Source organism: Parvimonas sp. KA00067, assembly GCF_001553085.1.
Taxonomy (GTDB): Bacteria; Bacillota; Clostridia; order Tissierellales; family Peptoniphilaceae; genus Parvimonas; species Parvimonas parva.
The window spans coordinates 105125-148805 of the sequence record NZ_KQ960149.1 but is presented as its reverse complement, the minus strand read 5'-3'; the positions used below and the strand labels follow the sequence as shown (position 1 = coordinate 148805).

At 28.3% G+C, this 43681-nt stretch carries 60 protein-coding genes (1 of these 60 only partly in view); 7 read left to right on the top strand and 53 right to left on the bottom strand.

The genetic code is table 11. The annotated features are described in order from the left end of the window. Positions 1–39 precede the first annotated feature (39 nt). The gene (locus tag HMPREF3181_RS04495; protein WP_068473615.1) at positions 40–405 is read left to right on the top strand and encodes a hypothetical protein; all 366 of its coding nucleotides are present in this window, start codon (positions 40–42) and stop codon (positions 403–405) included. A gap of 18 nt (positions 406–423) precedes the next feature. Here the strand turns inward: HMPREF3181_RS04495 and HMPREF3181_RS04490 are convergent, their stop codons facing one another. From HMPREF3181_RS04490 to HMPREF3181_RS04245, 50 genes are all read right to left on the bottom strand, one after another. Further along, the gene (locus HMPREF3181_RS04490; RefSeq protein WP_068473613.1) at positions 424–1329 is read right to left on the bottom strand and encodes a peptidoglycan amidohydrolase family protein; all 906 of its coding nucleotides are present in this window, start codon (positions 1327–1329) and stop codon (positions 424–426) included. Positions 1330–1399: 70 nt separating this feature from the next. Continuing rightward, complete coding sequence (locus HMPREF3181_RS04485; RefSeq protein ID WP_068473610.1) at positions 1400–1603, bottom strand: crAss001_48 related protein; 204 nt, start codon at positions 1601–1603, stop codon at positions 1400–1402. A 1-nt stretch (position 1604) separates the two neighbouring features. Beyond that, positions 1605–1862, bottom strand: a complete 258-nt coding sequence (locus HMPREF3181_RS04480) for a phage holin (protein ID WP_068473607.1) — start codon at positions 1860–1862, stop codon at positions 1605–1607. A gap of 17 nt (positions 1863–1879) precedes the next feature. After that, complete coding sequence (locus HMPREF3181_RS04475; protein ID WP_068473604.1) at positions 1880–2185, bottom strand: hypothetical protein; 306 nt, start codon at positions 2183–2185, stop codon at positions 1880–1882. 95 nt (positions 2186–2280) lie between these two features. Further along, positions 2281–2421: a hypothetical protein gene (locus HMPREF3181_RS07700; RefSeq protein ID WP_156435990.1), complete on the bottom strand. Its 141-nt coding sequence runs from the start codon at positions 2419–2421 to the stop codon at positions 2281–2283. A 4-nt stretch (positions 2422–2425) separates the two neighbouring features. After that, positions 2426–2887, bottom strand: coding sequence for a hypothetical protein (locus tag HMPREF3181_RS04470; protein ID WP_068473599.1), 462 nt, complete (start codon positions 2885–2887; stop codon positions 2426–2428). Between the two features lies 1 nt (position 2888). Continuing rightward, complete coding sequence (locus HMPREF3181_RS04465; protein ID WP_068473596.1) at positions 2889–4058, bottom strand: hypothetical protein; 1170 nt, start codon at positions 4056–4058, stop codon at positions 2889–2891. Positions 4059–4105: 47 nt separating this feature from the next. Further along, entirely contained in the window at positions 4106–4732 is a 627-nt protein-coding gene (locus HMPREF3181_RS04460) for a hypothetical protein (protein WP_068473593.1), read from the bottom strand. Positions 4733–4739: 7 nt separating this feature from the next. Next, positions 4740–7949: a phage tail protein gene (locus tag HMPREF3181_RS04455; protein ID WP_068473590.1), complete on the bottom strand. Its 3210-nt coding sequence runs from the start codon at positions 7947–7949 to the stop codon at positions 4740–4742. 2 nt (positions 7950–7951) lie between these two features. After that, positions 7952–8575, bottom strand: coding sequence for a hypothetical protein (locus HMPREF3181_RS04450; protein ID WP_068473588.1), 624 nt, complete (start codon positions 8573–8575; stop codon positions 7952–7954). Beyond that, positions 8575–11517, bottom strand: coding sequence for a phage tail tape measure protein (locus HMPREF3181_RS04445; RefSeq protein WP_068473585.1), 2943 nt, complete (start codon positions 11515–11517; stop codon positions 8575–8577). The genes HMPREF3181_RS04450 and HMPREF3181_RS04445 overlap by 1 nt, the downstream gene beginning before the upstream one ends. A gap of 198 nt (positions 11518–11715) precedes the next feature. Next, the gene (locus HMPREF3181_RS04440) at positions 11716–12129 is read right to left on the bottom strand and encodes a hypothetical protein (RefSeq protein ID WP_068473582.1); all 414 of its coding nucleotides are present in this window, start codon (positions 12127–12129) and stop codon (positions 11716–11718) included. A gap of 9 nt (positions 12130–12138) precedes the next feature. After that, a complete protein-coding gene (locus tag HMPREF3181_RS04435; RefSeq protein WP_068473579.1) occupies positions 12139–12717 on the bottom strand; it encodes a major tail protein in 579 nt (192 codons plus the stop codon). After that, positions 12717–13034, bottom strand: coding sequence for a hypothetical protein (locus tag HMPREF3181_RS04430; RefSeq protein WP_068473577.1), 318 nt, complete (start codon positions 13032–13034; stop codon positions 12717–12719). The genes HMPREF3181_RS04435 and HMPREF3181_RS04430 overlap by 1 nt, the downstream gene beginning before the upstream one ends. Further along, entirely contained in the window at positions 13027–13398 is a 372-nt protein-coding gene (locus HMPREF3181_RS04425; protein WP_068473573.1) for an HK97 gp10 family phage protein, read from the bottom strand. The genes HMPREF3181_RS04430 and HMPREF3181_RS04425 overlap by 8 nt, the downstream gene beginning before the upstream one ends. After that, positions 13398–13703 carry a hypothetical protein gene (locus HMPREF3181_RS04420; protein ID WP_068473570.1) on the bottom strand — a complete coding sequence of 102 codons (306 nt, stop codon included), beginning with the start codon at positions 13701–13703 and terminating at the stop codon, positions 13398–13400. Before HMPREF3181_RS04420 ends, HMPREF3181_RS04425 begins: the two co-directional genes overlap by 1 nt. Next, positions 13703–13969, bottom strand: coding sequence for a hypothetical protein (locus HMPREF3181_RS04415; protein WP_068473567.1), 267 nt, complete (start codon positions 13967–13969; stop codon positions 13703–13705). The genes HMPREF3181_RS04420 and HMPREF3181_RS04415 overlap by 1 nt, the downstream gene beginning before the upstream one ends. Further along, complete coding sequence (locus HMPREF3181_RS04410; RefSeq protein ID WP_068473565.1) at positions 13941–14156, bottom strand: hypothetical protein; 216 nt, start codon at positions 14154–14156, stop codon at positions 13941–13943. Before HMPREF3181_RS04410 ends, HMPREF3181_RS04415 begins: the two co-directional genes overlap by 29 nt. A gap of 68 nt (positions 14157–14224) precedes the next feature. Further along, entirely contained in the window at positions 14225–15394 is a 1170-nt protein-coding gene (locus tag HMPREF3181_RS04405) for a phage major capsid protein (RefSeq protein ID WP_068473562.1), read from the bottom strand. After that, entirely contained in the window at positions 15381–15947 is a 567-nt protein-coding gene (locus HMPREF3181_RS04400; protein WP_068473560.1) for an HK97 family phage prohead protease, read from the bottom strand. The genes HMPREF3181_RS04405 and HMPREF3181_RS04400 overlap by 14 nt, the downstream gene beginning before the upstream one ends. Next, on the bottom strand, positions 15931–17136 hold the full coding sequence (locus HMPREF3181_RS04395) for a phage portal protein (RefSeq protein WP_068473557.1): 1206 nt from the start codon (positions 17134–17136) through the stop codon (positions 15931–15933). The genes HMPREF3181_RS04400 and HMPREF3181_RS04395 overlap by 17 nt, the downstream gene beginning before the upstream one ends. Before the next feature lie 12 nt (positions 17137–17148). After that, entirely contained in the window at positions 17149–18873 is a 1725-nt protein-coding gene (locus HMPREF3181_RS04390; RefSeq protein ID WP_231723266.1) for a terminase large subunit, read from the bottom strand. Next, positions 18866–19228 (bottom strand): P27 family phage terminase small subunit, encoded by a 363-nt coding sequence (locus HMPREF3181_RS04385; RefSeq protein ID WP_068473554.1) that lies wholly within the window; start codon positions 19226–19228, stop codon positions 18866–18868. Before HMPREF3181_RS04385 ends, HMPREF3181_RS04390 begins: the two co-directional genes overlap by 8 nt. Before the next feature lie 12 nt (positions 19229–19240). Beyond that, positions 19241–20425: a site-specific DNA-methyltransferase gene (locus HMPREF3181_RS04380; RefSeq protein ID WP_068473551.1), complete on the bottom strand. Its 1185-nt coding sequence runs from the start codon at positions 20423–20425 to the stop codon at positions 19241–19243. A 258-nt stretch (positions 20426–20683) separates the two neighbouring features. Then, a complete protein-coding gene (locus HMPREF3181_RS04375; RefSeq protein ID WP_068473547.1) occupies positions 20684–20986 on the bottom strand; it encodes an HNH endonuclease in 303 nt (100 codons plus the stop codon). Between the two features lie 67 nt (positions 20987–21053). Beyond that, on the bottom strand, positions 21054–21464 hold the full coding sequence (locus tag HMPREF3181_RS04370) for a type II toxin-antitoxin system HicB family antitoxin (RefSeq protein ID WP_068473544.1): 411 nt from the start codon (positions 21462–21464) through the stop codon (positions 21054–21056). 59 nt (positions 21465–21523) lie between these two features. Then, the gene (locus HMPREF3181_RS04365; protein ID WP_068473541.1) at positions 21524–21712 is read right to left on the bottom strand and encodes a type II toxin-antitoxin system HicA family toxin; all 189 of its coding nucleotides are present in this window, start codon (positions 21710–21712) and stop codon (positions 21524–21526) included. A gap of 256 nt (positions 21713–21968) precedes the next feature. Beyond that, on the bottom strand, positions 21969–22403 hold the full coding sequence (locus HMPREF3181_RS04360; protein ID WP_068473538.1) for a hypothetical protein: 435 nt from the start codon (positions 22401–22403) through the stop codon (positions 21969–21971). 207 nt (positions 22404–22610) lie between these two features. Continuing rightward, on the bottom strand, positions 22611–23069 hold the full coding sequence (locus tag HMPREF3181_RS04350; RefSeq protein ID WP_068473531.1) for a DUF4406 domain-containing protein: 459 nt from the start codon (positions 23067–23069) through the stop codon (positions 22611–22613). A 3-nt stretch (positions 23070–23072) separates the two neighbouring features. Further along, positions 23073–23309, bottom strand: coding sequence for a hypothetical protein (locus HMPREF3181_RS04345; RefSeq protein ID WP_068473528.1), 237 nt, complete (start codon positions 23307–23309; stop codon positions 23073–23075). Beyond that, positions 23290–23496 carry a hypothetical protein gene (locus HMPREF3181_RS04340; RefSeq protein ID WP_068473525.1) on the bottom strand — a complete coding sequence of 69 codons (207 nt, stop codon included), beginning with the start codon at positions 23494–23496 and terminating at the stop codon, positions 23290–23292. Before HMPREF3181_RS04340 ends, HMPREF3181_RS04345 begins: the two co-directional genes overlap by 20 nt. 13 nt (positions 23497–23509) lie before the next feature. Continuing rightward, positions 23510–23836, bottom strand: a complete 327-nt coding sequence (locus tag HMPREF3181_RS04335) for a hypothetical protein (RefSeq protein WP_068473522.1) — start codon at positions 23834–23836, stop codon at positions 23510–23512. Further along, the gene (locus tag HMPREF3181_RS04330; protein ID WP_068473519.1) at positions 23837–24043 is read right to left on the bottom strand and encodes a hypothetical protein; all 207 of its coding nucleotides are present in this window, start codon (positions 24041–24043) and stop codon (positions 23837–23839) included. Continuing rightward, complete coding sequence (locus HMPREF3181_RS04325; protein WP_068473515.1) at positions 24044–24598, bottom strand: hypothetical protein; 555 nt, start codon at positions 24596–24598, stop codon at positions 24044–24046. It lies immediately after the preceding gene. Between the two features lie 186 nt (positions 24599–24784). Beyond that, on the bottom strand, positions 24785–25240 hold the full coding sequence (locus tag HMPREF3181_RS04315; RefSeq protein ID WP_068473509.1) for a hypothetical protein: 456 nt from the start codon (positions 25238–25240) through the stop codon (positions 24785–24787). Between the two features lie 35 nt (positions 25241–25275). Beyond that, on the bottom strand, positions 25276–25446 hold the full coding sequence (locus tag HMPREF3181_RS07690) for a hypothetical protein (RefSeq protein ID WP_156435988.1): 171 nt from the start codon (positions 25444–25446) through the stop codon (positions 25276–25278). A 145-nt stretch (positions 25447–25591) separates the two neighbouring features. Then, entirely contained in the window at positions 25592–25804 is a 213-nt protein-coding gene (locus HMPREF3181_RS04310) for a hypothetical protein (RefSeq protein ID WP_068473506.1), read from the bottom strand. After that, the gene (locus HMPREF3181_RS04305; protein WP_068473503.1) at positions 25805–25999 is read right to left on the bottom strand and encodes a hypothetical protein; all 195 of its coding nucleotides are present in this window, start codon (positions 25997–25999) and stop codon (positions 25805–25807) included. It lies immediately after the preceding gene. After that, complete coding sequence (locus HMPREF3181_RS04300) at positions 26000–26227, bottom strand: hypothetical protein (protein ID WP_068473500.1); 228 nt, start codon at positions 26225–26227, stop codon at positions 26000–26002. Between the two features lie 9 nt (positions 26228–26236). After that, positions 26237–26791: a Holliday junction resolvase RecU gene (locus HMPREF3181_RS04295; RefSeq protein ID WP_082713904.1), complete on the bottom strand. Its 555-nt coding sequence runs from the start codon at positions 26789–26791 to the stop codon at positions 26237–26239. Between the two features lie 4 nt (positions 26792–26795). Next, positions 26796–27626, bottom strand: a complete 831-nt coding sequence (locus HMPREF3181_RS04290) for a rolling circle replication-associated protein (protein ID WP_068473497.1) — start codon at positions 27624–27626, stop codon at positions 26796–26798. A gap of 231 nt (positions 27627–27857) precedes the next feature. Further along, complete coding sequence (locus HMPREF3181_RS04285; RefSeq protein ID WP_068473494.1) at positions 27858–28253, bottom strand: hypothetical protein; 396 nt, start codon at positions 28251–28253, stop codon at positions 27858–27860. After that, entirely contained in the window at positions 28210–28884 is a 675-nt protein-coding gene (locus HMPREF3181_RS04280; RefSeq protein ID WP_068473491.1) for an HNH endonuclease signature motif containing protein, read from the bottom strand. The genes HMPREF3181_RS04285 and HMPREF3181_RS04280 overlap by 44 nt, the downstream gene beginning before the upstream one ends. Before the next feature lie 4 nt (positions 28885–28888). Continuing rightward, a complete protein-coding gene (locus HMPREF3181_RS04275) occupies positions 28889–29116 on the bottom strand; it encodes a hypothetical protein (protein WP_068473488.1) in 228 nt (75 codons plus the stop codon). A gap of 20 nt (positions 29117–29136) precedes the next feature. Continuing rightward, positions 29137–29565 carry a single-stranded DNA-binding protein gene (locus tag HMPREF3181_RS04270; protein ID WP_068473485.1) on the bottom strand — a complete coding sequence of 143 codons (429 nt, stop codon included), beginning with the start codon at positions 29563–29565 and terminating at the stop codon, positions 29137–29139. Between the two features lie 11 nt (positions 29566–29576). Then, entirely contained in the window at positions 29577–29834 is a 258-nt protein-coding gene (locus HMPREF3181_RS04265) for a hypothetical protein (RefSeq protein ID WP_068473481.1), read from the bottom strand. Positions 29835–29854: 20 nt separating this feature from the next. Further along, a complete protein-coding gene (locus HMPREF3181_RS04260) occupies positions 29855–30184 on the bottom strand; it encodes a hypothetical protein (protein WP_068473478.1) in 330 nt (109 codons plus the stop codon). After that, positions 30181–30564 carry a hypothetical protein gene (locus HMPREF3181_RS04255; protein ID WP_068473475.1) on the bottom strand — a complete coding sequence of 128 codons (384 nt, stop codon included), beginning with the start codon at positions 30562–30564 and terminating at the stop codon, positions 30181–30183. Before HMPREF3181_RS04255 ends, HMPREF3181_RS04260 begins: the two co-directional genes overlap by 4 nt. A gap of 204 nt (positions 30565–30768) precedes the next feature. Next, positions 30769–31068, bottom strand: coding sequence for a hypothetical protein (locus HMPREF3181_RS04250; RefSeq protein WP_068473472.1), 300 nt, complete (start codon positions 31066–31068; stop codon positions 30769–30771). 37 nt (positions 31069–31105) lie between these two features. After that, on the bottom strand, positions 31106–31306 hold the full coding sequence (locus tag HMPREF3181_RS04245) for a helix-turn-helix transcriptional regulator (protein ID WP_068473469.1): 201 nt from the start codon (positions 31304–31306) through the stop codon (positions 31106–31108). Positions 31307–31456: 150 nt separating this feature from the next. Here HMPREF3181_RS04245 and HMPREF3181_RS04240 point away from each other — a divergent pair, with 150 nt between their 5' ends. Genes HMPREF3181_RS04240 through HMPREF3181_RS04230 form a run of 3 tightly spaced genes read left to right on the top strand, consistent with a single transcriptional unit; the run spans position 31457 to position 34317 of the window. Then, positions 31457–32149: a helix-turn-helix domain-containing protein gene (locus HMPREF3181_RS04240; protein WP_068473465.1), complete on the top strand. Its 693-nt coding sequence runs from the start codon at positions 31457–31459 to the stop codon at positions 32147–32149. 31 nt (positions 32150–32180) lie between these two features. Then, positions 32181–32735, top strand: coding sequence for a DUF5067 domain-containing protein (locus HMPREF3181_RS04235; protein WP_068473462.1), 555 nt, complete (start codon positions 32181–32183; stop codon positions 32733–32735). Positions 32736–32790: 55 nt separating this feature from the next. Further along, positions 32791–34317 (top strand): recombinase family protein, encoded by a 1527-nt coding sequence (locus tag HMPREF3181_RS04230; protein ID WP_068473459.1) that lies wholly within the window; start codon positions 32791–32793, stop codon positions 34315–34317. An 88-nt stretch (positions 34318–34405) separates the two neighbouring features. Here HMPREF3181_RS04230 and HMPREF3181_RS04225 read toward each other — a convergent pair whose 3' ends face one another. Both HMPREF3181_RS04225 and HMPREF3181_RS07850 read right to left on the bottom strand, forming a co-directional pair. Then, positions 34406–34939, bottom strand: a complete 534-nt coding sequence (locus HMPREF3181_RS04225; protein WP_197415922.1) for an N-acetyltransferase — start codon at positions 34937–34939, stop codon at positions 34406–34408. 52 nt (positions 34940–34991) lie between these two features. Continuing rightward, on the bottom strand, positions 34992–35153 hold the full coding sequence (locus HMPREF3181_RS07850) for a hypothetical protein (protein ID WP_197415921.1): 162 nt from the start codon (positions 35151–35153) through the stop codon (positions 34992–34994). A 390-nt stretch (positions 35154–35543) separates the two neighbouring features. Here HMPREF3181_RS07850 and HMPREF3181_RS04220 point away from each other — a divergent pair, with 390 nt between their 5' ends. The 3 genes from HMPREF3181_RS04220 to HMPREF3181_RS04210 all read left to right on the top strand — a co-directional run bounded on the left by HMPREF3181_RS04220 (position 35544) and on the right by HMPREF3181_RS04210 (position 41895). After that, positions 35544–36446, top strand: a complete 903-nt coding sequence (locus HMPREF3181_RS04220; RefSeq protein WP_068473456.1) for a ribonuclease H-like domain-containing protein — start codon at positions 35544–35546, stop codon at positions 36444–36446. A gap of 64 nt (positions 36447–36510) precedes the next feature. Then, complete coding sequence (locus tag HMPREF3181_RS04215) at positions 36511–37074, top strand: hypothetical protein (protein WP_068473454.1); 564 nt, start codon at positions 36511–36513, stop codon at positions 37072–37074. 378 nt (positions 37075–37452) lie between these two features. Continuing rightward, positions 37453–41895 (top strand): InlB B-repeat-containing protein, encoded by a 4443-nt coding sequence (locus HMPREF3181_RS04210; RefSeq protein ID WP_231723265.1) that lies wholly within the window; start codon positions 37453–37455, stop codon positions 41893–41895. A 546-nt stretch (positions 41896–42441) separates the two neighbouring features. On the opposite strand, the gene HMPREF3181_RS04205 is transcribed toward HMPREF3181_RS04210, so the two are convergent. Continuing rightward, positions 42442–43681, bottom strand: partial view of a Cna B-type domain-containing protein gene (locus HMPREF3181_RS04205; RefSeq protein ID WP_068473451.1) — the 3' portion only. It continues 4985 nt past the right edge of the window; only the last 1240 of its 6225 coding nucleotides appear in the window; its start codon lies beyond the right edge, outside the window; it ends in the stop codon at positions 42442–42444.

Sequence of the window (43681 nt, the reverse complement as noted above, 5' to 3'; positions counted from 1 at the left end):
GTTATAATATAATTACAATAAGGAAAGGGGATTTTGAAAATGAAAGAACAATTAATTAAATTGAGAGATAAAATAAATGAAATTTTAAAAAAAGAAAGTGTAATTCGTTATATGAACGGCAACGACGGAACACATTTTGATTGGAAAGAAAATGATAGATTGTGTGAATTTGAAGTATTTAATGAAAATAAAAATTGTATTTTAAAAACTTTTGTAAATTGTAATGGTAAAGTTGAGTTTTATTTATATAAAGATGAAGATATTCTTCCTTTTGAAGAAATTATAGAAAATGAATTTTTTACAAGAGAAGAAGTCGAAGAATTAAAAGATGGATTTATAGAAATAGAATTTGCAACTACTGAATATAATTTTGATATTGAAAATATAATAAAATTCGAAAAATAAAAAGGGGCTTGATAGCCCCTATTCTATTTCGCCTTTTTCATTAATCTTTTTATTTACAATCAAAGCTCCTCTATCATCAAAAGCATAAGTTTTGTTGTTGATTTTCTTAGTATAAGACAAATCGCAAACACCCTCACCATTTACATAAAATCTTTCGTTTCCTGCATTGAAAAATGTATCTTTCAACATCTTACAATTGTTATCAAAGTAGTACCAATCGTCTTTATATTTTAGCCACTTGTTTTGATAAGTTATTCCGTCATCATCAAAGTAATACCAAGTTTCTTGAATGTACTTCCACTTGCCAAAACACATTTTACAGCTATTATCAAAATAGTACCAATTATTTTCATACTTAAGCCATTTGTTTTGATAAGCATAGCCTTTTTCGTCAAAATAGTACCATTCATTGTCTATTTTTTCCCATTCACTTTGCGGATAACTTCCATCTGAATATTCATACCACCAACCTGTGGAATTTGATTGCCAAGTAGGGGCGTTGTCGTTTAATCTAAACACTTCATAATGCCAATTATATAAACTTGACAAGCTATTTTCAGTATTTTCGCTTATGCCGTTAGCATTATAATTGCAATGTATGATATGAGAATTATCTGTAAAAATACCTGTATGTGCCTCTGCTCCTGCAACGCCTTTACGTTTAGACCAAATTACTATATCTCCACGTTCAGCCGTCCACTCACTATTTACAGCAATTCTTTCAAAGCCATTTCTTAAAAGCCACTCTGGTAAAGTTGCTGTATTCTTTGGATATTCAACTTTTAAACCTAAAGCCTCACACACTGCATAATACACTGCACTTGAACAGTCATAACTCTTACTACCTGTTCTATTATTCATTGAATAAGTTACTTTGCCTTGTCTTTCTTTGAACCACCCAATCATTTTGTCGTTTTTATTCATAGTTATTTTCCCCTTCTTTAGTTAAAAAGTGGTATGCAACTAATTATCACATACCACTTTTCAGCTTATATTATTTCTTTCCTTTTTCAATCGCATATTTTATCCTTGCTTGTAAAACTTCTTGATATGCTTTCATCTTTTGCACTTGAGATATTAAAAGTTCTTTTTCTCTCTTGTCTAAATCAAGAGTTTTAAGTCCTCTTTCTGCTTTAAAAATCTTATCAGATAACTCTGTATCTTCCTTATACATTCTTTTTATATATTCAGCAACCATTTTACTTATTTCCGCCCAAATCTTTATAGCCTAACGCTCTTTCGCTATCTGATACACCTTTTGTAGTAGGGTCAACTAAAATTCCAAACCCAACAAGTATATTTACTAAAAGCATTATAACTTGTGTTACTTGCTCTTTGCTAATAGGTGATACAATTTCAAACATAGCTAATATTTGATAAATAAAAGCTATTACAGTTGTTAGCATTGTAATTACAAACGTCTTATTTTTCATTCTTACTTTTAAATTAATTTTCATATTTTCCATTCTCCTTATTATTTATTTTTTAATGGTAAACTTAAAGCACTTTCTACCATTTTATCTACTATTCCATTTCCTTTTAACTCCTTATAATTGATAAAGAGTTTTCTAAGTGATACAAGTTCATCTTGAAAAATATATCCTCTTTCTGTAACACGATTTATTATTTCAAAAATTTCTTTTCTAAGCAAACATCTTATACCATTTGTTTGCTTTTCTTGTAACTTTAAAATTTGCATAATAGGTTTACCTATCATCTTTATTAAAGCAATTGTACTCCCTATTATACTTAAAACTATTGATATTGTACTTAAATCCACAACTCAATCACCTTTCCTTTTCTCAAGCATTGAAATTTCAACATTTAGCTTAAAATATAGCCTATTTTTAATTATTTTTGTTTTTTAATGCTATACTATGCCTTTACTTCGTTATCTTTTTCTTTTTCTTGTAATTTTGCTTTTAAGTCTTGATTTTCGCTTTTTAAAAATGCTTTTTCAACTTCAAGCTGTGCAATCTTTAAAGCAAGTTCATTTATTATAAAATCTTTATCCATTTTTTTACTCCGACAATTTTAACATTAATGCACTTTCAAAATAGTCCATTCGGAACTCGGTTACAATAATACATTTTTTAAACACGTAAAATGAGGAATTACCTATTGTTATATGATAATTAGTATTTATATATTCTGGAAATTTATATCTTGGTATTGATTCGCCTGATACTTCTTTCGCTGTGATAGATTTAAAACCACTACTTGAATGATTGATTGTAATCGCTATCAAAAGATACTTACAATTTGTTTCTTCAACGCTACTTTTTTTTACTTGTAAAAGAGAGTTTGCACTTATATATTCAATTAAATTTTTCATCTTTTCTATATCGCTTTTATCTGCTAAGTTTGAAGTATCAACTGTTTTTTGTGCAAGTTGATTTACACTTGAACTTACTAAAGAAATGTCTTGTAAAATTTTATCTTGTTTTTCTTCTGTTGCTATAGTTATTTTCTCTAAAGCCATTTTAACCTCCTTGTTGCGTTGTTGTAAAATCTTGTAACTCATCCATTGTACCTCTTACGATACATAACTTTCCATCTACATTTTTTAAAGCATAAAATTTATCGTTACCAATATTCAAATCTTCTAAATCATCGCCTAAGAAAAGTTTAAGTTGCGTTAAAAGTGTTATTGGTATTGATTCATTCGCGGTTGCTAAAAATGTTTCTAATGGTATCATTCTATCTTTTAATGACATTATTTCATATGTTTGTATGTGTTCTAAATTGCTTTTTAAATATTCTATCTCCTGTGAAATTTTAGTACCGTCAAAACTCTTTACTAACTTATCAAATTCAGCTATCTTTTTTTCTCTTTCGGTTTCTGATAGTTTTCTTTTATCTTCCGATTCAGTTAATAAAGTGTTAAGTCTTGTCATTTCATCAATTTTACCCGTTGCTGTCTGCACTTGCTCGTTTAATGTTCTTTGTAGTTCATCAACTGAGTTTTTAACTTGTTTTAAAGCTTCAAGTTGTTGGGTATAAGTTGATATTTTTTCCTCCCTCGAATTTTCGGCTTGCACTCTTTTTTGTTCTTCTTTTTTTAAATTGCTATCCGTTTGAGATAGAGCTTGTATAAGTCCCTCAACTCTTGATATAACTTGTGTTGAATTTTTTTGTCTTTCTATTTCTTTTTCAATTCTTTCTTTTTCAGCTTGTACTCTTTGACTTTCAACTTCTAAGATATTCTGTAAAGCGTTCCTCATTTCTGCTAAAGATAAATTTACATTGTGCATTGTAACTTCGTTTTTATTGCGTACCTCTGCTATAAGTAACTCTCTTATAGTACCACCGTTGAACAAGTCTTGTTGAACTAAATCTTTATTTGTATCAGTATAAATTGTAAACTCATCTTGAGATACACCTTTTACAAATTTAGCTTTTACATAAAAATCATTTTGAACTGGTTTTGATATGCTATGAAAATCTTTTATACTTGCAAAGTAACCTTGAATATTAAAAAGTCCATTTTGAATTTTTATATCATTTTCGCCAATTACTACCTTACAAGCATTTCCAACGTCTTTAGCTATTCCCTCGCTGACTAACTGTGAATAAATTTTAGCGTCCATTTCAGCCGTTATATAATTTTCGACATCATCACTTACCCTAATATTGATTGGTTGTAATGCCATTTGCTACCCCCTTTCTAACTTAAAAGAGAGAGTTATAAACTCCCTCATTAGTCTTGCCATTTACCTATTTCTTTCCAAAGTTGTGGAAAAGAAAATGGACTTTTACCATCTGCTGGCTCATCTCCAACATATTCATAAACTTTGTCATTAAAAATACAATATCTGTCGCTTTCTAACTCTGTACCTTTCTTATAAGTTTTTTCATTATTATAAAGGTCTGGCTTTTCTTTTGGTAAAAGTGGATTGCGTGGCGGTTCTTCTTTTCCGTTAGGTATCTTTTCCCAATGTTCAGTCGATAAAGTCGGCATTATACCATAATCGCTTTCGTGTTCTTTTTTACACCTAAATAAAAATTCCTCATTAGCTACAAATTGTTTTACAATAGCACCTATTTTATATCTCTTTCTGTCTTGCCACTTATCATAGAATTTTAAGTTTTTATACTTTTCTTCATCACTTGAATTTTCAGTTATCTTACTTAATAACTCGTTTTTCATTTCATTTTCAATTTCTTTTTCAGTTTTAATTTCTTCTAAAGAGTTTACAAAACTTTCAAAATTTTCTTTAAATTCATCTTTTACATTAGTTTTGATTTCTTGAAAATCATCTCTCATTGCTCTAATGTCCCATTCTCCACCAAATTTCGTTGCTATAATATGTGTAATTTTACTCATATTGTACCTACCTTTCTTCTAATTGCTTTATTTTAAGTTGAAGCTCCTCAACTTTTTTACTTAATTCTTGTACTGCTTTTGTAGTAACTGCCAAAAGTCTAAAATCATCAATACATTTTGTCCCGTTAGGTTCTGTATAAACTAAACTATCATCAATCTTTTCCAACTCTTGTGCTATAATACCTATTTTAGTATATTTTTTTTGCTTTCGTTTAGCTTTTTTCTTCCAAGCAAAAGATTTAAAATTTATTTTTTTGATTAAATCAAGTCCGCTTTCTTTACAAATCTTTATATTTTTTTTAAGTCTTATATCTGAATAACTTCTATCAACTTTTACAAACCAACCGTGAGTTGCGCCTTCCGTTCCGTCATCAAAATAGAGTTCGCCGTCATCTCCATAGCAAATTGAAGCTACCGCATACATATTGACGTTGCTAAAACTAATTACAGAGTTCCTGTATTTATTTGTACAAACTGCCTTTCCTTCTTTTTGCCAACGACCATTATACTTAAAAGCCATTGCATTTGCACCCCATACAGTTAATAACTCTTTTTGTGATATATCGTGTGAACCACCTTGAGATATATTGTTACTTTCAAAGAGAAAAATTCCACTTGGGGAACTATCGTCGTTACCACTTAATTGCATTCCTATCCCGTCATCTGCATATTTGTTTCTAGGAGCGACTGCAACAAAACCACTTGAATTCGGTCTAAAATATCCATAATTCCCTATTTTTATAATTCCACCGTTTATTACAGCTCCGTCGATATAGTTTCCATACAGTCTTTTAGATGTTAGCTTATTTGCTATAACATCTCCGTCAAGTTCAATTTTATTAGCTCTTATCTTTACACCTTCAGCTGATTGATTGATTTCTGAAACAATATCTTTTTTAGAAACTTTTAGGCTAATTTCTGTTGACGTTTGCTTTATTTCCGACTTTAATTCTTCAAGTCTAGGGTCATCATTTAGCTTAAATATCTGCACATCATATATATTGGCTTTTGGATTGCTACCACCACCGTTGTAAAGATTAAGCTGTGTTATATCTTGACTAGGAGTAAAAACCCAAGCGTTATTTTCTGATATTTTTCTATAATTCATATCTGAATTATATACTTTGTAATCTGCATTATTTTGTATATCTTTAGCTTTAAAAACAACCTTGTATTTTTGACCTTTTAACAACTTTTCACAATCAAAATATATATCATTACCGTTTATTTCTTTAGTGCTTTCTTTACAAAGATTTTTAAATTGCTTTAAATCCTCTTTCATCTCTTTAACAGTTGATTTTATTTCGTTTGTCGATTGTGCTATTTCAGTTGAAATTTTATTCTCAACATTTTTAACTTTACTACTTATTTCATCAGCTTTTACATTAAATTCACTTTTAACCTTATTTATGTTATTTTCAGCCGTTAATTTAAAGCCGTCTAAATCTTGCTTTAAACGTGTTATTCTATCTGCATTATATTGACCAATGTGTTCGCCCAATGAAATATCTTTTATTTCGCTATCTTCAATACCTTTATAGATTATATAACTTTCTTTGTATTGTTCAGGCACTTTAAAAGACAATATATGATTAGAATAAAAAGTTGATGAATACTTCCCACCTATCAGCCTTTTATCAATAAACTTTTTAGGATATTTATATTTATAACGTCTTTTATCATCTTTATATGTAAAGACTACATAAACCTCACAATTACCCTTACTTGAAAATTTAAAATTATATGCCTTTCCTTTTTCTAAATTAATAACCTCTTTAAAAGAATTATTTTTATTTACCGTTACAGTTTTGTTTTTTATTAAATTTTCAATAATAGCCGTTGTTTCTGAAATCAAAGTTTCAATTTCATTTTGTTTAACTTTTAATTCTGTAAGTTGTTCTTCCGTTACAAATCCATTTGTTAATTCTTCCCTTGCTTTTACTGTTAGTTTATCTGCAGTTATTGAGTTAGCTTTAATTCTGTCAACATCTAAAAAGCCTGTTAAAATTCTATCCGCATTGATACTTCCGTCATTTCCTATCGATAAAGAATATGGTCCGTCCCAACCATTAGAACTTCCCATTATTCCACCAAGTCCAATTCTGAGGACATTTTTTGCGTTTTCTTTTGGAAGTTGGTCAACATAATAAGTTCCGTTTTCTGTTTCAATTTTATGACCGAATAGCAAAAGTTTTTCAAATCTTGCTGTTGCTTTTTTTATATCTTCATCAAATTTTGTTTTAAAATCATACTTACCAATTTCTTTTTGAATTTCTGTTGTAATTGTATCTTGTTGATGTGTTATAAATTCAGATAAATTTGTCGCTCTATTTATAAATTTGATTTCGCTTTTTGTTTCATCTTCAGTATATCTTGTATATTCTATAATTCTATGCTCTTCTTTTCTTTTTGTTTTATGGTTTAAAAAAGTAACTATATCGTGAAGTTTTAGTTTTATGCCGTCCAATTCTACGATAGACAATTCATACTCAATTAAAGGTTTAGAATATTTTTCTAAAAGCTCTTCACAATGCTTTTTTAAATTCAATTTATCTGTAAATCTATCATCACGAAAAACTGCAGGTATTATATTTTGATTATATTTTGTATTTTCAACATATTCTTTTCCACCATTGATACTTTCAAAAGTCATATTGTCTTTTCCAAAACCATAAATTCTTGTATAGTGTTCGAAAGTGTCTTTTTTGATTATAAAATCTTCTAAATTTATATCTTTAGAAATGTTATAATCTCTCTTTCTTCCCTCATCCACTACTGTTAAGATTTTGTTTTTACAATCAAATTCAAAAGTACAATCATATAACTTTTCAAGTTTAAAAATTGCACTTAATAAACTTTCATCTTCGACCTCTAAAGTTCTTCTTGATTTTATTGATTGTGCATTTCTTATAGTCCAATTAACTTTATCTAAAAGCTGATGTAATATATCGTTAAGTGTTAAAGAATCAAACTTCTTTTCTCCGACAAAAAAATCTTTTTTTAAACTTGTGAAATCAAGCTCACAAGTTATTGTATTTTCATCAATATTTTTTACTATGAATTGATTTTCGTTAGAGATGAAAAAAGGTTCTTCACATAGAACCTCTTCATCTTCGTCTTTTTCAAATTCTAAAGTTATCAATCCGTCATACTGATATGTGATTTTACAATCTTTTTCAAGAAGTTTATTTTTAGTTTTAAAAAAATTTAAAATCATAATTATAACTCCTCTCTATAATCAATATTAACTTCTTCAATTCCCGATAAATTTAAAATAAATTCTTTATTTTTGCTTTTTGGAAACTCATAAAAATCCCATTTTATTAAATTTTTTATTTTACCTTTTTCCGAATTTATTTCAAAACCAGTTTTTGTGTTAAATGTAAAAGTTAATTGATTTAATATTACTTTCTTTTCAGAAACTTCGTTTGTTGGACTAAGTGAAAAATTTAACCTTATATCTCTAACAGAATTAAATACAATTTTTTCTCCAGTTTGCATTTTTCTTTTTACTCTTTTTCTAAAAATTTTTCCGTTACAAGAAAAAGTTACAAGTATAATGCTATCCTCTTCAACTTCTATGTCAGAACAACTGTCTAAAAATACATCATATTCTTTTTCATCATCTGTTAGTGTTATATTTTTAAATAATTCTTTTAATCTATTTACATTAAAAATCAAATTGTCATTAACTTCTAAAAAGCAATTTATATCTATTTTATAAAAGTTTTCTTCACTTGATTTTAATCGGTTTTTAAAAAATTCAGGAGTGTAATCTGAATTTTTATAATTGATTGTAAATTCTAATACATTGTATTTAGTTTTTAATTCTTTTATATCCATTACGCTTTAACACTCCTTAATCTTTTCATATTCATTCCTTGATAACCATCTGTATATTTCCAAGTGCCTTTTGCTATTGCTTTTCCGTCAAGCTCTGAAACAACTGTTATATTTAAGTTATTTTTTAGATTGTTAAACTCTTGTATCGCTTGATTGAATTTAGATAAAACATTACTATTAGCACTTAAGTCATAAGTTCCTGTTATTTTGTTTTTGAAGTTCTTTTGTCTTTCTTCATATCCTTTTGTAAAAGCATTTGAAATTTGCTTACCGCTTTCATTTACTTTATCTTGCATTTCATCAACACCATTAACAAGTCCCTCTCCTATATTGACACCAAATCCTGCCATAACTCTTGAGGGAGAGTTTATACCAAAGAACGATTTAATAGAACCTATAAAGCTATTTGCTATGTTTCTTGCAGCACTGACTAACGCTCCTCCCATTGAACCAATCCCATTTATAAGTCCTTGAATTATATTTTCGCCTATGCCTACTAAATCTATACTTTCTAAAAACTCAACCGCTTCATTCCAAATATCTGAAATCGCACCCGGAACTTGTCCGAAAATTGATTTCACAGAGCCGACTAAACCGTTAAATATATTCTTTGCTAAATCCCACATTCCATTTAACAGATTTGAAAACAAATTTTTTATCCCATTCCAAATTGATGAGAATATTCCTTTTATTTCTTCCCAAACTCTATTCCAATCTCCAGTAAATATTCCTGCAAATATATCCCAAATTCCTTTTATAACTCCTAAAATTGTTTCAAATACAATTTTTATATTATTCCAAATGGTCGTGAAAATAGTTTTTATAACATTAAACGTTATTTCAAAATTAACTTTTAAAACTTCCCAAGCTGTTTTAAAAATTGGCTCAAAGACCGCCCAGAATACATCCCAAGCTGTTTTTATCTTATTCCATACTGTAGTGAAGATAGTTTTTATAAAATTAAATGTTGTTTCAAAAGCAACTTTTAAAACTTCCCAAGCTACTTTAAAAACAGATTCAAATACTGCCCAAAACGTATCCCAAACTGTTTTTATTACATTCCATGTTGTTTTAAATATATTTACACAATTCGTTTTAAAGCTATTAAAAGACTCTTTTAAGCCTTGTATTTTTTGCCCTATCCATGTTATTATCGGATTTATGACTGTATTCCAAGCAACTTGAAACGCTGTTTTTATCACATCCCAACCTTTAGTTACTACTTTCATAAAACTTTCAAATGTTTTAGCTAATACTTTAAAAGCCTTATCAACTATATTCCTGAACTTTTCACAATTTTTATAAGCATAAATAAGTCCTGCAACAAGTGCAGCGATTGCGACTGCTATCGCTACGAAAGGATGTGCTTTAACAAGAGCAAATATTCTTGTTATTCCACCTCTAAGTTTAGAACCGACACTTGATAATTTAGAAATCGTTGAATGTATTTTACTAAAAGAATCTATCGTTTTGCCTATCCCTTGAGTTAATTTTCCTAAAACAATAAGAACAGGTGCTACCGCTGCGACTATTCCTAAAATTTTAACAATCATTTCTTTTTGTTTGTCTGTTAATTTAGAAAACCAATCACTTAACATTTTTGCTTTATTTGCTAAGTTCTGAAAAACAGGTGCTAATACTTGCATAGCAACCTCTGCAAGTTCTGCTCCCGTAACTTTTATATTATTAAAAGCTTGTTTCATTTTATCGATAGGGTCTCTTGTGTTTTCAAAAGTTGTCTCTAAAGACCCTCCACCTTCTTCTAATGCTTTTGTCATTTCATTAAATTCAAAACGACCACCTTTTATTGCATCAGCTAAATCCGGTCCTGCTTTTTGCCCGAAAACTTCTATTGCTTTTGTTGTTGCGTCTGCAAGTGTTGGTGCTTTTTGTATTTCATCAAGCATTTTTCTAAATTCAACTTTTGCATCTTTACCTTCTTTCGCCCAGTTACCGATTGCTTTTTTCATACCACTAAAGGCTATATCGGTATTAACTCCGGCTTTTTCCCAAGATGCAAATAATGCAATACTTTCTTTTGTATCAAAGCCAAGTTGCCTCATAGGTGCTCCGAACTTTGTTAATGTTTCAGTTAATTTTCCAACTTCAATTCCTGATTTTTGACCAGCTACTGTTAATTGGTCTAATACAAGTTTATAATCTTTTGCATCTATCCCTGCATCACCCATTGCTCTTGATACATTTATAACTGCACTATTAACATCTTGCCCTGTTACTTCTGCAAATTTCAAAAAGTCTATACTTGCATCTCTTAATATGTCTCCTGTAAATCCAAAACGAGTATTAAGTTCTCCGACTGCGTTTCCTGCATCAACTGCTGACGGTGCTACTTCACTTTTAAAAACTTCTTTTGCAACTCCTTGCAATTCTTTTAAATTATCGCCCGTTTCCCCAGTTTTGGTTACAACAATATCAAGCATTTCATCGACTTCATCCCAAGCCTTTTTACTCGCATAACTTAATGCACTTATCCCCGCTGTAACAGGTAATAATTTTTTCCCGGCTTGTTCAAATCCGTCTCCGACTTTTGTTACTTGTTCTCCAACTTTGTGAAAAACGCTCATTTCTTCTTTCAACTTAATTTGTTGTGCTTTATAGCTTTTAAGTTGATTTTCCGTTTCAGCAATTTCTCGCTTTACAATTTCCCACTTTTCTTTTTGCCCGGGGTCTTTTGCAAGTTCTTTTTCTATTTCTTTTAACTTATTTAATTTTTCTTTGCTTGTATCAATAGCTTTCCCTAAAGCCTCTTGTTTTTGTTTTAATAAATCAGAGTTTTTCGGGTCAAACTTTAATAATTTGTTTATGTCCTTTAATTTATTTTGAACATTTTTACTAGATTGATTTATAGTTTTTAATGCGTTCTCAAGTTTGACGGTATCTCCCCCAAACTCAATAGTAATACCTTTAATTCTTCCTGCCATTTTACCACCTCACTTATGAAATCGGGAAGAAGTCGTCTAAACTAGCATTGTTATTTACTAAATAAATATCTTCATCATATTCTGCTGTATCTATCATTTTTTCGTCTATAATATCAAAAATCATACCTTCAGTTAACTCCTCTAAATCTTTTATATTAAGTCCCAATTCCATAATTCTAAGCAAAAAAAGGGAGTATGTTATCTCCCTTTCATTTTGTTTTTTTTTGATTTAGTTCTTGGTGGATATGTCGCCTTTTTAGAAGATATATATTCTCCAACTATCTCAACTGATTTTGTCGCTAAATCCATAAATTCAAAATTTGACAAGAAATCTTCATAATCTTTATACTCAAAATTTGAATTGTCTGCATATTTTAACATTACATAAGCTAGCTCTATACTATCTGTTAAAAGATTAAAATCCATATTTTTAAAATTATCTTTTTTATCTTTTTTATCTTTATCGTTTTTTACAGATAAACCGAATGTCATTAATTTATTTAGTAAATCATTTATATCTTTGTGAAATTCAAAATTATACTTAATCGGTATAATCGCCGATGTATTTATCTTTAAATCTTTATCAAAAAATTTAATAGTTTTTGTTAGCATAAACTCCTCCTATACACTTATTGTTTTTTCTTTTGATGGAATATAAACTTTTGTAAACCAAGTCTTTTTAAGTTCTTCATTAGTTGTTGAAGATTGTACGACCTTTTTATCAAAATTTTCAAAAGCCTTAGGTGTAGCTTTGAATTTTATCTTCATAACTTGTACATCTAATTTATCTTCTAATGTTTTCCATTCGAAATCAGGTTTTTCAAATGTACAGTTATATAAAACAGAAGCCCTGTCTTTTTCATCTCCTAGAATTTTAAATGCCATTGCTACCGGTTTCGGATTTAAAACGCTCGGCTCAACTAAAACACCATTTCCGTCTTTTATAAATCCAAAGTATTTTTCTTTGAATTCATCAGTAAAGTTATAAATTTGTAATTCTCCCTCATAACCATTGTTTGATGCTAAAGAGAAATATACACCATTATCTGCATAAATTGTTTTTAATTCTCCTTTAGCATTAAGTTTTATATTAACAGTTCCTAAAATGTGTTCAGGTATTTCGTAAGTTTTTTCATCTTTTAAAATCGCTAAGTGTAAATTCTCAACGCCAAATTCAATTTTATTTTCTTTTTCAGCCATTATTCTATGCCTCCTATTTCATAATTAACTAAATAGACTTCTTCATTAATTGTAATATCTTCACTTTTAATAAATCCAAATCTATTTTCTTCTAATTTTCTTTCAAGTTTTTCTTCAAATTCTCTTTCTTTTTCTAAATCACTAAAATATATTTCAACATTAACATTGAACCTTTTACAATAAATTTTATCATCTGCAAAAATCTTCGCGTCTTTTAGTCTATGATAAATCGCATAAGGCACTTTTAAATGTTCTTTAGTATTTATATATCGAATTTCCATTTTTAACTCTTCAAATATCTCTAAAATTTTATCCATTTTCAATTGCCTCTTTTATTCTTTTTTCAAACTCTCTAATCCCTTTTTCTTCAGCATTTGCCCAGTGAATTATTCCTCTCGTTCTTCCAACTCTAACTCCGTTTTTTATAATATCGTGTCCAAACTCAAGTAAATGTGTAAGTCGATAATGCTTTTTTGAGTGAACAATAGGCGTTCCATACTCACTTTCAGTAATTCTAAAAGACTTGCGATATTTTCCTGTCCTAATTGGTGCAGATGATTTTAAATCTTGTACTGTTTCTTTTGCTACCTTACCAGCAATTTCACGAACTTTATCATTTACTAAGCCGATTTCTGCTTTTAAAATATCATTAACAGCTTTTTCAAAATCCGTTACTTTCATTAGACTAATTTGACCTCTTCACAAGTAAGTTCTATTAAACCGTCATTTCTGCTATAAGTTCTAACAACTTTATAATTTTTGTTTTCAAATATAAGTTCTTTTTCATCTTCATATTCAAACTCATTTATAACTAAAGTAATATCAAGCTGTAAATCAACGTTTTTCCCTTTAAAAAAATCATCTCTTCCAACTGATTTTTTTATCGCTAAAACTTTTTTCTCTTGACGCTCAATTTTTTCTTGCTTGTATTTATTTTTTGTAATAATTTCTTTGATTAAAGAAATTTCATAATCAAAAGTATTCATTATTTTTTCTTTAGCCTATTTACTTTTAAATTGTGTAATCTAAATTGTAAGTAACGAGGCACTCCTTTATAATCTCTGTTTTGATACTTAAAGCATACATAATCAATCAAAAAAGAAGATACTAAATCTGTATCTTCTTCTCCTGTAATTAAATTATGTTCTTCTTGTAGTTCAATTTTTGTTGAATCTATAATGTGATTTAAAAGTGTATCTCTAACATTTGAAGATATTCCAAGTTTACTCTTCACTATCTGAAGTATTTCCATCTTCTATCTCCACGTCTTCCGTTTCGTTTTTTATTTCTTCTATAACCGGTTTTTTTAGCTTATTTTTTTCACTTAAAAGATATTCTATATGTTTTTCATCAACTTCTATTGCGAAAAATGGATAGAACTCTCCAATGTTATAAAAAATACCATCTTTATCTACAAAATCGTGTATTACTTTATACATAATTTACTCCTTTTTTGAGATAATTCACTGAGCTCAATTTTGTGCTCAGTGAATATCTTTTTTTATTTTTAAACCTCTGCTAAATTTAAAGTTACAAAGAACCCTGATTCTGTATCAGCTTTAGTAACTCCAAATCTTAAACCTGCTTGTAAATATTCTCCATAGATTTCGTGATTTAACCATTTTACTGATAAATCTTTTCTGTCAGTTAATAAAATTGCACTTTCTACATCTCCGATAAATGCCTTTGCCTCTCCCTTATTTCCTAAAAGTTCATCAGGTACGATTTCAATTTCAACAGGGATATATTCGTTTTGACTATTTGAAATAAGGCTTGTATCCCACATATATCTTCCCATTTTGTCCTTTATAATGTGTAATTTGTTAAAGAATGTTTGAGTCATGATAGCTGTTCTGCTATAAGCTATATCCAAATCAACATCTAATAAAGTGATTACTTCGTCTAATTTTGTAAATTCTTTAGAAGTAAATGTTTTTAAAATTTCTGCAATTTTGAAATTCTTTGTATTTATTTTTTGAATTTCAGCTTGTCTTTCAATTAAACCTAATAAATCAACTTCTGAATCATCAATGCTTTCTTGTGAAATTGGAATAGCTCCTCTGTAAGTATCTACTTTCCAGTCAACTTCTAAAAAGTCAGGTTTTGCCAAATTGGGATTTTTAGTTAGTTCTTCAACAGTTGACAATTTAGCTTTTGTTTTCTTTAAGATTGGATATTTACCTGCCCCTGTGTTTACTTTAACAACTGTAACATATTTAGAAAGGTCTATAACCTTGCTTTTTTGTTCTGTTACTTTATTTGAAATATCTTTAGGAATTAAAACTCCAACATCTGTTGTTTTAATGCTATCATCCCTTATATTTCCTTTACTTCTAATGAAAGTCTCTACAGACTTTCTTCTTTCTTCTAAATTCATATCTCTTTTTTCTCCTTCTTTAAATTTTGGTGCTTTTCTTTGAAGTTCTTCAATTTGTTTTTCTATTTCTTCAATTTCTTTTTCTTTTTCAGCTTTTTTATTTTCAAGCTCTTCAATTTCCTTTTGGTTTTCATCAATCTCTTCTTCTACTTTTCTAAGTGCCTCTTCATCATTTGCCTTATCAATTTCTGTTTCTAATTCCTCTGACCTTTTATTCAAATTTTCAAGCTCTTCATTAAAGCTATCTCTTTCTTCAATTAAGTTTTCTAATTTTTTTCTAAGTAATTTAATTCTTAACATTTTTTAACTTCTCCTTTAAATATTTTTTTCTTGAATTTAGTTTTTCTGCTTTTGCATTTTCTAACCTTTGTCTAGCACTAACGCTTGTTTGCTCGTAAGCGGGGAATGTTACAACCGAAACTTCAAATAAATCTATATCTGTTAATGTCGTTTTCAAAACTCCATCATCACTCCAGTCCTCTTCAATTTTGTTTATAAAGAAACCAAAGCTACATTGAGTTACATCTCCCCTTAAAACTCTTTCATAAAGATTAACTGCATCAGTGTCTTTTTCGTTAATTTCTATTGTTCCAAAGACCCCTTTTTGGTCTATTCTTAATTTTAAAGTTCCGTTTATTGTTCGTCCAAGTACAAGCTCTGTTTCGTGATTTATTAATGCTCTAATATCTTTTTTTTCTAAATTAGAAATTGCCGTTCTTGAAATTTTTTCAAAATATCCGGGATAAAGTTCTGTCTCTTCATCAAAGACTATGAAATATCCCTCAATAATTTTTTTATTACTTTCAGGCTCACTTCTAATTTGCAAATCTAAGTTACTACTCCTCTTCTCCATTATCTCCACCCCCTTTCAATTTGTTTTGGTCGCCGATTTTGTCAGCAGGTATGTAATTTTCTAAAATTACAAGTTTGTTAAGTTCATCAAGTGGTGTCATTCCGACCCAATCTCTAACTTCATTACCATACACAAGTCCTCTTGTGTACATACTCATTCCGATATTTGCTATTTCTGAAATATCATAAGAATATAAGCTCCTTGGACTTAATCTAAAGTATAAATCCGGACTATATATCAATGCTTTAGTTAAAGTTTGTTCAATAATCTTTCCAAAACTCATGATAGTTGTATTAATGAAATTGTTATATTCTTGTTTGTTAAAATTTCCAACTCCTAAGAAAAAAGCGGGTATTCCTAACATACTCGCTACCGTCTTTTTATCTAGTACAACACTATCATTTAAAGCTAAATCATTAATTGTAAGCGGTTTTATTTGGTTAATTTCCATCATCTCTGCAGGTATTATCCAAGGTCGCCCATTTTCTTTTCTAGTTAGATATTTTTCTTCAAATTGTTCTCTTCCCTCTTCACTTTCTAAAGCCTCCGAGTTAGAGTCAACTTTTATAACTAAGTTAGGCATATATTTCCCTTTTAAAAAACTTTTCTTTGTTTCTGTAGCCATTTTTAACGCATCATTTATATCTGTGAGTGATATTCTATAGCCTCTTCCTTTAAAACTTTCCTCTTCATCCGGTTCTAAAACAAAATGAATGAACTCTCCTGAATAATATCTCGTTCCCTCAAAGTTCATATAATAGTCTTGTTTTTCATAATCCCATACAAAATCAATATTTCTTGTATTGATTGGTACTAGATTTTCAATATATCCATTTTCATCAAAAAAAGGAAATACAACTGCATTCCCATTTTTAATCATATTTTTTACTATAAATTTAACCCAAGCTTTTTTTGTCATAAAGTTACAAGGTGATATATCAATCTTTTTAGCAAGTGCATTTTTGACCCTTATATCTCCTTTATCTGTATTCTGCATAAGATGAATGGTCATATTAGAAACTAAATCAGCAATTTTATTTATCGCAGTTTCAAACTCTGGACTATCTCCGATTGGAGTATATCCGTCAATATAAAAATCATAAGCTCCCCTTTGATTTATATAAAAACCAACTTTCTTTTTATCCTGTTCTCTTTTTTCCTTTTTTCTAAACCTATCAAAAATTCCCATTTCACACCTCCTTTACTTTTGATTTATCCAATTATCTAAATTTGCAGTCTTATCTCCGTCTTCTATCATTCTCATACAAGCAAATACACTTGCATCGAATAAGTCGATTTTTTGTGTCGGGTCTGCTTTTTCATATTGGACCGCATCATCAACTTTTTCAACTGCTTTAACATTAGATACACAATACTCATAAGCTAGTGAATGAAGATAATAAAATTCTTTATTTTTTACTTTCATTTCTATTCTTCTAAAGCCTTGTGATTTTTTGAAATAGACCTGTGGCTCATCTATCATCTTGAATTTTTTCTTTTTCATTTTATTAAAAAATTCATTTGCAAACTTTCTGTCAAAGCCGACTTGTCTAATCTTAAAACCTTTATCTCTCATCATACAAAACCAATTGACTACATCATCAAATAATACTGTTTCTGTATCACTCATTGTTAAATTCCCATCATCTTCCCAACCAAAAAGTGGTATGCTATTTTCTTCTGCTACAATATGAGCCCTAGCTCGTGGGAAAAATGCGTGTGTTATACAAATATCAACACCATTATAATTTCCATACAGAGCAGTTGCCGTTAGGTCGTGAAGTTTTGAAAGGTCAGCTCCTCCATACCAGTTTATATTTAATTTTAGTAAATCATCAAGAGTCCAGTTATATTTTTCATCTGAACTTGAAAATTCTGATATATCAAAATATGCTTTAACACTATTTGTAAATATATTTAATGATTTTGCTAAAAAGTCTTTTCTTTGCTGAGGGTCATTTCTTGCCTGGTATGCATCATTTTTTAAGCTTTCAAGACTTATCGTTTCGTTAACGGACGGATTAGCTTTTATGATTTCTATTTCATCATCATACTTCTTTTCGTTGTCTGCTTTTGCTATAAAAATAAATAACTGTTCATCTACAAGTTGTCCGGATAATACCTTTTGACAATATTTAACTCTTTGCCCACAAAACCAGTTCACATTATCCCCTGCAGTTGAAATCCCGATGCACAATTTATTAGCATAAGCCTTTCCCGATTCTTTAATTACATTGTATTTTTTTGGAGTTTTGTATGCGTGTAACTCATCACATATTTGTATATTACTATTCAGCGAGTCTTGACTATCCGAATTACCTGCTAAAGCCTCTATTTTCATAAAGCCATCAGCGAATTTTCTTTCGATTGTATGCCCGAATGAGTTATCTCTAATTTTAAAATTTTTAGTTTCTCCCATTTCTTCGATATTCTTTTTTATAAAATCAAAACTTTCTAATGATTGTTTTAAAACGTCTCCAACAATGTATATTTTAGTTCCCGATTTTCTACTAAGTATTCCCAATGCCCACGCTAAAGAGCCGATAAAACTTGTTTTTCCGTTTTTACGAGGTATGAATATAAAAACTTCTTTAAATCGCCTTAATATCGTGCCTTTATGATAAAAACCTAATATATTATATATGCAAAACTTTTGCCAAGGTATTAATTTTAAAGGTTTTCTCATTAAGGGTACTCCTCTAATATCCTCTCCTTGAACATTCACTATCGTACCTTGTATAAGTTTTATAACAAATTCAGCCTCTTCAACTTTAAATTCATAGTGCTCATTTACTAAGTCTTTTTTAAAACGAGCAATCATTTGCTTTTGCTCTTCATTTACAATTTTAGAACCACTTTCTATTCCATTTATAAAATTTAAAACTTCTAAGTCATTAATTTTATCCAAATCATTGATTTTATCCAAGTCCTGCGAGTATGGAATCTAATTTGCTCGGCTCTTGTGGTTCTAAATCTATTGTATTCTTTATTTTCTTAAGCCCTGTCGGTGTAAGTCCGAGTTCTCTCAAATATAAAATGCTATCATCTCTTAATTTTTCGATTGATAAATAAAAAGGATTTTTAACTAAATTTTTACTGCCATTTTTATTTGTATGCATAACAACCATTTTAGAACCTGAACTTTCAAAGTTTTGTTTTGCAGTTTCTAAATCAATCAATATATTAGCAGTTAAATTTATTATTTCATCAAAAGACTTGTCATAAGTTCCTACGCTTTTCATTTTTTTGATTAAATCTCGTTTTACTTTCTTAAATTCCATACCACACCTCCTTTAGTTTAATTTTATAGCTTTTTCTCCCGTTAAGTTTTCCCAACGTTTTATAATTACATCAACATAAGTCGGGTCATACTCCATCATAAAACATTGCCTATTTAATTCTTCACAGGCTATTAACGTTGTTCCTGAACCTCCGAATAAATCTAAAACAATTGAATCTTCATTACTTGAAATTAAAATTTTATTTTTTATGAGTTCCAATGGCTTTATTGTAGGATGAAGGTTGCCTCCTGCTGAAACTTTTCCTGATTGAATACTTGATATATAATATTTTTTGTATATATCAATGGGTTTTAACCCATTATTCCAAATTCTTTTATCTTTATAGAAATATAAAATATATTCTGTATCTGGTAAAAAATTATTATTTACCATTGGAATAACATTGTTTTTATTCCAAGTTAGAATATTAAATTTATATTCTGAAAATAAATTTAAATAATCTTTTATTGAATCTTTTGATGTAAAAAAATAAAAACTTCCTATATCAAAATGTTTTATATATCTTAAATTTTCTACATCAAAATCTATAATATCCTTTATTCTTTCCTTAACTTTTTTTGTGCTTTTTTCAAAGCAACCCCCCCCGGAATAGTTTAAGTTGTATGGTGGATCAGTTAAAAGTAAATCTATTTTTTTATTATTAATTAATTTTAAAACTTCAACTTTATTGTAACTATCTCCACACATTAAAATATGATTTCCTAATCGAAACATATCTCCCAACTGAATATCGACTTTTTTATTTTCGTCAATTGAACTCAAAACCTCTTCAAGTTGTTCTTCCGTTTCTTCAATTCCATCTTCCATTTCAAAATCTTCAAAACCAAATTCTGACATATCAAACTCTGTTATATCTAGCAATTCTAATTTCAATTTATCTAAATCAAAATCTGTGTTCATCGTTAATTTATTATGTGCTAAAATATATGCTTTCTTTTGTTGTTCATTCAAATGAGAAAGCCTTATAACTTCAACCTCTTTATAGCCTAACTTTTTAAGAGCATATAAACGACCATGTCCCTCTATGATTATGTTATTTTCATCAATCGCTATCGGGTCATTATTCCCAAACCTTTTTATAGATTCGCAAATTTGATTAATTTGCTCTTCAGTATGAATTTTCGCATTATTACCATACTCTTTCAAATTTTCAATTTTTATTTTCTCAATTTGCAAATTTATCCCTCCATTTTTATATCTTTTTTTGATAAAAATATATATATTTTTAATCAAAAATTTACAACTTTTCTTTAATTTTTTTATATAAATTTTTCAAAAAATCTTGTATGCTTAAAATTTAAGATTTCTTTGAAATTTCAAATTTTATTAATATTTTTTATGCATAAAAAAATACACATTTTAAAACGTGTATTTTTAGCCATTCCCCCTTTTCTGAAAAATGCCTTTGTATATAAAAAGTTTTTGACACCGTTTTTATGGACTTTGTTTTAATAAAGTTTTTAGAGGGGGGATATGTTTTTTTAACAAATTTCCTTTTTCTGTTAATTCGTGATTTTTGCGATTATGCATCTCATTATGGCACTTTTCACAAAGTGAAATTAAATTAAAACTATTTAATTTTAATTCAGGATATAGTTCATAAGGATATATATGATGAACTGTTGTAGCTTGAGTAGTCTTCCCATACCTCTTACAGCACATACACATATATCCATCACGTCTTAATATCCTTTTTCTTTTCTCTATCCAATTTTTAGTTTGATAAAAGTTTTTCATTTTGTTCCTTTTTATCGCAACAAAAAAGACACCTTACTAGATGCCTTAATTGATTGATATTTAATTATTAATTAACATTTAATTCTTTCTTTAGAGCTTGTTGCAGTATATAACTAAAATTTATATTATTATTTATCGCTAATTCATTTAACCAATTCGGTATAGTCAACGTCTTTTTTACCGCTCTATTATCTTCTTTTTTTCTTGCCAAATCTAAATCAACAGTTATATACTGAATAAAATCTTTTTCTCCAGTAGCTAAATTTTCTAATTCCTTGAAACTTTTTGAAACTGGAATATCTATACTATAATCTTCAGCATTCAAAAGCCATACTTCTAAAACGTCTTTAGCATTACTGATAGCCTCTTCGATACTTCCTGCCTCACTTATTGCTCCCTTTAAATCCGGAAATGTAATTGTATAAACTCCATCATTAAATTTAAAAAGTGCAATATATGTTCTCGCTCCTTTTTTCATGATTTCCCCTCCTAATATTTTATAATTTATGTCGTTTTTAAAATTGATTTTTTGCAGGACTATTTTTTTAGCCCTGCATCTTTCAATATTGAGTCTAATGTTCCTTTGTCATAATCTGACCTTGTTGGCTTTGGTATAGTTAAAAGTATATCATCTTTTATCCAACATTCATGACTTCCTTTACCTCTTTTTGGTATTTGTTTAAAGCCGTTCTTTTTTAAAATTTTTATCAACTCTCTTTTGTTCAATTTTAAAAACCTCTTTTCTTTATTTGTTATACATATTATAACACGTGTTTAAGCACGTGTCAAGTATTTTTTAAAGATTTTTTAAATTTTTTTATTTATAAACCAAAAGAGAACAACTGTTGTTGCTCTCTTCTGTTTGCGTTATATTAAGTCTTCGGAGGTGAGTTCTATAAAACTCAATTCTTGTCTGCTCTTTATATTACTTTACACTAATATTATATCACATATTTTAGGCTTTTTTGTCCCTATTTTGTCCTTATTTTGCTTTTCCGTATCTTGTATAAATTATTTTATTAAGTGCTTTGTTTAGTTTACTTGCAACATCATTTTTATTAGTATATTTTAATCTTGCTATTTCCCTTAAACTTTTATTTTCAAAATATTTTAATTTAATATATTCTAATTGCTCATCTGTTAAATATTTAAATCCCCTTTTTATTAAAATATATTCTTTTTCGTTTGCTTTTAAAATATCGGCTAACTTCTCTTTTTTTGTAATTAATTCTGCTCTGCTGTTTTCAACAATATTATAATCTGAACCGCCACTTCTAAATGCTGACGGATTTGAACTTCCAACACCCTCTAGTTTGTTTTCAATCCATTCCAATTCGTCATTTATATTTTGAATAGCCTCTTCAAGTAAAGGATATAACCTCAAATCCTCTTCAACACTTTTAGTAAATACACCCATAATCCCTCCTAAAATAATATCTTAAAAAGATATATTATCGCTTTAATCATTCCTAGCAAAGCAATAAGTATTATATTAGTTCCTAGCACCGTTCCCATTGCTTTAATAAAATCCGATTCTTTTTCGTTACTATTCTTTTGTTTTGCCCCTACCCAAACTCCTATTAAAAAATATACTATTGTTATTAATAATATACTTAAAATCATTCTAGTAATTATATCCAACGATTTTTAACCTCTCTTTCTCTTCATAATACCAAATTGTTTTATTCATTTTCTTTGCGAATTCTAATTCAATTAATGCTCCAGTACTATCTTTGTAATCATCTAGTAAAAAAATTATATCTGCATTTTTTAAAAGATTTAAACAAACCATCATATATTGATACCAACTGTTTGAGTATTCTGGTAAACTTATTTCAGCAGGATTTAAAACTATATATCCCTCTGCAGTGAATTTCTTTTTGTATTTTTCAAATTTTTCTTTGTAATTCTTATCTCCTGAGATTTTACCACTTAAATAAATAACTTGTGGCTTTTTAAAATTCAATCCTACTTTCTTTAACATTTTTTCTCTTTGCTTCATATTTAATCTTTTGTCGCTTTTTTTATATAAATTGATTTCTACCACTATTTCGTCAATTAAGTCTTTTCTAATTGTTCTCATCTACTATGCCTCACTTAACATATCATTTAAAGACTCACTTAACATATCTTTAAATGATATATATGTTATAAAATTTATATGCGAACTCCTGAACCAGTGATGTTCTCTCTTATCGCCTTTACAATGATAATATCCCGTTTCATATCCTGTTCCTTTTTCTAAAACTCCGATATATTCATCTTTTCCTACTTTTACAAGAACATTTTTCCCTAAATATTCTTCAACTTTCCTTTTTATCATTTACAATTCTCCTCTCCACTTCGTTTGCTATATCTATTATTAAGTGCTTTCGTTCTATTTCTTTTCGCCTTATTTTTTCTTGCTTTTTAAAATGAATATCCCAATATATTTTTTCAAGAATAAACCCAGATGCCATTCCTAGTGCTATTCCACCTAAAAATAAAAATATTATATCTATTAATTTCATTTGTTATTACCTCCTATTCCCTATAAGTATCTATTACATTTAAAATTCCTTTTTTTAAGTTCTCCGAAATTTCATCTTTCAGCTCATTCCTGTCCACAATATCCCTTAATTGAAACTCTCTCCCCGTAAATGGTTTTTGTTTAGAATATTTAACCATAGCCTTTAATATACTTTCCTCAACTTCACTCCAATTATCAACTATCCAATCTCTAAAATCTTCTTGCCTTGTATTACTTAATAATTCAGTGATTTTATTTCTAACTTCATTTATTTTATAGCTATCTGCATTGCTCCAAGCTAAATCTTCTAATTCATCTATATAATCTTCTATATCTCTCATCTACTCCACCTCGTTTATTCCTGTGATATCATCAACACTTATTTCTATACAATTATGAGCATTAAATATTAGTAAATCTCCATCTGTATGTTCTAATTTTGCTTTAAAAGAAATAGTATATTCTTTATTTTGTTTTAATTCAATTTCATTATATTCTCCATCTTTATCATAGTAACCAACAATGCATTCTTTCGCTATAACGCTCATCTACTCCACCTCAATTTTATCAAACATATCAATCGTTAAAGGCTCTGGTAACTTGATATTTTTTATTTCTTCATCTGTAAATTGTACCTGAATATCAAGTATATCGTACTTATCACTACCCAAAAAGTATATTTTCCTAAGTTCTCCATAATTAAGAAAAGTGAACTCCGTTTGTTTGCCAATAAATCTTTCATATTCTTTTTTCAATTTCAAATAATACTTTTTACACTCGAACTTTTTAAGCTCGACCTTTTTAGCTCGTTGTTTAATTTCTGTTAAAGTTCTATAACAATTAACTGTTCGCCATTCATTTTCATTATTTAAAAAGCAAAGTTCATCATCTTTAACCATATATGGAAGATTAAAAAGAATATAAATTTCATTTTCCTCCCAACCTAAAAACTCTGCTAATTTAGTAGGTTGCCTTAAATACTCAATTATATTTTTTAAATCATTATCGTATTTGATTTCTTTTTCTTTATCAAAATCAAACTCGTCATCATTATACCAATTATAGAAATTTTGTAATTTTTGTAACGCTTCTTCTCTAGTCATTTTGTATTCTCCTTGTGTATTTTACTGTATCAAGTATTAATCTAGTCTTATACAGTTTTTGCTCTGGTCTAACAACTTCCAGTATCGTCATAAATTTATGAACATCTAACTTGTTCAGATTACTAACTAACTGCATTACCTCGTATCTTGTTAGATATTCCCTTTCACTTAAGTTATTTATTAACATTACAGTAACTCACCTAATTTTGTTCTTATCATAACTTGAATTGAGTCTTTACATATCCATTTACAAATTCTTCTCATCTCTAGTAAATTTTCTTTTGTTGTATCTCTATAACCACCACATTTCTTATCGTTATGAGGTTTAACAAAGAATTTTTTACTATCAAAATCATATACAAAAGAACCTATTAAATTATAAAAGTGCCATTTATCTAATCTTGATAAAATCTCTATTTTAATACTTTTAAACGGCTCTGTATAACAACTTATTTTTATTTTGAAATTATTATCAAATTCAGTTGTTATATTGTTTACTCCTCTTTTTTCAATCTCGATTAAAGCTTGTACTATATCCTCATCTGTTGTTTCGTCATCAACAACATATTCTAATAACTCTTTCTTAATATTTTCATCATCTAAATTTTGCGTTTGTGCTTTTTTAATCAAATCTTTTAACATTTTAAATTCTCCTTTTAGTGTAAACGTTGTTATTGCTAACTATTTTTATTTATTAAATTTCTTCGCATTACAGCTAAATATCTTCCATCCGTTGTTGGAAAATAATAAATTCCTCTAAAACAATCCTCTGATTCTCCAATCGTTGATTGTAAACAGTATTGTCCGTCTTGCTGAAATTCTCCGAAATATTCTTCTGTTATTTTCATATTCCAAATATTGCTGTCAACTGCAAAATCAGGATATAATTTATCTATTTGTTTTAAATAGATATTCCCATTCTTCCCCTACAATTTTATCAATACAACCGTATTTCTCTACTATCTCAACCGCTTTTTTTGATATTTTTTTCATCTACTCCACCTCTTCCATTATCCAATCTAGTAGATTAAGCCATTTTTCTACTAATTTTTCTATTTCTTCATCACTAAATATCGTTTGATAATCTTCTGTTTCTTCTTCACTTTCTAAACAAAATTGTTCTTGTACTTTATCATAATTTAGATAATTATAATTTGAAAATTCAAAACCTTTCAAATATTTGTGTTTTAGTTTATAACGTTTCATCTACTCCACCTCAATTTTCTCAATAATATAAATACTTCCATTTCCTGTTATACTTCTTGTTCCTTTAGAAATCCAAATTCCTCTTGTTTTTAAAAATTTTTTCATTTTCATAAAACTTAAAAAATATTTTTCATAATCACACTCTCCTGCTCCTAATTCTAATTTTTCATAAGTTAATTTATATATAAATTTCATCTATTCCACCTCTATTTTTATCTGTTTTTTTATTGCATTAAATAATTTTTGGAATTTCTTTTCTTTTTCACTTTCTGAAATATAACCATGTAGGTATAACATATTTATGCTATCTCTTATTTTTTCAAAATTAATAGCATATTTGTTTATTTTAAACCCTTGTTCTTTTAATTGTTCTTTTATTGTCCCACCTAATGCTCCAAAATTCAAAATCAATTCTTTTTGCATAAATCCCTCCTAATCATTATTCTTTGTTACAATTTTTATATGTTGTAAAAAATCTACTCCTCTGCTATATCTATAAAATACTTCAAATTCTTTCAAATCATCTGCAGTTACACTCTTCTTTCCAAAACGCTTTTCCATATCTTTCCAAATCTCAAAAGGTACAAAGAAATATCTTTCTTGCAGTCCCTCTGCAAAACATATACAAACTGCAGTTATTGATTTTAAATTACTATTTCTTTCTAATTCTTTATTTTGATTTTCTGATAATACACTTTTTTGTATTTTATCTTTACTTGTATATTTGCATTCAAAAACTATCGCTTGTCCCGTCATAAATACTCCTTTAAAATCAGGTTCTGCTCTTTTTATGAATTGCCCTATAAATCTTCCTCCTTGATTTTTTTTCAAAACTCTAAAAGGTTCAGGTGTTTTGTTAATATTTGCTATCCCTTTCTCTCTGTAATAATTACAAGCTCTTTCAACTTGCTCTTCAAAAAAACGCCCTTGTGCATTATTTATTGCACTTCTTCTCTTTCTAATCAGTTTTTCGTCATCTATTTTCAAAAAATCACTCCTTTCTCCTCATTTTCAAATATATACTCCAACCGGTAATTTCATTGTAAACCGCTTCATATCCATTTAGCATGTCTCTAATTTCCCAGTTCGGATATTGCTTTTCCCAATACTTTTTGTCAAATCCACCTCTTATAAGTTTTTCAATCTTTCTTTTACTGTACTTGTAATCGTTAGTACGACTTTCGGGTCTTCTTAGGTTTTGACTACAAGTCCATTTTCTTTTTTGAGTTAAATTTCTAACTATGTACTGACTAACTCTTGTTATCCCCTCTACAAAATCATATTGCACCTTTTGAGCATTTGCATATCCATACCTTTTTCCTTTCTTTTCTCCTTTCTCCCTTTTCTTTCTCCATAAGTCCTCGACCAAATCTCTATCTATATTACCGTTCACGATTAGATGATGATGTGGTCTTACTTTATCAACGTACTTTTCGTCCTCTTCTGTTGTATATGATGTTACAAGTAGATACTTCAAGTCTTCTTTTCCTAATTTTTTTCTAAGCCTTTTTAATCTTCTTAAAAAATTTTGAACATTTCTTTCTAACTCTTCAAGTGATTTAGGTAACATTTCATCACTATATGTTAAATGTAAAATCAAATCTCCCTCTCCGAAATTGCTTTCTGCTATTTGAACAAATCTTCTCTTTGCATTTTTATCGTTTAAATTCTTTTGCTTTTGTAAACTCTCTTTTTCTTTCTTTGACCTCTTCCCTTTTCTCTTTCGTGGAATTGTCATTGGATAAATATCAACTTCTAAGTAATTATCTCCACAGAATATTTTCTTTTCTCTCATAAAACTAAATCCTAAATGCTCATTCATAATACCACCTATATTTTTATACTTTTTACTTTTCTATTTTTATGTATGGTCGAAAAGATAATACCCCTTACAAGCTCACAAAAGAGGCTTTAAAAATTCCCTCTTTTTGTGTATTTTACTTGCATTTTTCAACAAATTGTGGTATAATAATATTAACTAAATGTTAAATGTTTTCGCATTGACCTGCAAAACAATACCACTGAAAAGGCACTTAAAAAAGTGCTTTTTTCTTTACTCTTTTTTATTTTCTACTTTTTGCTCAAGTGCATATTCCAAATCAGTAATAACACTTATTATTGCTCTAATTTCTGTTAATGCCAGTTTATAATTTGATATTCCAAGACTATTTATACAAAGAAGAGCATTTCTTTTAAATTCACTTTGTAATCCGTCAAAATACAAATCATCAATAGCAATTTTTTCTTTATCCTCATTTTCTTCTGATTTTATATCTTTTAAAAAAGCTACTGTTAAAGAATTTTTACTCTTGTCTATTAATTCTGCACACGCTTTAATTCCGTTTTCAGTTTTTTTAAAAATAAGAGATTGAATTTTTTCATATTCAACACCATTATAAAAAATACTACTTTCTGCTATCATTAATTTCTTTGCTGTAGTTGGATTCATTATTTTTTCTCCTTTTTTCTTTTTTTATACTGATTTCTAACCTTACTGCATTTAATCCTGTTCTTGTAATTTCAGAATCTGTAGAGTAATAACCTCTGCTATTCATAATTAAATTTTCATATTTTGTTATACACTCTAAATTATCTAAGTTTAAATTTTGAGTATTCCTATCTAAAAAAACTATAATCTTTCCTTTTGGAATTTTTCCGAAATGTTTTTCATAAATAACTCTATGCTTTAAATTCCATTTATTAGGCTCTGCTACTTTTATTTCGATATATCCGTCTTTGGTTATTCTTTCAGCGCCTACTTCTTTTGCGTTATGCGGAATATTTCCTTTTCTAAAACTTGTTTTATTAGGCTTTGAAAGTCCCTTAGTTCCTTTGTTTTTCGGTACATTACCTTTCTTAAAACTTCCGGAGTTCCCTCTTGTTAGCCCTTTTGTACCTTTGTTCCACGGGATTTTTGTGGTAAAACCATTAGTTTGTTTGAAATTATAAAGACTTGCAATATTTATATTAAGACTGTATTCTTCATTTAAAATCTTTACCATTTCCTTACATCTCATAGTTTCGTAATTTTGTTTTATAAATTCTATTGCTTCGGGTGTATATTTTCTATATTTTTTCATAACATTACTCAAGCATCTTTAAGTCATTTTCTTTTAAGCCACAATGTTCTCCCTTTATTTGAACTGCTCTTAAAACTACATTTGCATTTGATATAATCGCATTACTTATTTTTGTAATACTTTCTGCTCTTTTAATCTCTTCGGCTAATTCTTCTCCTGTCAACTCTTCATCATTAAGTCTTTCAAGTTCTAAAAATAAATGATTATTTAAGTCTGCTAATTTGTTTTTCATACTTATCTCCTTTTGCTTGTCTAAAATGGTACTTCTTCGTCTTTAGCTTCTGTTAATCCTAAATCCCAACCGGAGAATGGGTCATCTTCTTTTTCTTTTTCGTCCTTTTCTCCCCAGTCAATGAATTGAACTCTTTCTGCCCAAACTTCTGTAACAAATCTTCTTGTTCCGTCTTGTGCAGTATAACTTCCTGATTGAAGTCTTCCTTGAATTGCTACATTTCTTCCTTTTTGTAAATATTTTTGACAATTCTCCGCTTGCCTTCCCCAAACAACTATATTTATAAAATCAGCTGTCAGTCTATTATTTAGTTCTGCTTCTTGTTTCTTTTCCTTAGACATTCCCTTGTCAACTGCTAATGTAAATCTACAATAAGCATTATCTGACCCTTGTATATATCTTAGTTCCGGTTCTTTGACCAATCTCCCAATTAAAACTACACTATTCATAAATTCCTCTCCTAGTACATAAGCTCTTTTATAAAATTCATTGCAAAAAGCATTATCGCAAATGCAACAAGCATTCCATACATACAACCTCTAAAAAGAATACTATTTTCACTTTCGATTTTATCTTCAGCTTTTATATCTTCATCTTCTATCGTTTCACTCTCAACCAATTTTGATATTCTAGTTATTGTGCTTTCTTCTCTATTATTATAATCAACAAATCTGTCTAAACTTGTTGAATTGCAAAAATCATCATAAGTCTTTACCATTTCTTTTCTCCTCTCCTCTCCTATCTCCCAATCAAACCTTTCATCCTTTGCTCGTTCCATATCTTCTCTGCTAATCGTTTTTTATCCTCTTCAATCTGTTTCCTGTTATCCTTTATTTCTCTTTTGACAAATTCTCCTATAAAAAATTCTACACGTGCCATTTTAATTGCTTCCATTTCTTCGAAAGTTAAAGAATGAACATCTTTAAAAGATACACTTTCACTATCTCTATTTAAGATTATTAAAGTATTGTTATTATGTTTTGAATAAATAATCTCGTGTCTTCTCTTCTTGTATATCTTCCAACCTAATTGCTTAAGTGTTCTTTGTTCTTTTTTCAACTTATTCATCTTATCCCTGCTCTTTTTAGTTTTCTGATTAGTTTTTTGACCTCTTGCTTTACATAAGCCATATCCTTATACTTTGACCTTGCGTGATTTTCTTCTCGATAAGGTACATAGTCGCTACTAAAATTACAATCAAAGCCTATAACTCTTTTCCCATTATGGACTTTATTGTATGTAATACCTTTATGTACTTTTAAAAGTTCTAAAGTACCTGGATATATCTCTTTATCATCTTCTAAAATCACATTTGCATATAAACTCCCAAAGTTCTTATCTCTTCCGATTTCATATTCGTAACCATCAAAATGAATTACTACTCTTTGACCCTTTGCAATATATCCACAGTCGTCAATATATCTGTTATACTCTTTGCCTTTTTTCATTTTTCTTCATTTTCCTTTAGAACTTCCCTCTCAAACTTTTCTGCAAGCATTTCTGCTAAATCATCAAGTGCAGCATCTAAAAAACTTCCCTCAAATAATATTTCTGTCATTGCTTTTACTCCTTTTGTCCCTCTCCCCCTTTGTGCTATAATTAGCTTGAAAGGGGGTGTTGTTATGTTTCAAAAAAAATTTTTATAATTTTGCTTAAATACCTTTTTCAAAAGGTATTTTTGCATTTTTAATTGTTTTTTCTATTATAGTTTCAAATTTTAAAAACAACTCTCTTTTAAAATCTGTTAAAAAATATTCTTTATCATAAATTACTGTTTTTAAATATCTAATCTTTTCATAAAAATCACTATATGTTTTACAATCTTTTAAAAATTCTTTATACAATATCCTTATTTCTTTTTCTACTTCTTTTTCATAATCATTTGATTTTATTTCTAATTCATTTATTTTGTTTAAAAAATCTTCATATTTAAAATTATTTTTTTCTTCCATCTCTTTCTCCTTCATCAAAAATTTACCAATCGTGTTTTTAATTTACAAAAAAAATTTCTTCTACACTTTTATTAAAAAATTTAGCCAATTTTATTTTTATTTCATCTCTCGGTACTCTATTTCCTTGTTCATACATTGAAATAGCTGAAACTCCAACACCTATTATTTTTGCTAACTCTTCTTGAGTAAGATTTTTTTCTATCCTTAATTCTTTCAATTTTTCACTAAAATTATTCATAACTACTCCTTTCTAAAATTAAAACACCTATTGTGTGATTTTATGATAACACGTTTAGTAAATTTTGTCAACGCTTTTTGTGAATTTTTTTAAAAAAACTATTGCCTTTTCACGTAAAGTGTAATATAATAACATAAAGGAGTTGATTTTATGAAATTTAAAGATATTTTAAAACAATTAAGAGAGGAAGAAGGCTTAAAGCAAAAGGAACTTTGTACTAAACTAAATCTATCTCCTTCAGCCATTTCTATGTATGAACAAGGAAAAAGAACTCCCGATATAGATACTTTTGAATTAATCGCAGATTACTTTAATGTTAATTTAGATTTTTTAAAAGGTAGAAGTGATATAAGAACCCCAAACGTAAATGTAGATTATTCAAAAGAAAATACAATAGAAATTCCAACAACATCAATGTTATTTTATGATAATATTTGTGTGAATTGTAGCAGTCCTATTATGCCAGAATACTCACAAGATATAGAAGTTAAAGAAATAGAATTACCTAACGCCATACTTGGAGATATAGCGGGTAAGTCAAATTTAGTTGCTATAAAATCACGTGGCGACAGTATGGATAAAATAATTCCTGAATATAGTTTAGTTATAATTCAAAAATTATTACCTTATGAAAATGTTGAAAGCGGAGATATAGTAATGTATTCTTATGAGGATAGTTGGAGTATAAAAGAGTTTATTAAAAAAGATGATTGTGTCGTATTTAGACCGCATAGTACAAACCCTCACCATAAAGATAATGTTTATAAATTTAGCGATATGGAAGATGGAATGAGTGTACCTGAAATTTTAGGTAAGGTTGTATATTATGGTGTTTCACTATAATTAATATAAATTTAATTTTTAGGAGGAAAAAATGAAAAAAAGATTTTTAATGCTATTGTTAGCAAGTACAATGTTAGTAGCTTGCGGAAAGCAAGAAACTAAGAAAGAAGAAACTAAAGAATCTACAACAAAAGTTGAAGAAAAGAAAAAAGAACAAAAAGAAGAAAAGAAAATAGGATTTGATGGAAAGACTGTTGAAATTAATGATTTAAAAATTGTAATTACTGAAACTAAAATTATAAAAGTTGGAGAAAAAGGAAATGAATATGGTTCAAAACCTGTTATAGCTTTTTGGTATGATACTACAAATAAATCCGATAAAGAATTAGACCCAACAACTGCATGGATGGCTGTTTTTAGTGCTGTTCAAGATAATAGTAAAGATATGGTTAATGAACTTCAAGTAGCATCACATCCAGATAAAACTCTATTAAATACTCAAATGGCAAAAATAAAAAAAGGTGGAACAGTTAAAAACGCTGTCGCTTATGAATTATCTGATGATATAACCCCAGTTACTTTAAAAGCTACTCAAGGAATTTCAGGTAAAGAACTTGGAAAACACATTTTTGAAATAAAAAAATAAAATCAAAGGTACAGTACATACTGTGCCTTTTAATTAACAATAAGGAGGTGTTATAATGAAAAAGGCTTTTGCTTATGCTCGTTTTTCAACAGATATGCAAAGAGAAGAAAGTATTGATGCACAATTTAGAGCAATTAAAGACTATTGCTCAAGAAATAAAATATTTTTAGTAAATACTTTTGCTGATGAGGGAATTTCCGGCACAACGGATAATAGACCACAGTTCCAGGAAATGATAAAACTTGCTGATGAGGTTGATTTTATAATTGTACATAAATTAGATAGATTTTCAAGAAATAAGTATGATAGTGCTATTTACAAAAGAGAATTAAGTCAAAAAAATGTTAGAGTTATTTCTGTTTTAGAAAATTTAGATGATAGTCCGGAGAGTGTAATTTTAGAATCTGTACTCGAAGGAATGAGTGAATATTTTTCTAAAAATTTATCAAGAGAGGTTAAAAAAGGTCTCTACGAAAATGCTTATAAAGGAAAGTTTAATGGTGGAGTTCCCCTCTTCGGTTATTCAATAGATGAAAATAAAAATTATATTATTAATGAATATCAAGCAATAGCAGTAAGATTGATTTTTGATAGATTTGCAAAAGGTTCATCATATACTGATATAATAAATGAACTTGATTCTCTTGGTTACAAAACAGTTAAAGGAAATAGCTTTAAATCTACTACTCTTTATGAAATGCTATCTAATGAACGTTACATCGGAACTTATATTTTTAGCAAAGAAGATTATAACCTCCAAAATAAAAAAAGAAACACTCATAGACATAAAAATAGAGAGGACATGATTATCGTTGAAAACGGCAATCCTGCAATAATAGATAAAAATACTTGGCAATTAGTAAAGGAGCGTCAAAAATTGAATAAGAAAATAAGTAATAAAGCAAAATGGGACTATGTTTTATCGCCTTTCCTCTACTGCGACGAATGTGGAGAAAGATTACAAGGAACTGTACGAAAAAACAATCAAGGCAAAATATATCACTATTACAGATGCGTAAACAAGAATTGCAGTCAACAATCTATAAGAACCGACTTTTTGGAAGAAGATTTTTATACTGCATTTAATGAAGCTATATTTTCAGAAGAAAACAAAAAGACATTATCTGAAAGAATAAAAATATATTTAGATAACAAAAAAACAAATGTTGATAAATCAAAATTAGAAAATGAAATAAAAGAAATTGAAAAACAAATTAATAATTGTATTGAATTTATTCTAACCGGGTCTAACTCTATATCCGTTAAAAATAAAGTTGAAGAATTAGAATTAAAAAAATTTAATTTACAAAATGAACTTCTAAAATCAAAAGCAAATGAAAATAAAATTGATATAAATTCAATCATAAAATTTTTAAACAAATATGATAAACTTGAAAATTTTTCAATTAGCGAACAACAAATAATTTTAAAATTCTTTATTGAAAAATTAAAATATAAAAAAGGAAAACTAACAATAAGACTAAAACTAGTCGAACATTGTCCCACCAGTGAACGTGGGTTTATAAATGGTACTGAATTTCCTGCACCAAAGCTCGAGAAATCGAGCTTTTTTTGTGCTTAAATAAAAAAGAAAAAAACTAATTTCATTTTTTCCTTTCTTGCATTAAAAAAGCAACTATCATTTTTGATAATTGCTTAATTTTTTTATTTTATTTTAATTTCATAATAAGAACCTTTAATCCATTAGTCGATTCAAACTCTGGAATTAAAGTAAATCCAAAATTTTCATAAAAACTAATTAATTTAGGATTATCTTCACACTCAAGCCATACATATCTTGCACTAATTAAACTCTTTACTTTTAACAAAGTATTATAAGCTAAAGTTAATAATTCATTTCCGCTTATAGCATCTCCGTTTAAACTATTTGAATAATTCTTTCCTAATTGTCCGATTAAATAGCTATTTATATAATAAGAACCATTTTCCAATTTTTCACCCTTTTTACATAATTTTCTTTTCTGATTATTTGACAATTTTTTATAATTTTTATCTCCAATAATTAGCTTTTTGTTAGCTAAAGAAAAATATCCAACAAGAGTTGAATTTTTAAATACTAAATGAGTTGTAGAAATTGACGATTTTTCAAATTGTATAGCTTTATCATGTAAAAAGCATTCAACATCATTTATTTTATCCGATGGAATGCTTTTAAAAGTTTTTAATATTCTATCAGTTTCCAAATCCCCTAAACTATCTAAAAGATCTTGTAGTAAAATTATTTTAAATTCCATATTATTTTTTAACAAACATCTTTCTTATATCTTCGGTATTACTAACATTAGAAGATTTAACATTTACAACTTTTGCTTTACTATCCTTATCTAATGCTTTTAAAAGATTGTCTACTGATTTTCTATTAAATTTCAATTCACTTGTAAAACTCTTTGTAGCCATACTAACCTCCTAACCTTATTTATTTTTTCACACAAATAAACTATCTAATGTACTTATATTATACCCTATAATTATAAAGCTTTCAACACATTTTATAGTATATTTTGCACTTTTTGTGTAATATTTTTAATCACTCTCGCATTAAAAAAGCAACTATCATTTTTGATAATTGCTTTTTGTGTTACTATCCTTAACTAATAAGGCTTATTACATTTTTAATATACTTTCGGTTAAAACTTTTGAAAAATTTATTCCTTTTCGCTTACTTTTATGTTAAAATAAATATGAATTTACATTTCTTGTGTAAAAGAATATTTATTTCATCATATTTACCTTTTTAAATTTATCAAAATGGAAATATGATATAATTATTTTAGTAAAGGAGTAATTATGAAAAAAGTCCAGAATATTGAAAAGACAGATTCTGATTTTAAAGATTATATTTTATTTGATATAGAAACGACAGGTCTTAGCAGAACTAAAGATTTTATGTATATGTTTGGAATTTGTGAAAAAAAAGGTAATGAGCTAATTTATTCCCAATATTATATCGAAGATGAGAGCGAAGAAAAAGAGCTTATTTTAAAAGTTAATGAAGTTTTAAATTCTAAAAAAGTTATTTCATATAATGGAGATAGGTTTGATTTTCCTTTCATTAGAAAAAAAATGGAAAAATACAATATTGCTCAAAATAGTTTTGAAAATGTGGATATTTATAGACAATTTCAAAAATTAAACTTTTTTCTTGATGAACCAAGTCTTAAAGCGATAAATTTAGGAAAAAGATTGGGTCTTGACGTTCACGACCATGTAAACCAAGAGGAAATGCCGAAAATTTTTCAAATGTATCAGGAGCTTAAAGACAAAGAAATGCTATCAAAGTTGATTTATCATAATTATATCGACCTTAAAGTTTTAAGCTACATTTATGAATACAAAAAAAATATTTTGGATAAAATTTTGACGATAAAAAACAAAAACTTTTCAGGAACGATAAAAACAATTTATCTTCAAAAGAACAATCTTGTTACAAGACTTACAAATACAGAAAAGAAAAACATAAATTTTCATCAAAAAAACTACAATATAACAAGCAATTCTGATGAAATAAAAGTCGAATTGGAATTAGAAAACGGAATAATCGAAAACAATACAAAAGCAAAAGTCTTTAAATCAAAGTACGACAACAAGCTCTTTAAAGACTCCAAAAACCTAAACGAAAATTTCATTCTAATCATAAAAGACAAAAAAATAATAAAAGAAAACTTACTTTTTCTACTAAATTTAATTTAAGAGAGCTTTAGGAGCATTCAGTTAGGGATTTATGGAAATAGAGTTAAATAGATAAGGAGAAAAAATGTTTATATTAGAACTATACAAAGATGGAATTAGCACAGAGCTAGGACTATTTGACACCATAGAAGAAGGAAGAAAATTTGTATCTCAACTTAAAGGATACAAATTTGAAGAGATAGGCGGATTTGAATACGAAACTATAAAGCTAGATTCAATCTCAGACTACATGGAACTAGAAATAAATGGCAACATAGTACCACTAACTAAGTTTATGTTTACAGAAGATGGCAATGTAGAAGTATATTGGAAAGAAATTCCAAACCTATCTAAAAAAGGAAAAGGAATCGTAGAAGGTGCAACTAGAGTGGATGCCTACACAGTAGCGAATTCAGATTTAAGAGAATATATCGAAGCGAGAGAAAATAATTATTTAGAAGTAAAGAAAAATCTAGAAAAGAAAGGCTACCAAGTAGAAAGAGCCTACTTCGGATCAGAAGACGGAGAAGCAATCCTATTTAGAAAAAAAGATTCAGAAGATTGGCACTCCTTAACCCATATGGATCCGGAATTCACAGAAAAATTTGATTTAGATGAATGTTTAGAAATGGTAGAAGAAGATAATTAAATCGAAAGCTAAAAGCCACCACTCGGTGGTTTTTTGTTTCTAAATTATATTTTTTAAAAAATAAAAAAGAGCGCTTTAGGAGCGTTCAGTTATGGATTTATGGAAATCAAAGTTTAACTGATGACCTTTAAGCGGTAAAAAAATAATGACCATACAAGAGTAAAAATGCTCCTGTGTGGTCGTTTTCTTGTGTTTAATTATATCAAGTATCAAAATGATATGTGGCTAATTTATTCTTGCAATTTAAGAAATTTTAGTCCATATTTTTTTATTTTAAAAAGTGCTATAAAAAACTTGACAATTATATATATATATATAATGTATATATAATTAATAAAGAGATGTTTATTTTTAGCATTTATTGAAAGGAGAAAAAAAGTGCAAAATCAATTTTTTAAAAAAAGATTTTTATCATTTTTATTAGCAATTATCATGATCGTCGGTTTTTTACCGTTTAAACACATTTCTAATGCTGATGTAAAGGTAAATGAAATTTATCTTGATAGTGCTAAGGGTGATGATAATAGTGACGGTACAAAAGAAAAGCCGGTGAAAACTTTTGCTAAGGCAATTGAAAAGGCTAAAGACGGAGATACGCTTAATGTTATAAGCCTTACTGAAACAAATATAACAGTTAATAAAAAAATAACATTAAAATTCATCTCTGATGCAACTATGCAAGGAAGTGGAACTGCTATTACCTTAAAAGATGGAGCACATCTTTGCGTAGCTGAAGGAAAAACACTTAACATTAATGGTTATAATAAAGGAATTTTAGTAGAAAAAGGAGCAGAGATAAACGACGGAAATTATGTTTTTAAATTTCCTGATAATGGTTTTGCTTTTGAAACAAGCGGAAATATTGTAGGAACAAGCAAAGACAAGCTTAAAATGGACATAACAAATGGATATTTTATGTTTCATAGTAAAGATAATGAATTAAGAAATGCTACTATTAATCAGAGATATGAGGGAGATAAGTGGCAACTTTATGAATGGAATGGTTTTAAAGCTTTTAATTCAGAAATCAATTTATATAGACTACCAGTATATTTTAAAGGTCCTTTATACCTTGATAACACAAAATTTGTAATAGACGGAACGGGTGTAAGACATGAAACAGGGGCATATTTTGAAAACTCTTGGGAAGTAGGAGTATTTCATTTTACCAATCAATCTATTTTTGAGGTCAAAAACTTTAATACACATTGGAGAGCAAAAGGCATAACTTTTGGTTATGATAATAAAGTGCTTGTCGATAATGGGGCTAAGATAGTTGTAAAAAATAATAAAAACGGTGGTCTTAATGCAAATCAAGGTATAGCAACCTTCAATGGTGGCTATCTTGAAGGAGATGGACATAGTGGTTCATTATTTGGAGCACAAGATAAAGCAAATACTAAGATAGTTTTTGGGGCAGATTCAGTTGTAAATACACCGATGAAAGCCGACTCTGATAATGGACTTGGTCAAAGTGGAACAAACTATATTGTAATAGGGGGTTCACACAAAGTTAAGTACTCTCCTAATTATCAAGGAGGACTTGCTATTCCAGTTAATGGAGAAGAAAATGGCAATGAAAAACTTACTTGGTTTCAATTAAAAGATAAAAATTTAGATAAGCTTGCTCCAATTAATAAAAATGGAAAAACTTATGATTATTCTGTAAAAAATTCATCTGATGATGGCAATAAATATGTTTGGACACCTGCAGCTAAAGTTACTTTTAAATTAAATAATGCTGATGCAAGTTTTGCAGATAAAACAAATGAAGATAAAGAATTTAAGACAATAAGAGGCTACAAACTTGATGATGTTGTAGGAAATGAAAATCCTGGTGATCCAACAGATAAAAATGGGGTTAAATTTTTAGGTTGGTACTACAAGACAGATAAAGGCGAAGAAAAAGCATTTGATTGGAATGGAAAACTAACTGCTGACACAGAAGTTTACGCAAAATGGGAAAGAAAAACAGCTATTTATCATAACGGAGCTGGTAAAGACTATATATCTTCTGTAAGCAAAGATGCAAAAAATATAGAAGTTTTATCTTTTGATGATATCTTAAAAGAAAAAGATGATTTTAAAGTAGAAGGTAAAAAATTTGTAGGATGGACAACAGCTTCTGACGGAAGCGGAAAAGTTTATAATGCAAAAGAAAAGATAAACTTTACTGAAGGACAAACTCAAATAGATTTATACGCAAAATACACTGATGATGAATATAAAGTTTCTTTCTCAGCAAATGGAGGAACTTTTAGTGATAACTCAATCTTTAAAACTAAAAAAGATGTCTTTACTATAGAAAAAGATAAAAATGGTGGGGATGTTGCAGTACTTAAGAAAACTGCAAAATACAATGATAAATTATTTGATTTGTTAAATGGACTTGACCATAACAGTTTAAAACCGGATAAAGATGCAACAAAAACAGGTTTTGTTATTGGAAATAAGGATAACTGGTCAACTACAGCAGAAGCTGGCGGAAAAGCAATAAGATTTGATGATTATAAATTATTTGGTTTTTTTGATAAGAAAGGTGAAAATCCTGAAATAACTTCAGATACAACTTACTATTTAACTTGGAAAGATGATCCGAATATTCCTAATGAAAATAAAATTTCTTCACAAGAAACAATTGACTCTGATATTTGGTCAGACAGTAAACAAACAAGTAAAGATATAAAAATCATTTCTGAAAATAAAGAATTTTCTTTGACAGGAGAAGTAAATGTTTCTTCTATAAAAGATAAAATGAAAGCAATTGAGGGAATGTTTAATAAAGAAGAAAAAGATTTTGATAAAATTTCCCTAACTGGAGCAACATCAACTTTTACTGCTACTTTAACTTTACCTAAAGAAGTAGAAGCGCCTAAAAATTTACAAGTAGAAGCTAAGGGACTTGGAGATTGTTTTGAAGTTAGTGAAACAAAAGTAAATGGGCAAAAAATAACTGTAACATTTAAACTTAAAGACGGAATGACTGATTATAAAAAATTAAAAGAAGCAGTCTTATCTACAGGTGATAAAGATAATACACTTTCAGTAACAGTTAATGGGCTAAAATTAAAAGATTTTGATAAAATAAAAGACGGTCAAAAATTCACGATTAAAGGAGAAGTTAAAGGGGATTTTTCTGCAGTAGCAAAAGATGGCGATACAATTAAAAAATTCGACTTTAAGTGGACTGGCAACCAATCAAAAGAAGGAAAAGATGTTGAATCAAAAGATGATTCTGCTATCCAATATACAATAATGGTATCAAAACCTGTTCAATTAACTCTTGGTGGCGATTTACTTGTTAAAAAGGCTAATGAAGACTACGACACAGAACATGACATGGTTTATCCAGTAAACAAGGAAGACCTTTTAACATTTGATGGAAAACTTGATGTTTCTTCAATTAAAAATCAAATACAATCTTTAAAAGATGACTTTGATAAAAACAATAATAATTCTTCAAATGAAATAACAACAAAGAATGTAAAAAGTGAATTTGTAGCAAGTATAGAATTTCCTGAAGGTTTAGAAATACCAAAAGACTTAAAAACTACTTTAACAAATAACAATTTATTTGAAATAAAAAATGGCGATGTCAAAATTGATGGAAATAAAATCATTGTTAAAATGACGCTAAAAAAAGACTACACTAAATTTATCGACTTATATACAGATGTAATAAGTGTAAATGATAAATTAGATTTAGAAATTCCAAATATTAAAGTAAAAGATACAGCTAAAGGCAATTTAACAGTAAAAGGAGAAGTATCAGGTACATTTATAGGTGTTGCAACAAAAAAAGATTTAAATACAAAAGTATTTAATTATAAATGGACTGGAAAACAAACACCGGACGGGAAAGATTTCACTCAGAGTAAAGATGATAATGACTCAATTAATCTTACAGTTAAGCTTCCACAAGAACTTACTTTAGCTGGAGATATTTTAATAGGTGATGATACTGAACATGACGCTCTTCATGAAGTTAAACGAGGAGATGTTCTTGAATATACTGGAAAACTTGATGTTTCTTCAATTAAAAATCAAATACAATCTTTAAAAGATGACTTTGATAAAAACAATAATAATTCTTCAAATGAAATAACAACAAAGAATGTAAAAAGTGAATTTGTAGCAGAGCTTACAATTCCTGATGGATTAGAAATTCCTGCTAATTTAAAAGCTACTTTAACAGAAAATAAACTTTTTGAAGTTAAAGCTGGAGATGTTAAGAGTGATGGAAATAAAATCATTGTAAAAATGACTTTAAAAAATGCAAATTATACTAAATTTACTGACTTATATAATGATGTAATATCTGTCCCAGATACCTTAGATTTAAAAGTGCCCGGAATTAAAGTGAATGATAGTGTAGCTGATGGAAGCAAGTTAACTGTTGTAGGTAAGGTTCATGGTAATTTTAAAGGAAAGGCAACTTCGCAATCTGGTAAAAAAGAAAGTTATAATTATTTTTGGACTGCAGAGCAAACTGAAGATGGAAAAGACTTTTTAATTAAAGATCAAAAAGATAATAAAACAATTCAATATACAGTAATTGTAAAAGAAGAAACAAGACCGGGTGAAAATCCAGGTAAAAAACCGGATGAAAAACCGGATGAAAAACCGGATGAAAATCCAGGTAAAAAACCGGATGAAAAACCGGATGAAAAACCGGATAAAAAACCGGATAAAAAACCGAAAGATAAACCTTCAGCTAATAAAAAACAAAAACTTGTAAAAACTAATATTTCACAATCTTCAATATTATTAGTTTTGGCAAGTGGAGTTTTAGTATCATTTGTAAAGAAAAAGAAAAAATAATTTTCATATAATTAACAATGTTATATTATTTACTTTTTTATAATTTAAATTTTGGTAAATAATTATAAAATTAAATTTATAAATTTTTTCTTTAAATTAAAAATTATTAAGGATTAACTTGTAGTAAAATATTAGTTAATCCTTTTAATTTTATCTATTTTATATAAAAAATTTTAGTAATATAACAAGTTTGTTTGGTTGTATTGTATATTATTTTATATTAAAATAAGATAAGGCAAGTGATATTTTTGAATGAATTAAAAATATTTTTATATATTTTTAGAGACAAAAAATGAGAATATAGATAAAAAATATGAAAAACTAGTAAATAAATTTAAATTAAATAGTAAACTAACTGATTAAGGCAAGCAAAACGGATGGGTTATCTCAATGGTTGTATGTTTAGTATTTTCACTATTAAGGCAAAAGCTATGTTTAAAAAGAGAATTAAATTAAAATAAAAAATAAGCTATGAGATAAATTTCTCACAGCTTATTTTTTTGCTTTTCAGCACTTTATTACTTATTATTAAAGGCAATTATTAAATTATTTTCTTCTTTTCTTAAAAGATACTGCAGATAGTGCTAAAGTAAGAAGTGAAAATAAAGAAGAAGTAGCTTGTACATTTGTTTTTGGCACTTTGTTTTTATTGACATCTTTATTATTGTTGTTGTTATTGTTGTTACTGTTATTATTGTTGTTACCATTGTTATTATTGTTGTTACTATTATTGTTATTACTATTATTGTTATTGTTATTGTTACTATTGTTACCATTGTTACCATTGTTATTATTGTTATTGTTATTATTTTTCGGCTCAACAATAATTGTTTGTGCTTGGTCTTTTGGATCTTCGTGTCTTATTATATTTTTAGCAAGACCGTCTTTGTCATCTTTTTTCAAGTTATTTTCTGACTCAGCTACTTCAAACACTACATATTTTTTACCAGCTTCTAACTGTACATCTTTAAACTCGACTTCTACTGTACCTTTTCCTTCGTCACTTACAGTAAATGTTTTTTCTGATGCTGCAACTGTTTTTAAATCTTCAATCTTAGAACCATCTTTATAGTCTGTTACATCTTTTAGTTTTCCAGTTATTTTATATTTTTGACCTGGTTGTAAGTTTTCATAGTGTACTGTGTCTTTAACTACTTCTTTTTCTTTTGCTTTTACTTCTAGGGCTTGATTTTTGTTTGCAGATTTTTCTCCAACCGATACAGTTGTAGATAGTGTTCCTACTTCTATATCGTCAATTATTGTAAGTTTACTTTCTTCTGCTTTTACATTTTTTGAATCTGTTGGATTTGTTACTGTTATCTTTCCTTTAGAATCTACAGTAAATTCTATTTCTGTTACTTTTACATAGCCCTTAGGTGCTGCAACTTCTACAAACTTATATTTACCTTCTTTTAGGGTGATTTCTTTTGCTTCATCTCCCGAAGTCCATTTTAGTTCTTGTTCTTTGTCTGAATCTTTGAATTTCCCTTTTGCAGTTTCCCCTTGCTCAGTTTTAATTTCAATTTGTGCACCTTTGATTTCTTGTCCTGCAAAGTTTTGTTTGCTTATTGAAATTTTTGATTCTTTTGGTGACTGTAGGTCTTTAGTATTTGTTACGGTTAGGCCCTCTTCTTTTTTAGTATAACCTTCAGGAGTAAAATCAGATCCGTTTTCTTGAACTTCTTTTACTGAATAAATAAATTCCTTGCCATTTTCATCAAATCTATCTAAGTCTTTCCAAGTTGCTTTTGTTGTACCATTTTCAAGTTTTCTCACTTCTTGATCT

Excerpts from the sequence above, each read along its gene's own strand:
- HMPREF3181_RS04495 (WP_068473615.1), top strand. The coding sequence starts at position 40 with ATGAAAGAACAATTAATTAAATTGAGAGATAAAATAAATGAAATTTTA.
- HMPREF3181_RS04490 (WP_068473613.1), bottom strand. The coding sequence starts at position 1,329 with ATGAATAAAAACGACAAAATGATTGGGTGGTTCAAAGAAAGACAAGGC.
- HMPREF3181_RS04485 (WP_068473610.1), bottom strand. The coding sequence starts at position 1,603 with ATGGTTGCTGAATATATAAAAAGAATGTATAAGGAAGATACAGAGTTA.
- HMPREF3181_RS04480 (WP_068473607.1), bottom strand. The coding sequence starts at position 1,862 with ATGAAAATTAATTTAAAAGTAAGAATGAAAAATAAGACGTTTGTAATT.
- HMPREF3181_RS07700 (WP_156435990.1), bottom strand. The coding sequence starts at position 2,421 with ATGGATAAAGATTTTATAATAAATGAACTTGCTTTAAAGATTGCACAG.
- HMPREF3181_RS04470 (WP_068473599.1), bottom strand. The coding sequence starts at position 2,887 with ATGGCTTTAGAGAAAATAACTATAGCAACAGAAGAAAAACAAGATAAA.
- HMPREF3181_RS04465 (WP_068473596.1), bottom strand. The coding sequence starts at position 4,058 with ATGGCATTACAACCAATCAATATTAGGGTAAGTGATGATGTCGAAAAT.
- HMPREF3181_RS04460 (WP_068473593.1), bottom strand. The coding sequence starts at position 4,732 with ATGAGTAAAATTACACATATTATAGCAACGAAATTTGGTGGAGAATGG.
- HMPREF3181_RS04455 (WP_068473590.1), bottom strand. The coding sequence starts at position 7,949 with ATGATTTTAAATTTTTTTAAAACTAAAAATAAACTTCTTGAAAAAGAT.
- HMPREF3181_RS04450 (WP_068473588.1), bottom strand. The coding sequence starts at position 8,575 with ATGGATATAAAAGAATTAAAAACTAAATACAATGTATTAGAATTTACA.
- HMPREF3181_RS04445 (WP_068473585.1), bottom strand. The coding sequence starts at position 11,517 with ATGGCAGGAAGAATTAAAGGTATTACTATTGAGTTTGGGGGAGATACC.
- HMPREF3181_RS04440 (WP_068473582.1), bottom strand. The coding sequence starts at position 12,129 with ATGCTAACAAAAACTATTAAATTTTTTGATAAAGATTTAAAGATAAAT.
- HMPREF3181_RS04435 (WP_068473579.1), bottom strand. The coding sequence starts at position 12,717 with ATGGCTGAAAAAGAAAATAAAATTGAATTTGGCGTTGAGAATTTACAC.
- HMPREF3181_RS04430 (WP_068473577.1), bottom strand. The coding sequence starts at position 13,034 with ATGGATAAAATTTTAGAGATATTTGAAGAGTTAAAAATGGAAATTCGA.
- HMPREF3181_RS04425 (WP_068473573.1), bottom strand. The coding sequence starts at position 13,398 with ATGAAAGTAACGGATTTTGAAAAAGCTGTTAATGATATTTTAAAAGCA.
- HMPREF3181_RS04420 (WP_068473570.1), bottom strand. The coding sequence starts at position 13,703 with ATGAATACTTTTGATTATGAAATTTCTTTAATCAAAGAAATTATTACA.
- HMPREF3181_RS04415 (WP_068473567.1), bottom strand. The coding sequence starts at position 13,969 with ATGGAAATACTTCAGATAGTGAAGAGTAAACTTGGAATATCTTCAAAT.
- HMPREF3181_RS04410 (WP_068473565.1), bottom strand. The coding sequence starts at position 14,156 with ATGTATAAAGTAATACACGATTTTGTAGATAAAGATGGTATTTTTTAT.
- HMPREF3181_RS04405 (WP_068473562.1), bottom strand. The coding sequence starts at position 15,394 with ATGTTAAGAATTAAATTACTTAGAAAAAAATTAGAAAACTTAATTGAA.
- HMPREF3181_RS04400 (WP_068473560.1), bottom strand. The coding sequence starts at position 15,947 with ATGGAGAAGAGGAGTAGTAACTTAGATTTGCAAATTAGAAGTGAGCCT.
- HMPREF3181_RS04395 (WP_068473557.1), bottom strand. The coding sequence starts at position 17,136 with ATGGGAATTTTTGATAGGTTTAGAAAAAAGGAAAAAAGAGAACAGGAT.
- HMPREF3181_RS04385 (WP_068473554.1), bottom strand. The coding sequence starts at position 19,228 with ATGGAATTTAAGAAAGTAAAACGAGATTTAATCAAAAAAATGAAAAGC.
- HMPREF3181_RS04375 (WP_068473547.1), bottom strand. The coding sequence starts at position 20,986 with ATGAAAAACTTTTATCAAACTAAAAATTGGATAGAGAAAAGAAAAAGG.
- HMPREF3181_RS04370 (WP_068473544.1), bottom strand. The coding sequence starts at position 21,464 with ATGAAAAAAGGAGCGAGAACATATATTGCACTTTTTAAATTTAATGAT.
- HMPREF3181_RS04360 (WP_068473538.1), bottom strand. The coding sequence starts at position 22,403 with ATGGGTGTATTTACTAAAAGTGTTGAAGAGGATTTGAGGTTATATCCT.
- HMPREF3181_RS04350 (WP_068473531.1), bottom strand. The coding sequence starts at position 23,069 with ATGAGAACAATTAGAAAAGACTTAATTGACGAAATAGTGGTAGAAATC.
- HMPREF3181_RS04345 (WP_068473528.1), bottom strand. The coding sequence starts at position 23,309 with ATGATAAAAAGGAAAGTTGAAGAATATTTAGGGAAAAATGTTCTTGTA.
- HMPREF3181_RS04340 (WP_068473525.1), bottom strand. The coding sequence starts at position 23,496 with ATGAAATTAATAGATATAATATTTTTATTTTTAGGTGGAATAGCACTA.
- HMPREF3181_RS04335 (WP_068473522.1), bottom strand. The coding sequence starts at position 23,836 with ATGAGAGATATAGAAGATTATATAGATGAATTAGAAGATTTAGCTTGG.
- HMPREF3181_RS04330 (WP_068473519.1), bottom strand. The coding sequence starts at position 24,043 with ATGAGCGTTATAGCGAAAGAATGCATTGTTGGTTACTATGATAAAGAT.
- HMPREF3181_RS04325 (WP_068473515.1), bottom strand. The coding sequence starts at position 24,598 with ATGACTAGAGAAGAAGCGTTACAAAAATTACAAAATTTCTATAATTGG.
- HMPREF3181_RS04315 (WP_068473509.1), bottom strand. The coding sequence starts at position 25,240 with ATGTTAAAAGATTTGATTAAAAAAGCACAAACGCAAAATTTAGATGAT.
- HMPREF3181_RS07690 (WP_156435988.1), bottom strand. The coding sequence starts at position 25,446 with ATGAAAATAACAGAAGAATATTTCGGAGAATTTCAGCAAGACGGACAA.
- HMPREF3181_RS04310 (WP_068473506.1), bottom strand. The coding sequence starts at position 25,804 with ATGAAACGTTATAAACTAAAACACAAATATTTGAAAGGTTTTGAATTT.
- HMPREF3181_RS04305 (WP_068473503.1), bottom strand. The coding sequence starts at position 25,999 with ATGAAATTTATATATAAATTAACTTATGAAAAATTAGAATTAGGAGCA.
- HMPREF3181_RS04300 (WP_068473500.1), bottom strand. The coding sequence starts at position 26,227 with ATGCAAAAAGAATTGATTTTGAATTTTGGAGCATTAGGTGGGACAATA.
- HMPREF3181_RS04290 (WP_068473497.1), bottom strand. The coding sequence starts at position 27,626 with ATGAATGAGCATTTAGGATTTAGTTTTATGAGAGAAAAGAAAATATTC.
- HMPREF3181_RS04285 (WP_068473494.1), bottom strand. The coding sequence starts at position 28,253 with ATGAATCCAACTACAGCAAAGAAATTAATGATAGCAGAAAGTAGTATT.
- HMPREF3181_RS04280 (WP_068473491.1), bottom strand. The coding sequence starts at position 28,884 with ATGAAAAAATATAGAAAATATACACCCGAAGCAATAGAATTTATAAAA.
- HMPREF3181_RS04275 (WP_068473488.1), bottom strand. The coding sequence starts at position 29,116 with ATGAAAAACAAATTAGCAGACTTAAATAATCATTTATTTTTAGAACTT.
- HMPREF3181_RS04270 (WP_068473485.1), bottom strand. The coding sequence starts at position 29,565 with ATGAATAGTGTAGTTTTAATTGGGAGATTGGTCAAAGAACCGGAACTA.
- HMPREF3181_RS04265 (WP_068473481.1), bottom strand. The coding sequence starts at position 29,834 with ATGGTAAAGACTTATGATGATTTTTGCAATTCAACAAGTTTAGACAGA.
- HMPREF3181_RS04260 (WP_068473478.1), bottom strand. The coding sequence starts at position 30,184 with ATGAATAAGTTGAAAAAAGAACAAAGAACACTTAAGCAATTAGGTTGG.
- HMPREF3181_RS04255 (WP_068473475.1), bottom strand. The coding sequence starts at position 30,564 with ATGAAAAAAGGCAAAGAGTATAACAGATATATTGACGACTGTGGATAT.
- HMPREF3181_RS04250 (WP_068473472.1), bottom strand. The coding sequence starts at position 31,068 with ATGGAAGAAAAAAATAATTTTAAATATGAAGATTTTTTAAACAAAATA.
- HMPREF3181_RS04245 (WP_068473469.1), bottom strand. The coding sequence starts at position 31,306 with ATGAATAATTTTAGTGAAAAATTGAAAGAATTAAGGATAGAAAAAAAT.
- HMPREF3181_RS04240 (WP_068473465.1), top strand. The coding sequence starts at position 31,457 with ATGAAATTTAAAGATATTTTAAAACAATTAAGAGAGGAAGAAGGCTTA.
- HMPREF3181_RS04235 (WP_068473462.1), top strand. The coding sequence starts at position 32,181 with ATGAAAAAAAGATTTTTAATGCTATTGTTAGCAAGTACAATGTTAGTA.
- HMPREF3181_RS04230 (WP_068473459.1), top strand. The coding sequence starts at position 32,791 with ATGAAAAAGGCTTTTGCTTATGCTCGTTTTTCAACAGATATGCAAAGA.
- HMPREF3181_RS07850 (WP_197415921.1), bottom strand. The coding sequence starts at position 35,153 with ATGGCTACAAAGAGTTTTACAAGTGAATTGAAATTTAATAGAAAATCA.
- HMPREF3181_RS04220 (WP_068473456.1), top strand. The coding sequence starts at position 35,544 with ATGAAAAAAGTCCAGAATATTGAAAAGACAGATTCTGATTTTAAAGAT.
- HMPREF3181_RS04215 (WP_068473454.1), top strand. The coding sequence starts at position 36,511 with ATGTTTATATTAGAACTATACAAAGATGGAATTAGCACAGAGCTAGGA.